This is a genomic window from Achromobacter sp. (assembly GCF_050285585.1).
In the GTDB taxonomy this organism is placed as follows: domain Bacteria; phylum Pseudomonadota; class Gammaproteobacteria; order Burkholderiales; family Burkholderiaceae_B; genus Achromobacter.
Window position 1 is genome coordinate 1 of the sequence record NZ_JBLZXF010000035.1, and the last position, 44,252, is coordinate 44,252.

Consider the following 44,252-nt stretch of genomic DNA (forward strand, 5'->3'; position numbering starts at 1 on the left):
GGCCAGCGGCCAAAGTACCAACCTCAATGAGCCGGAAATCTCTACTTCTGATCCGGACTAATTCGGGGTTAGGGTCAGATTGAAGCACGTCGTGGTTGCCGGCAAGGATCGAGTAGGGAACCTTGGCGGTTTCCAGGACCCGCATGGCCTGATCGGCCACCTTCCACTGATCCGGCTTGCTGGCCTGATCGACCACGTCGCCCAGATGGGTCACGAACGGAATGTTCAGCGCGGCGGCATTGGCGGCGATCCAGTATGTCTGGGCCATGAAGGGCTCGCTGCCGAACTTGCGGCTGTACTGACTGTTCTCCGCCTGTGTGGCATAACGCGAGTAGAACTGCGTGTCGGGCAGCACGGCCAACGCAAAGCGGGAACCCTTGCCTGTCTCTTCGACGGGACCGGGTTGCTGCGGTGTTTCGCCCGTGGGGGGAACTTCGTCGTCATCGTCGTCTCCGCCGCCGCAAGCGGTCAGCAGGCCGGCGCCAGGAATAAGCGCCACCGCCAGGCCTCCACGCAAAAAGCTGCGGCGCGCAGGGACATTCGGGGCGGCGGCTATCGGCAAGCCCTTTGCTTCATCAAACTTCGACATTACAAAAACATCCTGATTGGACTCGGGGGCCTGCTTTATAGTCCGCGCCGGTGACGCAGCAATGACAGGCGCGCGGGGCGCAATCCTTTGCGGGACGTGGGCCGGTTCCAAGGTCTGGCGCGGCGTGGCGGCGCCGCATCGAAAAGCGGGTAGGATTGCAGCACCCGCCTGGCTTGCCTCAAGGCGGCCAGGATAGATAACAAGAAAGGAACGCTACATGCTTGACAGGTTTACGAAGTTGCGCCGGGCCGCAATGGCCGCTGCGGTGCTTGGCGTGGCTGGCCTGGTTTTCGCGGGGTGCACGACCACCACGGCCCGGTCGACGGCCACGGCCGCCGAAAAAAAGCAGGAGCTGGATGCCGCGGCCAGCGCCACGCTCTCCAAGCTCTATGACTCCTCGCCGCAGGCCAGGCAACTGGTGGAGCAGGCGCGCGGCGTGTTGGTGTTCCCCGCCGTGCTGAGCGCGAGCTTCATCGTGGGCGCCCAGCACGGAACGGGCGTGCTGCGGGTGGACGGCGCGGACAGCGGCTATTACAGCGTCACCGGGGGCTCCATCGGGCTGCAGGCCGGCGCCCAGTCCAAGGCCATGGTGCTTCTGTTCATGACGGATGGCGCCCTGGCCCAGTTCCGCAACAGCAGCGGCTGGACGGTGGGAGCGGACGCGACGGTCGCCGTGGCCAATGTGGGCGTGAACGGCAGCATCGACACGAATACCGCCCAGCAGCCCATCGTCGGCTTCGTCCTGAACAACGGCGGCCTCATGGCGGGCGTGTCGGTGGACGGCAGCAAGATCTCGCCGCTGCTGCTGTAGCCGGGCGCGCGGATCGTTGAAGCGGGGCGCTCTTCGGGGCGCCCCTGGCTGCTACAGGCCCATGGCTGTTTCCCAGGGCAGCTTGGGCGGCAAGGCCTCCGTCATTGCGTCGACGAACGCGCGGATGCGCGGCGACAGATGGCGGTTGGGCAGGTAGACCAGCTGCACGGGCGTGCCCGGCGCGATCCAGTCTGTCAGGACGAGCTGGAGGCGTCCGTCCAGGACGGCGGACTCCGCGATGAAGCTGGCCATGCGGGCGATGCCGGCGCCGGCCACCACGGCGTCCAGGATGGCCTCGGGGTGGTTCACGTTCAGGTTGCCGCCGGGCGTAATTGTGTAGCGCTCTTCCCCTTTCTGGAAATCCCATTCGTGATAGCGGCCAGTCTGCCATTGGACGTAGGCCAGGCAGTTGTGCCGTTCCAGGTCGGCGGGCGTGGCCGGGGTGCCATGGGCGGCGAGATACGCGGGGCTGGCGCAGGTGACGTAGCGTAGACGCGACAGGGTCTTGGCGATCACCCGCGAGTCCGCGGTGACGCCGATCCTGATGGTGGCATCCAGCCCTTCTTCGGCGAGGTTGGGAACGCGGTCGCTGAAATCCGAGTTGATCGACAGGCCCGGATAGCGCGCCGTCAGGGACAGCAGGGCGGGCATGATGACCTTTCGTCCCATGCCGACGGGGGCATGCACGCGCAGCTTGCCGCGGGGCGTCAGGCTGGCGCCCGTTACTTCGGCCTCCGTGGCCTCGACTTCCAGCAGGATGAGGCGGCAGCGCTGCAGCAGGAGTTCGCCATCGTCGGTCAGCGACAGGCTGCGAGTGGTGCGGTTCAGCAGTTTCACCCCAAGCTTGCCCTCCAGCAAGGTAACGCTCTTGCTGACGGCGGCCGGCGATACGCCCAGCCTGTGCGCGGCGGCGGTGAAGCTGCCGCTGTCGGCGACACGCACGAAATTGAGGACATGCTTGAGATGGTCAATCAGTATGTACATGGCGATGGGGCTTGGAAGTCCCTGCCATCTTAGCGATTCCCTCGCTGGAAGTTAAAGGTGATTTGCCCTAGGATCCGTTTATCTCCGGAATCCGCATCCCTACACTGGCCCGCAGTACTGGACACAACAGGAGACGAGGGTGGAGATGCGGAGCAATGCGGGGGCGGCGGCCGGGCCCGAACAGGTTTATCTGGACGGGCTGGCTTCGGGCCGGTTCGAGATCCAGCGCTGCACGGCCTGCGATCGGGCGGTTTTCTATCCGCGCTGCGTGTGCCCGCATTGCGGCGGCACGGCGCTGGACTGGTTTGCTCCCTCGGGCAGGGGCGTGGTCTATGCCACCACCACCGTATACCGCAAGCCCGAGCTGGGCGGCGACTACAACGTTTGCCTCGTCGATCTGCAGGAAGGCGTGCGGATGATGAGCCAGGTCCGGTCGGTCGCGCCGGACCAGGTGCGGATCGGCATGCGCGTGGCCGCCCGCATCGCCACGGTGGGCGATGCCGCCCAGGTCGTTTTCGAACCGTCGGAGGGCCTGGCATGACGCTGCGCGACTTGCGGGGCCGCGCGGCCATCGTCGGGGTGGGGCAGGCCGGGCTGGGACAGGCCCAGGGCTACACCGAGCAGGAGATCCTTACGCAGGCGGCGATGGCCGCGATCGCCGACGCCGGCCTGAGCCTCAGGGACATCGACGGGATCACCACCTGCAGTTCCCTGTCGACCATGTGGGGCATGTCGGTCGCCGAGTATCTCGGCATCCGCCCCACCTTCCTGGACAGCACCATGATCGGCGGGTCCAGCTATGTTGCGCATCTGCTGCCCGCGATGCATGCGCTGGAATCCGGGCAATGCAACGCCGTGCTCGTGTGCTATGGCAGCACGCAGCGCACCGCGAAGTTCAACCGCGCCGATCTGACCCGGGTGCGGAAGTTCCTGGATCCGCAGCCCTACGAGACCCCTTATGACCCGCCCATGCCAGTGGCCGCCTACGCGCTGGCGGCAAGCCGCCACATGCATCAGTACGGCACGACGCGCAAGCAGCTGTCGGAGGTGGCCGTGGCGGCGCGCAAGTGGGCGCAGCTGAACCCTGAAGCCACCATGAGGGATCCGCTTTCGCTGGAGGACGTGGCCGGCGCGCGCCCGGTCTGCGCGCCCTTCACGGTCCGAGATTGCTGCATGGTCAGCGATGGCGCGGGCGCGTTCGTCATGACCCGGTCGGACCGGGCGCGGGACTGCGCCAGGCCGCCTGTGTACGTGCTGGGCAATGCCACCGCGGTGTGGAACCGCCAGGTGTCGTCCATGCACGATCTGACGGTTACCGCCGCGCTGGAGTCGGGCAGGCGCTGCTACGAGATGGCCGGCGTGGATGCGAAAGACATGGATCTGGCCATGCTGTATGACGCCTTCACGATCAACACGATCCTGTTCCTGGAGGACCTGGGATTCTGCGGCAAGGGCGAGGGCGGGGCCTTCGTCGACGATGGCGCGATCGCGCCCGGCGGGCGCCTGGCCGTCAATACCAACGGCGGCGGCCTGTCCTGCGTGCATCCGGGCATGTACGGGGTATTCCTGATGGTCGAGGCGGTGCGGCAGCTGCGAGGCGAGTGCGGCGCGCGGCAGCTGAAGGATCCGACCCTGGCGCTGGTGCACGGCAACGGGGGGACCCTGTCCAGCCAGTCCACCGCCATCCTCGGTACTCGGGACTCGTTGTAGCGGCCATCGATCCATTGCTTGGGGAAATCCATGTTGAACAAAATCGTGCCGTCATTGGAGGCGGCCGTCGCCGGGGTGGCCGACGGCTCCACGCTGCTGATCGGGGGCTTCGGGGCCTCGGGCGTGCCGACGGAGCTGCTGCAGGCGCTGCTGGAGACGGGCGCCCGCGAACTGACCGTCGTCAACAACAACGCAGGCAACGGCGAGCCGGGCTTGAGCCAGCTGATCCGCGCCGGACGGGTCCGCAAGGTGATCTGTTCCTTCGCTCGCTCGTCGAATCCGAAAAAACCGAACGCGGCTGCATTCGGAGAGTGGTATGCCGCGGGCCGGATCGAGCTGGAAGTCGTGCCGCAAGGCACGCTGGCCGAACGCCTGCGCGCGGCCGGGGCGGGCATCGGCCCGTTCTTCACGCCCACCGCCTATGGCACCCGCCTGGCCGAGGGCAAGGAAACCCGCAGCATCAACGGCCGCGGATATGTGCTGGAAGACCCCTTGCCGGGCGACGTTGCGTTCGTGAAGGCCCAGTGCGGCGATAGCGCGGGCAACCTGACCTACCGCTACGCCAGCCGCAACTTCGGGCCGGTAATGTGCATGGCCGCCCGCCTCGCCGTCGTCCAGGTCGATGAGATCGTGCCTTTGGGCACTCTGGCGCCCGAGCATGTGATGACGCCGGGAATCTTCGTGCAACGCATCGTCGAGTGCCGCAATGCCAATTGAAACCTTATCGCGCGAGCGCATGGCGCAGATCGTCGCCGCCGACATCCCGCCGGCATCCTACGTCAACCTGGGCATAGGCATGCCGACGCTGGTGGCGGATTACCTGCCGCCGGAGGGGGGCATCGTCCTGCACAGCGAGAACGGCATCCTGGGCATGAAAGGCCTGGCGCCCGGACAGGAAATCGACGCAGACCTGCTCAACGCCAGCAAGGACCCGGTGGCCTTGGACATCGGGGCATCGATTACCGATCACGTCGTGTCGTTCTCCATGATGCGGGGCGGCCATATCGACCTGACCGTGCTGGGCGCGTTCCAGGTCTCGGCCGATGGCGACCTGGCCAACTGGGATACCGGGCGCGAGGATTCGATCCCCGCCGTGGGCGGTGCCATGGACCTGGTGGCGGGCGCCAAGCGCATCTTCGTGATGATGCAGCACGTGGACCGGGACGGCCGGCCGAAGATCGTGCCGCAATGCACCTACCCCCTCACCGGCAAAGCCGTGGTCGACCGGATCTACAGCGATCTGGCCGTCATCGACGTGACGCCGGACGGCCTGCGCGTGAGGGCGATGGCGCGGGGGCTGGATTTCGCCGCGTTGCAGGAGCGGACCGCCGTGGCGTTGACGCTGGACGATGCGTGGATCGAATTGGCGCCCTGAGCCGACAGGCGGGCGCCGCTATTGGAGGCGGTAATGGGTTGGACTCATGAGTTGGAAGAACTGGAGCGCCGCAGGGAGTATTCCCTGCGCATGGGCGGTCCGGAAAAGATAAAGCGCCAGCACGACGCGGGAAAGCTGGACATCCGCCAGCGCGTCGAGAGGCTGGTCGACGAAGGTTCGTTCCTGGAAGTGGGCGGGCTGGCGGGCAGCGGCGAATACGACGAGCAGGGCCGGCTCACGAACGTGGTGCCGTCGAACGTGATCATGGGGCGCGCCACGCTGGACCGCAAGAACGTCGTGGTGGTGGGCGACGACTTCACCGTGCGGGGCGGGGCGAACGACGGCGCCGTCGGCGACAAGATGATGTTCGCCGAGCAGATGGCGTACGACCTGCGCATTCCCCTTGTGCGCCTGATCGACGGCACGGGCGGCGGCGGGTCGGTCAAGAACATCGAGAAAATGGGCCACGCCTTGCTGCCCAAGATGAAGATCTGGCCCTATGTGGCGCGCAACCTGACCCAGGTGCCGGTGGTGTCGCTGGCGCTGGGGTCCGTGGCGGGCCAGGGCGCCGCCCGGGTCGCGGGCAGCCATTACTCGGTGATGGTGAAGGACACGTCGCAGCTGTTTATCGCCGGGCCGCCGGTGGTGGCCAAGATCGGCCAGCACCTGAGCAAGAACGAACTGGGCGGAAGCGCCATCCACACGCGCAACGGCGTGGTGGACGACGAGGTGGAGTCCGAGGACGACGCATTCCGGGCCGCCCGCCGCTTCCTGTCCTATCTGCCGCCCTCGGTGTACGAACTGGCGCCGCGAGGCGAGATTCCCGCCGCCGCGGCGGAGCAGGAATGGCTGCGCACGGCCATTCCCAAGGACACGCGCAAGGTCTACAAGATCAGACCGATACTGGAAACCCTGTTCGATCCCGGCAGCCTGTTCGAGATCGGGCGGCACTGGGGCAAGGCGATCGTCGGTGGCCTGGCGCGGATCGACGGGTGGCCGGTGCTGTTTGCCGCCAGCAATCCCTACCATTACGGCGGCGGCTGGGACCGGCACACCGCCGAGAAATTCATCCGCCTGGTGGACCTGGCCGAAGCCTTCCATCTGCCGGTCGTGAACCTGGTGGACATCGCGGGTTTCCAGATCGGCCTGGAGGCGGAGAAGGACGGCGTGATGCGTGCCGGCGTGCGCGCGCTGACCGCCGTTTCGCAATCGACGGTGCCGTGGTTTTCGCTCATCATGCGGCGCGCCTTCGGGGTTGCCGCGGGCGGCCACCAGAACTCCAGCCGCTTCAATTTCCGTTATGCCTGGCCCTCGGCCCAGTGGGGGTCGTTGCCCATCGAGGGCGGACTGGAAGTGGCATACCGCTCGGAGATCGAAGCGTCCGACGATCCCGAGGCCAAGCGGGCGGAAATCGAAGCGAGGGTGCGCAGCCTGACGTCGCCGTTCCGCAGCGCCGAAGCCTTCGTGATCGAGGACATCATCGACCCGGCGAGCACGCGCGCGCGGCTGGTGGAGTTTGCCAATCTGGCCGCGCCGCTGCGCCAGCCAGGCCAGGTGAACACCGGATTCCGGCCGTGAGACGACAGCCATGAAGAAAATACTGATCGCCAACCGCGGAGCCGCCGCCGCGCGCGTCCTGCGCGCCGTCAAGGCCCTGGGCCTGCAATCCGTCGTGGTGTATTCCGAGGCCGACGCCGACCTGCCGTATGTGCGGCAGGCCGACGAAAGCGTCTGCGTCGGTCCGGCCCCCGCCCGCGAAAGCTATCTCAACCAGGACGCGCTGCTCGGCGCCATGGCGCGATGCGGCGCCGACGCGCTGCACCCGGGCTACGGATTCCTTTCGGAGAACGCGGAATTCGCCCGCCGTGTCGAAGCGGCCGGGCATTGCTTCATCGGGCCGTCCGCCAAGTGGATCGATGCCCTGGGCAACAAGGCCGCGGCGCGCGCGCTGATGCAGCGGCACGGGCTGCCCGCCGGCGGCAGCACGGGCGTTCTCCCGGGAGACGATATGGCGGCGGTCTGCCGCGCGGCCGAGGCCCTGGGGTTTCCGGTGCTGATCAAGCCCGCGGGCGGAGGCGGCGGCATAGGCATGGTTCCGGCCGAGAATGCCCAGTCCTTGCCGGCCTGCTGGGAACGCGCCAGGGTCATGGCTGAAAAAGCGTTCGGGGACGCCTCCCTGTATCTGGAACGCTACATCCAGGCGCCTCGGCACATCGAATTCCAATTCCTGGCGGACCGGTACGGGAACGTGCTGTCGCTGTTCGAGCGGGATTGCTCCACGCAGCGCCGCTACCAGAAGGTGATCGAGGAGGCGCCCGCGCCCGCGATCGACCGCAAGGCCGTCGCGGACATGGCGGACAGGCTGTCGGCGATCCTGGGAGAGATCGGCTACGACGTGATCGGCACGGTGGAGATGCTCTACACGCCCGACAGCGGCTTTTCGTTCCTGGAGGTCAATACCCGCCTGCAGGTCGAGCATGCCATTTCCGAGGCGGTCACGGGCGTGGACATCGTGCAGGCCCAGATCCGTCTGGCGGCGGGCGAGATGCTGTCTTCCGTGGTCGGGAGGAAGCCGGCCTTGACGGGCCATGCCATTGAAGCGCGCGTATACGCGGAGGATCCGGTGCGCTTCCTGCCGTCGCCCGGCGTGCTGAAAGTCTTCGACCTGCCGGGCGCGGGGCCGGGCCTGCGCATAGAGACCGGCTACGCGGCCGGCAACCGGGTTTCCAGCCACTACGATCCCATGGTCGCGAAGATCATCGCGCTTGCGGATACCCGCGAAGCCGCCACACGCGCGCTGATCGGCGCGCTGGACTCGACGCGGGTGGAAGGCATCAAGACCAATATCCCGATGATCCTGCAGGTGCTGCGGTCCGAGCGGTTCGGAGCCGGCGCCATGACCGTGGATGGTTTGCAGGCATTGATCTCAACACAGGCATCAAAGGAGCGAGCATGAAGAAAATCGTGTCGAGCGTGGCGGGCCGCGTCGTGGCCTGCTGTGTGGAAGAGGGCGCGCAAGTCGCGACGGGCGACGAGGCGTTCAAGGTCGAGTCCATGAAAATGGAGATTCCCGTCGAAAGTGAAGCAAGCGGCCGCGTCGCCAGGGTGCTGGTGGCGGTCGGAGACGAGGTGGAAGAGGGGCAGGAGCTCGCATTGCTGGATTAAGCGGGCCGCTCCAAGAAAAACCGAAAACAAGCGAGGAGACAATGTTTAACGCAAACCATAGCGACGCGTCCGCATTCCAGGCGCGAAAAAAATCCCTGAAGGCCTTGGCGATGCTGGGCCTGGCGGCTTTCCTGGGCACCGCGAACGTGGTCGGGGCGCAAGGCGCGCAGGCTTATCCCAGCAAGCCGGTCACCATCAGCGTCCCGTTCTCCGCCGGCGGCACGACCGACATCCTGGCGCGCGTGATCGGCCAGCGCCTGGGCGAGCGCTGGGGTGTGTCCGTGGTGGTCGAAAACAAGCCGGGCGCGGGCGGCAATATCGGCACCGCGCAGGTGGCGCGCGCCGCGCCGGACGGCTACACGCTGGTGATGGGCACGATCGGCACGCACGCCATCAACCCCAGTCTGTACAAATCCATGCCTTACGACGCCATCAAGGACTTTGCGCCGATCACGCGCACGGCCATGGTGCCCAACGCCCTGGTGGTGCCCAAGGATGCGCCGTACAACACCGTCAAGGAACTGATCGCCTACGGCAAGAGCCATCCCGGGAAGCTCACCTTCGGCTCGTCCGGCCACGGAAGCACGCTGCACATGTCTGGCGAGACCTTCAAGATGATGACCGGCGTGGACATGGTGCACGTTCCGTACAAGGGCAGCACCCCCGCGGTAACCGACTTGCTGGGCGGGCAGATATCCATGATTTTCGACAACCTGCCCTCGGCGTTGCCCCACATCAAGGCCGGCCGGTTGAAGGTGCTGGCGGTGACCTCGGCCCAGCGCAGCGAGCAGCTTCCGGATGTGCCGACGGTGGCGGAGGCCGGCGTTCCCGGTTACGAGGTCGTTTCCTGGTTCGGCCTGTGGGCGCCCGCCAAGACGCCTGACGCCGTCGTCACGGAAATCAACAAGCAAGTGGTCGACATCATCCGGACGCCCGATATGCAGAAGCAGATCCGGGACCAGGGCGCGGTGCCGCAGCCGGATTCGCCCGCCGAGTTCGCCGCGTTCATCGCCAGCGAGAGCAAGAAGTGGGCCGAGGTGGTGCGCCGGGCCAACGTAACGACCGAGTAAGACAACGATGTTTGCAGCCGGGTCCGTCGGCGATACCGGCGGACCGGCTTTCAGGAGAGAGAGGCATGGAACGCATGATGGAAGGCAAAGTGGTGGTAGTGACCGGCGCGGGCGGAGGCATAGGCCGGGAGATCGCGCTGCAATTGGCCGCGGAAGGCGCGAAGGTGGTCGTGAACGACATCGGCGTCGCCCTTAATGGAGACAACCTTTCCGCCGACGAGGCGCCGGTGGCGCCGGCCGATGGCGTCGTCGCCGAGATCCGCGCGGCCGGCGGCACGGCGGTCGCCAATTTCGATTCCGTCGCCACGCATGCGTCGGCCAACGCCATCATCCAGTGCGCCATGGACGAATTCGGCCGCATCGACGGCGTGGTCAACAATGCGGGCAATCTGCGCGACCGTTCGTTCCACAAGATGAGCGAAGACGAGTGGCGCTCGGTGATCGCGGTCCATCTGGACGGCACGTTCTTCGTCAGCCGGTCGGCCGCCGCGCACTTCCGCGAGCAGGAGGGCGGGGCGATGGTCCACATGACCTCGACCTCCGGGCTTATCGGCAACTACGGCCAGGCCAACTATGGCGCGGCCAAGCTGGGCATCGTGGCCCTGTCCAAGATGATCGCGCTGGACATGGGCCGGTACAACGTGCGTTCCAACTGCATCGCGCCGTCCGCCTGGAGCCGCATGACCAGCTCCATTCCCACCGACACGCCGCAGCAGCGGGATCGCGTCGAAAAGCTCAAGAAGATGGAAGCGGGCAAGATTGCGCCGATGGCCGTGTACCTGCTCAGCGATGCGGCTCGCGAGGTGAGCGGGCAGATATTCGCCGTGCGCGCCAACGAGATCATGCTGATGAGCCAGCCGCGCCCCTTGCGCTCCGTGCACTTCAGCGAAGGGTGGACGCCGCAGCGCATCGCGGAAATCGCCATTCCCGCGATGCAGAAGCATTTCTATCCGCTTGAGCGTTCTCCCGACGTGATGAGCTGGGACCCCATCTGATCCCGCGCCGCTCGCCGCGCAATCGATTTCAGGGCAACAGGAGGGCAGGCCATGCGCTTGAGTCATGAGCAACTGCTGAATTACGAACTGCCGGAGGTTCGTCAGCGATACACGGCGCGCGACACGATGCTGTACGCGTTATCGGTCGGGCTGGGACAGGATCCCCTGGACCGCCACGACCTGGCATACGTGGGCAGCCAGCACGACCCGCTGGCTTTGCCGTGGATGGCCGTGGTGCTGGGGTATCCGGGCTTCTGGCTGAAGGCGCCCGAGATCGGGGCCGATACGGTCAGACTGCTGCATGGCGAGCAGGGAATGGAGCTTTTCCACCCGATTCCGCCCGCGGGAGAACTGGTGGGCAAGACCCGGGTCGTCGAGGTCGTCGACAAGGGCGAGAAAGGGCTGCTGTTGTATTCGGAGAAGACGCTCACCGAGGCGGATTCGGGCAGGCTCATCGCGCGCACGTCGTCGACCCACGTCCTGCGCGGCGACGGCGGCTTGCCCGGCGCCGGAACGCAGGCGCGTCCCGTGCATGCGATGCCGGCGTGCGCGCCGCATTGGCGCGTGCTGCTGAACACCCGGCCCGAGCAGGCGCTGATCTATCGGCTGAACGGCGACTACAACCCCCTGCACAGCGATCCCGAAGTCGCGCGGGCGGCGGGGTTTCCCCGTCCCATCCTGCATGGCATGTGCACCTTCGGCATGGTGGCCCACGCCGTGTCCCGGCAGCTGCTGCCGGAGGCGGGCGGCGCCTTGCGCTCGCTTTCCCTGCGTTTTTCGGGTCCGGTTTTCCCCGGCGAGACGCTCAAGGTGGAAGTCTGGAGGGACGGATCCTTCCGGGCGCGGGTCGTCGAACGAGAGACCGTGGTCATCGACAATGGGCTGATGCGCGTGCGCTGAGCGTAGGGGAGGGCGGAATGGAAGAGCGCCCCAGCTCATGGTGAGTCTGAGGCGCTCCTGCCCGGCTTCGCACGCGATGGGTGTCAGACAGCCCGGCAACTCCAATCTACTGCCGGCCGATAGGCCGGACAATAGGGGAAACCCTTGAATATTAAAGGGTTACAAGATTCCCGCAGTTCCGGTCACGCCTCTTTTCCATCCGCTCCGGCCGCAGGTCCCGGCCCGTCAATGAGACGGCGACACTTTTGCCCGCCTCGGTATCCGCGAATTGCCGCGCCCTGCCCGGAAATCGACACTGAAGCCTGTTTTCACTGTCTCGGAGAGCGGACATGTCGGGGTTTCGGAAACGTCAGTTGGGCCAAGGGATGACGGAATACATCGTGGTCGTGGCCTTGGTCGCCGTGGCGGCCATCGCGGTGTATCAGTATTTCGGCCAGGTGGTCCGGTCGCAGACGGCCGCGATGGCGCGCGAACTCGCGGGAGAAGACGGGGGCACGGAGGCGCGCGCCGCGCAGCAGGCCGCAAAAAAGGCCGCCGCGCAAACCAAGGCGCGTTCGCTCAAGTCCTTTACCGGCAACGCCGCGGACGCGAAGTGAGGGGCCCCTCGTGCGCGCCGCCCGGCCATCAGCAGGGCCAGGCGCTGGTGCTGGGCTTGTTGATGGTCATGGCGGCCACCGCGTCCCTGGTCGTTCTCTACAACCTCGGCCAGACCACGGAATCGCGCCTGCGCCTGACGCATGCCGCCGACGCTGCGGCCTACAGCGGCGCGCTCGAACAAGCCCGTGCGCTCAATGCGCTGGCCTACGTCAACCGCAGCCAGATCGCCCATCAGGTCGCCATGGCGCATCTCGTCACGCTGGCGGCGTCCGCGCAGTATGCCCGCACGATGCAGGCGCAGCGCAACCGCGGCAATCCGCCCGCAGGCCTGATCGCCATGCTGTTCGGTCCGGATGCAGGGCTCGCCTATCAGGCGGCGCGCGCCGTGCCTGACGCCGAAGAGCGCCTGGCCGCCGCATTCGGCCAGCACGACCGCATCGTCCACCAGGTGCTGGAGGTGGCGGCGGCCTCCGCTGTCGCGGAACTCGGCAGATCGCGCGAGCGCATCATGCGCAAGGTGCTGTCCGCCAATTTTCCGGACAAGGCCGCGGGGAGCGCGGCGGCGGGCGCGCTGCGGCAAAGTCCAACGCTGCGCATGCTGTCGGACGGTTGGCCAGGCTATGTCGAGCGCAGCCTCGCTACGCGCCAGGCAGGCCTGCTGCCGGCCGTCGAACAGGCCGTGGGGCGCTATGGCTTCCTGGACAGCCGCAGCTACACCCGCCGCAATCCCTGGGTGGTCAGTACGCGCTGCCCCTTGCACCGCCATGAACTGCGGCGCCGCGGGTTCACGTGGCTCGGCCCCGACGGGCGCTGGGGCGCCCTGGATACGCAGTCATTCCATGCTCTGCGGTCCAACCGCTGGATCGGGTGCTATTACCGCGAGTACGCCATGGGATGGGGAACGGCGCAGGCCGAGAAGAGCAAGGCTCCCGAAGGGCTGGACTACGTGGACGAACCTCCCCTGGACTTCTCGAACCAGGACTTCTGGCGCTGGGTCGAGCTGTCCACGTCCTGGGACATTTTCAGCGGCGCGACCAATCCCATGGCCAATTCCTACGCCATGGCCGGAGCCCAGCGCTGGGCGGCCAGGGGCCTGCCCACCTACCGCGAGATCGCACTTGCCCGGCACCGCGAGCCCCTTCGTTTCGCCATCGCGGTCCGGCTGGCGGGCCAGGCCCTGAAGACCACTGATGCAGACAGTTCAATCGCGGCGCCCGCCGGCCGGTTCGCCTACGCGGCGTTGGGTCGCGCGGGCGGCGTCACGGTGTCCTCGGCTGCCGAGACCTATTTCGTCCGGCCGGAGCGCCGGTCCGATGGGCGCAGCGAGCTTGCAACGCTCTTCCGGCCATATTGGCAAGCGCGCTTGTCCGCCGTTACCCCGCAAGAAGCCGTTTTGGCAAAGGAGGGGCCATGAACGGTTCTTTTTCGCGGCAGCACGGCCAGGCCGTGGTCGAAGCGCTGCTGATGCTGCCCTTGATGGCCGTGTTGGCGTGGGCCGTTTCGCGTATTGGCGGGCTGCAGTTCTCGGCCCAGGAAATGGCGCAGGCCAGCCGCAAGGCCGCGATGGCCGCTGCCCTGGGGCAGCCGCTGAAAAATCTGGCCGCGGCGGATGTCCGCCCCGGGCTGTCGGGGGCGGCCAGGCCGCTGGCGGGCATCGCGCCGCCGCGCCTGGCCGCCTTGCAGGACGCCTGGTTCGGCGGGGGCTTGCAACTGCTATCGGTAGAGGCCCGCCAGGGCGGGCCGGAACCGCTGCGGATTTCCCGCCAGACGCACGTGGCAAGCGGAGCGGGCCACGCCCACGGCGACGCCGATGCGCAGCGCCGGATCGGCGGGGCGCCGGATTCCTGGCGGCGCGCGGAAAGTAGTTCCTTGGCCCAGGCCCGGCGCCTGAGTCATCTGATCGATCGGATGGAAAGTCCCTGGCCGCGGAAGCGATTGTCGCTGGATTGGCTGTCGGCCTGGGCTGACGTGGTGCCAGCGGATCGGCTGGGCATGCGCGGGGAGCGCAGCAAATGAACGTGCGGATTTTCTTTATCGGCAATTCGGTCGGCGGGCAGGCGTTCCGGCAGTGCCTCGCCGCCGCCCTGGCGGCCCGGCTGTTGCTGCCCGTGCCGGCCAGCGCGGCCGGCACCTGGCCGAAGCTGGTCTGGGCCTCGGAATCGGCGGCCGCCTCCAACCGTTTCGCCCGGCCGGCGCAGGCCGCCGCCGGCCCGGTTTCCTTGACGGCGCTGCGCTTTCCCGCCGGATCCAGGCACGAACTGCTGGGCGAAAAAGTATGGCTGCACGGCATGCCGGCGCAGGTATTGGCTTTCGACGCCCCGCTGAGCGCGTCGGAACTGATCCGCTACCTGTCGGACCAGCAGCCCGCGCTGGCGGACCTGAACGTGCTGCCCGGCCAAGCCATCCTGTCGGGGCAGGTCGGCCATGAGCAATGGGTCGTCCAGATGGAAGGCGTGGAGCCGCGCCGCACGGTTGGCAGCATTTCCACGCTCAATCTCCGGTCGGCGCCCGCGCGGCCCGAGCCTGCGTGGTTGCCCGTGGGCGCCCGGCTGAGGCTGGATGTCGAGGTGCTGGATCAAGGCGTCAAGGTCTCCGACCGCATCTGGCAGTACGACACACCGCCCGCAAGCGTGGCCCCTCGCCTGGAGGCGGGCCTGAGGCGGGACGGCTGGCTGCGCCCGTTGGCCGCCAGCGAGCCGCAATGGTGGATCAAGGGCACGGCCCGCTTGCGCATTTCCCTCGTGCCGCTGGACGGCGGCAGCGGGCTTCTGGTCAGAGGGTGGGCGCCATGAAGGGCCGGATCGTCCTGGCGGCGCAGCGGCTGCGCAGAACCGGCGTCTACGCGCTGGCCCTGGGCGCCGGGCTGGTGTCGGCGTGGGCAGTGCGCGAACACGTGCAGCAACGAATCCAGGTGCTGGAGGCTCAGGCGCTCGTGCCTCAGGTCAGCCGCCTGGTTGCGGCTTACGACCTGCCGGCCGGTACGCGGCTCGACGAGTCGCATCTGGCCGTGCGCGAGATCCCCGAGCAATGGGCATCCCGGACCAGCATCGACCCGCTGGATCTGGCCGAGGTCCTGGGCGCCACCCTGCAGGCCGGCGTTGCCAATGGCGAGCCCTTGCTCCGCGCCCACCTGACGTTCAGCGCGCCGGTTCCCGCCCTGGCGTCCCGGCTGAAGGCCGGGCAGCGGGCGCTGACGGTTTCTCCGGCGGATCTGGGCGGACTGGGGGAGATGCTGCGCGCTGGTGATGCGATCGACATCTACGTCAGCTTTTCGCATCGGCAGCGGGAGTTGACCGTGCCGGTGCTGCAAGGCATGCGGGTGTTGGCCGTGGGCAGCGAGGCCGAGGGCGAAGATGGCAGGGCCGGCGGCAGCATCACGCTGGCCGCCAGCCCCGACGAGGCCATGCGTTTCGTCGCGGCGCGCCAGGCGGGCGCGCTGACGGCGCTGTTGCGTCATCGGGACGACGTGGCGGCGGTGGGGCGCGTGGCCCAAAGCGATCTCGCCTCCCTGATCGGGCTGGATCCCGAACCCAAGGCCGCGCCGGGCGTGGCCATTCTCTACGGGGACCGTCTGGACGGGCAGGTCAGTGGATTCCTGCAAGACCCGGCGGGTTCCGGCCACGCGGGCTCTCAAGAGGGGCGGCCATGATCCGTATTCTCGCAGTCCTGGCCGGCCTGGTTCTGGGCCTGGCGTGCGCGTCCGCGCGGGCGGCGCCCGAAATGATCGAGCTTCAGGTGGGCGAAACCCGGATCCTGTCGCATCCCGGCGTGCGTCGCGTGGCCATCGGCAATGGCCAGGTGCTCGGGGCGGTCGCGGCGGAGGGACGCGATGTCGTGGTCTTCGCGCGCGCGGAGGGCGTGTCGTCGATGCATGTCTGGACGGGGGCGGGCCGGGCCAAGGCCTACGAGCTGCGCGTCGTTGCGGCCGGCGCGCCGCGGCTGCGGGCCGAGGTCCAGGCCCTGCTGGCCCGCATTCCGGGCGCGCGCAGCTCCGAGGTCGGCGGCCGGATCCTGATCGAAGGCGATGACCTGTCCGACGATGACCGTTCGCGTATAGCCGCCCTGGCCGAGCGCTATCCCGACGTGCTGGATTTCACGGGGCAGGTGGGCTGGGACCGCATGGTGCTGCTGGATGTGCAGGTGGTCGAAATTCCCACGTCCAGGCTGAAGGAGATGGGCGTGCGCTGGGACGGCGTGAGCCAAGGGGGCATCAACGCGGGCCTGGCATGGGACGGAGGGTCTCTCGGGCGTCTCAAACGTCCGGGCGAAGCCGTGATCGAAACCGCGGGGCCGGCCACGGCGGCAGCCGGCTACTTCGGCGTCAATGCGCTGTTGTCGGCCCGCATCGCCGCGCTGGCCCAGAGCGGCGAGGCCGTCATGCTCGCCCAACCCCAGTTGCTCGCGCGCAGCGGCGCCAGCGCAACTTTTCTGGCGGGAGGGGAGGTGCCCTACGCGTCCACCGATTCCCGCGGCAACCCCACCACGCTGTTCAAACCATACGGGGTGTCGCTCAGTATCACTCCCCGCATCGATCGCAATGGCGTGATCCGGTCCTTGATCGAGGTGGAGGCGAGCTCGGTCGACACCTCCTTGAGCGTGGCCGGCGGGCCTGCGCTGCGCACGCGCCGAGCGTCCACCGAGTTCAACGTCCGCTCCGGCAACACGCTGGTCATTGGCGGGTTCCTGTCGCGTGAGCGTGCCAGCGAGGTCAACGGCCTGCCTTGGCTGCAGGACATTCCCATCCTGGGCGCCTTGTTCTCGTCGCGCCGGTACCAATTGCGCGAGACCGAATTGGCGATATTCGTCACGCCCAAGATCATTTCCCAGGGAGAGCCCGCCATGGCGGACCGGGTGCGGCGAGGCCGCGACGCGCTGGACGCCGCCTTTCCCGAACCGCCTCGGCTGGGCACGGCGGTGCCTGCCGCCGCCAGCGGGTGGGATCCGTACTCGGGCGCCGGTTCCCAATGGGTGCCCCCGGAACCTGACACTCTCGTCCCGCACAAGGAGTAAGGCTGTGCTCGCCATAGAAATGACGTTCGAGGATGCGGCCGTGAGGCGGATCGACGCCGCCGCGCCACTGTTGATCGGCAGGGGCGCGCATTGCGGCCTGCGCATCGCCAACTGGCGGGTGGGGCGACAGCATGCCCGGCTGCTCCTCGAAGATGCCGATATCGTCCTGGAAGACCTGGGCACGCTGGCCGGCACCCTGGTCAACGGCTTGAGGGTCGTGCGCCACGCCCCGGTGCTGCCCGGCGACGACATCCTGATCGGGCCATGCAGGTTACGCGTGTCGCTGTCGCGCTTGAGCCATGGCGAGCCCGAGGACGCCAGCGCGGCTTCCGGCCAAGAGGTCGTGGGGCAGGCAAAGGCGCGGGCCGATGCCGCTCCTGATCCTGCGCCCGTGCCGCCGCCGGCGCTGCCGCAGCCGCACCAGTTGCAGGAGCGCCGGCGCCTGCATGCTGCGTTGCTCGACGCGCTGGACCTGCGCCGGCGCGACGTGGCGGGCATGAGCGACGGCATGCTGCGCGCGGAGGCCGAACGCCTGCTGACGCAGATCGTTGCGGCAGACGCGGACCTTCCTCCCGGCGCGGACCGCGCCGCGCTGTGCCGCGAGGTGCTGGACGAGGCGGTCGGCCTGGGGCCGCTGGAACCCCTGCTGGCCGCGAGCGACATCACCGAGATCATGGTCAATCGCTACGACGAGATCTACGTGGAGCGTGGCGGCCGCCTGTCGCGCCATCACGCGGCCTTCACCAGCGAGCAATCGGTGCGGTGGGCGATCGAGCGCATCGTGACGCCCTTGGGGCGGCGCATCGACGAGAGCTCGCCGATGGTCGATGCCCGCCTTTCCGATGGCTCTCGCGTGCACGCCATCATTCCGCCCGTCGCCATGAAGGGCGCCAGCCTGACCATACGCAAGTTTCCGCGGCAGCGTCCCCGCATGCCCGACCTGATAGCGGCGGGCTCCTTGAGCGGCGCCATGGCGCAATTCCTGGCGCTTTGCGTGAAGATGCGCAAGAACCTCGTGGTATCGGGCGGGACGGGATCCGGCAAGACGACGCTGCTGAACATCCTCTCCAACGAGATTCCGGACGGCGAACGGGTCGTCACCATCGAAGACGCCGCGGAGCTGTGCCTGAACCACGACCACCTGGTCGCGCTGGAAGCGCGGCCCGCCAACCAGGAAGGCCGCGGGCGCATCGATATCCGCGAACTGGTGCGCAATGCGCTGCGGATGCGGCCCGACCGGATCGTGGTGGGCGAATGCCGCGGGCCGGAAGCATTCGACATGCTGACCGCCATGAACACAGGGCACGAAGGCTCATTGACGACCCTTCATGCGAATTCCCCGCGCGATGCCCTGGGGCGGCTGGAATCGATGATCCTGATGGCCGGCCTGGACCTGCCGCTGCCGGCCGTGCGCGAACATATCGCCGCCAGCGTGGACATCGTCATCCAGCAGGCGAGGCTGGCGGACGGGCAGCGCGTGGTGACGTCGGTCGCCGAAGTCGCGGGAATGGAAAGCGGACGCATCCTGCTGCAGGACCTGTTCCGCTACGACCGCCACCACGGCTTCGCGGGATGCGGCGCCTTGCCCGGCTTTGCCCGGGAATGGGCCGAAAGCGGCGTGGCCTTCGAGGCAGCCTGGTTCTCCGGGGCGGCCGGCCAGGAGACCGGCGCGTCGGTATTCGCGCAGGGCTTGCCATGATCTGGCTGGCCGCGGGCGGCGCGATGGTCTGCGCGGTGGTGCTGGCATGGAGAGCGCAGGCGTGGTTCGCGCCGGCACTGCGGCGCTACCGGGAGGTCTATACCCAGGAAGCCGGCCTGCGGCTGAGCGAAGTGTTTCTGTTCATCGACCCCGCGCAGCTCTGGGCGGGCGCAGTGGCGTGTGCGGCCTTGGCCGCCGCGCTGGTCTTTTCCATCGTGGGCAGCGGCGTTGCGGCCGCCCTGGGCGCGGCGCTGGCATCGCGCGCGCCACGCGCCGTCGTCGATGCGCTGCGGCGCAGGCGCGCGCGCCGTTTCGAGCAGCAGTTGCCCATGGCCCTTTTGATGCTGGCGTCCGCCTTGCGCGCAGGCGTCGCCCTGGCGACGGGCCTGCGCCACGTTGTCGAGCAGAGCGGCGCGCCATTGGCCCAGGAGTTCGGGCTGATGCTGCGCGAACAGCGCATGGGCGTGCCCTGGGACAGCGCGCTGGAAAACCTGCAAGGCCGCATGCCGGCCGATTCGACCGCGCTGGTGGTGGCCGCCATGCGCATCGCGGCGCAGACGGGCGGCAACCTGGCCGAAGCGCTCGAGAGCATCGCCCACACCTTGCGCGCCAGGCTGCAATTGCAGGCCAAGCTGCTGGCATTGACGTCGCAGGGCCGTCTGCAGGCCTGGATCGTGGGGGCGCTGCCCCTTTTTTTGCTGGCGGTGCTGAATCGTCTGGAACCGGAAATCATGGGCTTGCTGTGGACCACGCCGATGGGATGGGCCGTGCTGGCGGTCGTGGCCGTGCTGGAGATTGCCGGCGTGCTGCTGATACGCCGCATCATCCGGATCGACATCTGAGGGGAGAACGCGATGTGGCTGTATCTGGGCTTGCTGACCGCCGGCCTCGGCGCGACCTGGCTGGCGTGGGTGATTCTGCAGCCGTTGTTGCTGGACAAGCAGGAGGCATCCGCGATGCTGCCCTGGTGGTGGCGCGCGGCTTGGCCGTGGGTGTCGGCCGTGGCGCCGCTGGCGGGGCCCTTGTGCTCCTGGCGGTGGCGACTGCGCCTGACCCGCGCGATCGAGCAGGCATCGTTGCCGGCCGACATCGGCTACGCGCATCTGGCGGCGCTGTGCTGGAGCGCGGCCGTGGCGGCGGGAGGGGTGACGGCGGCCGGCGCCATTGCCGTGACGCAGGCGCGCCCCTGGGAGTGGGGGGCCTGGGCGGCGGCGGCCGCATTGATGGCCGCCGCCGCGCCGGGGCTCTGGCTGCGCGATCTCGGCCGGCGGCGGCGCCACGCCATCGAACGGGATCTGCCGTTCGTGTTCGACATGATGACCCTGTGCGTGGAGGCGGGTTTGAGCGTCCAGGGAGCCCTGCAGCTGGCGGCGCAGAGCGGGCCGCCCGGCATCCTGCGCGATGCGCTGGCCGATGCCCTGGCCGAAATGCGGGCGGGGATTTCACGCAGCGCGGCGATCAAGGCCCTGGCCGATCGCAGCAACAGCCCGCTCGCGCGCAATTGGGCCGCCGCCGTGGCGCAGGCCGAAACCTTGGGGATCAGCCTGGGGCCGGTGCTGAGGGCGCAGGCGGCTCAATGCCGCAGCGATCGCCACGTGCGCGCGGAGCAATTGGCGATGCAGGCGCCGGTGAAAATGCTGCTGCCGCTCATCGGCTGCATCTTTCCGTGCACATTCATCGTGCTGGCCTTCCCGATCGCGGTGCAGTTGTTGCAGAGCGTCCAATGAGCGGCCGGACGGCTTTGCCGCGGGGCCGCCTCAGGTTATTGAAGGTCACGCGCTGGCGAGGCCGGATGCGGGGGCTGCTGGGCAGGCCAGTTCCGGGGCCGCGCTCGGGAATCCTGCTGGCGCCATGCGCGGGCGTGCATACCTTTGGCATGCGCTATTCCATCGACGTGGCGTTCGTGTCGCGGGCCGGACGGGTGGTGGGGGTGCGCAGGGCGCTGGCGCCCTGGCGGATGGCTTTATGCCTGGGCGCCGTTGCCGTCGTCGAGATGCGCGCTGGCGTTCTCGATGCCGAATACGGAGGTATACGCGGGATAGAAGCTGCAATACAGCACGCCGCCCGCGGCGATATTGAACGGTATCTGCAGTGTGCCCGCGAATTGCGGAGACAGGCCAATGGCCACCAGCAGGCCGGCGCAGAGGTCGATGAACAGGAACACCAGAACCCAGGTGGCGCCATAGACCAGGAAGGGTAATTTGTTGCGCCAGCAGGCGATGCCGGAGAAGAACAGCGCCTGGACCAGGCGCAGCCCATGCCAGGCCACCAGCACCGGCGCATGCCAGAAGAGCGCCGCGATCACCACATAGACGATGGCGAACAGCGTCAGGGGAACGGCCATCGCGGACAGGATGGGCTCCATGCTCTTTTCGACGGAGGCGATGCGCATCCCCTCGACCATCGCATCGGTGAAGGGCAGGAAGATGACCAGGCCGGCCACCATGCACAGCGCGGCGTACAGCAGGCCCATCAGGAACAGCTTCCTGAAAACGCCTGGTTGCTTGAGCGGTTTGGCCCACATCGAGGGCAGCATGATGCGGTCCGCCTCGACATGCTTGCACGCGGACAGGGTCATCAGGGTGATGATGGGCATCAGCGCCACGACCAGGATCGGCCCGACGGGCGGCGTCGCGGTGGCGAAGATGACCAGTAGGCTGATGGCCATGGCCCAGGTGAACATGGCCAGGGGTTGCTTGCGGAACAGACGGAAGCCGTCTCGGACCCATTGCCAGCCGGATGCCGCGGGTAGGAATGCTGCTTGCATGGCTCTCTAGAAGGGAGAATCTCTCAAAAAGGGACGCTATACGCCATTATGGGGGGCACGACGGTTACGGCAATATGGGCAGGCCTGCGCGGTGGCGCGCTCGCAACACTCTTTCGAAATGCCGCGGGTCGTGCGGTTTGAGGGTCTGGGCGGGCCGAGGCAGGAAAAAGTCGTACAGGCGCGAAATCCAGAAGCGCAGCGCGGCCGCGCGCAGCATCAGGGGCCAGACCTCGCGCTCGGCATCGGTGAAGGGCCGCTCGGCAGCGTAGGCGCTCAGCCAGGATTCCACCAATTCAGGGACGAATTCGCCCGTATCCCGCTCGATGCACCAGTCATTGACGCTGACCGCCACGTCGAACAGCCAGGTGTCGCAGCCAGCGAAATAGAAGTCGATGATGCCACCCATGAGCGGATCTTCGAACGTTCCGGCGAACAGCACGTTGTCGCGGAAAAGGTCGCAGTGGGCCGGGCCGGTCTGCAGCGCCTGCCAGGCGGGCGTTGCCGCGGCCGCTTCCTGGGCGGCCAGCTCGGCGCTCAGCAGCTGGGCCTGGCCGGGTTCCAGGAAGGGCATGACCTTGGGCGCGGTTTCCAGCCACCACGGCAGCCCGCGCAAGTTGGGCTGGCGCAGCGGGAAGTCCTGGGCGGCCAGGTGGGCGCGGGCCAGCGTGGCGCCCGCCAGGGCGCAATGCGCGGGACCGGGGGCGGGTTCGTAGCCGCCGGGCAGGCGCGAGACGATGGCGCAGGGCTTGCCGTGCAGGGTAGTCAGGCGCGTGCCGTCCCGCAGGGTCTGGGGGCGCGGAACCGGAATGCCGCGTTCGGCCAGGTGGTACATCAGTTCGATGTAGAACGGCAGCTGGGCGTGCGTCAGAACCTCGAACAGCGTCAGGACATATTCGCCGCGGGTCGTGTAGAGGAAATAATTGGTGTTCTCGATACCCGCCGTAATCCCCCGCAGCGAGACGAACTCGCCCAGGTCGAAATGCGCCAGGAGGGCGCGTGCATCGTCGTCGGATACGGGAGTGAATACGGCCATTGATATGTGGAAGTCAGGGGTTAACGGACGCTTGGACATGCCTATGCGGCGGCGCAATTTTAGACCACATGGCGGGCGGGCCCGTCCTCCGTTCGGAGGGCGGACGGAACCCTGCGCCGGGCATAATCCCGCCAAGCACCGTAAAATACCGCATCCCCTTGTTTTGTAGAGCGATTCTTGGACTCCCCCGACTGGCGGCTGTGCGTCGCCCCGATGATTGACGTGACCGATCGCCACTGCCGTTATTTCCACCGGCTGCTGGCTCCACGCGCGCGCCTGTACACGGAAATGATCACCACCGGCGCGCTGCTGTACGGCAATGTCGAGCGTCACCTCGATTTCGACGAGGCCGAGCACCCCGTGGCGCTGCAGTTGGGCGGCAGCGAGCCCGAGGCGCTCGCCCAATCGGCGCGGCTGGGCCGGCAGTGGGGCTACGACGAGATCAACCTGAATTGCGGCTGCCCCTCGGAACGGGTGCAGAAGGGGGCGTTCGGCGCCTGCCTGATGGCCGAGCCCGCGCTGGTCGCCGATTGCATGAAAGCCATGCAGGACGCCGTCGATATCCCGGTCACCGTCAAGCACCGCCTCGGTCTGGATTATGACGAGTCCTACGAATTTGTCCGGGACTTCGTCGGCAAGATCTACGACACCGGATGCCGGATATTCATTGCCCATGCCCGCAACGCGGTGCTCAAGGGCCTGACGCCCAAGGACAACCGCGAGATCCCGCCCCTGCGCTACGACGTGGTCCGCCAGCTCAAGCGCGATTTTCCGGATTGCACCTTCGTGTTGAATGGCGGCCTGGCCGATGCGGAGCAATCGGTGCGCGCCGCGGGCGATTTCGATGGCGTGATGCTGGGGCGCGCCGCGTGGCACACGCCGCGCGTGCTGTCCGAGATTTCCCTGCAGCTGTGGCCATCCTTGCGGTTGCCCAGCGATGCCCAGGTCGTGGATGCCATGACCGAATACGCAGCGCGCCAGGTCGCGCGGGGCGTGCCGTTGCGAGTGATGACGCGGCCCATGCTGGGCCTGGTGAACGGGCAGGCGGGCGCGCGCCGCTGGCGCCGGATGCTGTCCGATCCGGCCTTGCTGGCCGCGAACCGGCCGGAGCTCATCTATGACGCCTGGCGCAGCCAGCGGCATGCGCCTGATGTGCGCGGCGCCGCATGCGAGGCGGCGCCGGCGGGAGCATGACCAGCGGCCGATGCCGCTGGCGGGTCTGCTCAGGACTTGGCCGGTTCGGCGCTTTCGGTCGGCCAGTCGCGGATGTAGGCCTTCAGCATATTGTTCTCGAATTGCTGGGCGGCCACGATGGCCTGGGCCATGTCGTAGAACGAAATCACGCCCATCAAGGTGGGGCCGTCCATGACCGGGATGTAGCGCGCGTGCTTCTCGAGCATCAGGCGCTGCACTTCCTCGGCGCTGGTGTTGGGCGATACGCTGACCGGCGCGTCGTCCATGATGGAGCGGATCGTGGTTTCGCCCGCGCCGCCATGCGCGTGCATGTGCCGGATGATCTCGCGGAAGGTGAGCATGCCGGTCAACGTGCCGAATTCCATGATCACGAGCGAGCCGATGTCCTGCTCGCTCATCGTTTGCACCGCCTGGGACACAGGCATGTCGGGCGACGCCGTATAGAGCGTATCGCCCTTGACGCGCAAAATCTCGCTGACCTTCAACATCGGTTCCTCCTGGGCGGACTACGCCCGAATGCTATTTACTATTTCTTGTTCGCTTCCAATTGCAATATGGGAGCGATTCCATTTTCAGTATTTTGCGCTTCTCCGCAGACTTCTTCCAGCGTGGGCGTATTTTGCTGGGAAATCACGGCGGACGCGACCCGCAGTATTTCCGGATCGTTGCGGACCCGGCCCTGCGTCCGGTCCAGCAGGAAATGGTCCACGACGGGCGCCATCGAGGTTTGCCGGGCGTCGCAGGTAAGCACCCAGTTCTCTTCGGGCGTGCGCGTGGCCAAACCCATGCCGCTCAGCGTTTCCAGCACTTCGTTCAACTCGTCCTGGTGCAGCCGCAGTTGCGAGGCCAGGACGTTGGCGGGCAGGCCGGGAGGGTTGGCGGCCTGGGCCTTGCGCAGCGCGCGCAAGGCGTCCAGGGCATCGACGAAGGGGGCGCCGGGGTAGCGGTTGATTTCCCAGCGGCCCAGGCGGATCAGCGGCGCGCTGGAGGCCAGCGTGGCGCCCAGCAGCACGGCCAGCCACGACAGGTAGATCCAGAGCAGGAAGATCGGCAGCGTGGCGAAGGTGCCGTAAATGACCGTGTAGGTGGGGAACCGGGTCAGGTAGTAGGCGAAGGCCGACTTCATGATTTCCAGCACGATGGCGGTCACGCAGCCCCCGATCAATGCGTCGCGCCACAGGACTTCGCGATTCGGGACCACGACGAACAGCGCGGCAAACCCCAGCGCGGTCAGTATCAGCGGGATGAAGGAAATGGCGACGCTGACGATTTCCGGCACGTCCCGCACCAGCCCCAGCGATTCGCGCGCCACGAACGAGGTGGCCCACAGGCTGGCGCCGGCCACGACCGGCCCGAGCGTGATGAGCGCCCAATAAACAAGCGCGCGCTGCCTCAACGGACGCTGGCGCGACACGTGCCAGATGTCGTTGAAGGCCTTGTCGATCGTCATGATCAGCAACAGCGACGTGACCAGCAGGAACGCACCGCCGATCGCGGTCAGGCGCGAGGCCTGGCGCGCGAACTGGTTCAGGTAGTTCATGATGTTGTCCGAGACGGACGGCGGCATCAGGCTGTTGGTCAGGAAGTCCTCGAGCGCCACGCGGAATTCCTGGAACACCGGAAAAGCGGTGAACAGGGACAGCACCACGGCCAGCATGGGCACGATGGCCAGCACGGTCGTGAAGGTAAGGCTGGAGGCGACCTGAAGCAGTTTTTCTTCACCGGCGCGCTCGGCCGTGAAGCGGACGACGCGTCCGACCCTCGCGCCCCATGAAGAGCGCGATGTCGAGGGCTCGGTGGCCGCCGGCGCGGCGGCGGGCTCGGCGGGGCTATTCATCAGGCGATAATAGCAGCATGAACCCTGAACTCAACCCCCGCTTGCGCCTGCTGGCCTCGGTTTCGCTGTTTGCCCTGATTGTGCTTTGCGTCACCTGGGAGACCGTGGTGGCGCCGGTGCGGCCCGGCGGTTCCTGGATGTTGCTGAAGGCCTTGCCGCTTGCGTTTCCGCTGCGTGGCATCGTGCGCGGCAATCTCTATACCTATCAATGGGCGTCCATGCTGTCGCTGCTGTACCTGATGGAAGGGGCCGTGCGCGCCATGTCCGACCCGGCCCCGCTGTCCGTGGGGATGGCATGGGGGGAGATCCTGCTGTCGACGGTCTTCTTCCTGAGCGCCATTTTCTATGTGCGGCCCGCCAAGCGCGCCGCCAGGAGACAACGCGCATGATCGCCCATTCGCTGTCCGACCTCCGCACCGTCAACTCCTTTGCCGGCCTGCCTGCGGCGTTCCATACCCGGCTGGCACCCCAGCCCCTGAACAATCCGCGCCTGCTCCACGCCAATGCCGATGCCGCGCGCCTGATCGGCCTGGATCCGGCCGTCCTGGACACGTCCGAATTCCTGAGCGTGTTTTCCGGCGCCCAGCCGTTGCCCGGCGGCGACACGCTGGCGGCGGTGTACAGCGGCCATCAGTTCGGCGTCTGGGCCGGCCAGCTGGGAGACGGTCGCGCCCATCTGCTGGGCGAGGTCGAAGGGCCGGAAGGCTCTTGGGAATTGCAGCTCAAGGGTTCCGGCATGACGCCCTATTCGCGCATGGGCGACGGTCGCGCGGTATTGCGCTCGTCCGTGCGCGAATACCTGGCCAGCGAAGCCATGCATGGGCTGGGCGTGCCCACGACGCGCGCGCTGGCGCTGGTGGTCTCCGACGACCCGGTCATGCGGGAAACGGTCGAGACGGCCGCCATCGTGACCCGCATGTCGCCCAGCTTCGTGCGTTTCGGCTCGTTCGAGCATTGGTCGTCGCGCCGCCAGCCCGACCAGCTCAGGATCCTGGCGGACTATGTCATCGACCGCTACTACCCGGAATGCCGCGACCCCCAGGACGACGCCGCGTCCATCCTGCATCTGCTGCGCGCGGTCACCCGCCGCACGGCCCGCCTGATGGCGGACTGGCAGGCGGTGGGGTTCTGCCATGGCGTGATGAACACCGACAACATGTCCATCCTGGGCCTGACCCTGGACTACGGCCCCTATGGCTTCATGGACGGCTTCCGCCTGGGGCATGTTTGCAACCATTCGGATACGGAAGGGCGGTATTCATGGAATCGCCAGCCGTCCGTGGCCTTGTGGAATCTGTACCGGCTGGGCGGCAGCCTGCACGCGCTGGTGCCGGACGTCGACGGCCTGCGGGCCGTGCTGGATGAGTACGAGCCGGTGTTCACGCGCGCCTTCCATGAGAGGATGGCCGCCAAGCTGGGCCTGGCCGCGTGGAGCCCGGAAGACGAGCCGCTGCTCGACGACCTGCTCAAGCTGATGGACGCCAACCAGGCCGACTTCACCCTGACCTGGAGGCGCCTGGCCGATGCGGTGTCGGGGCGGCGCGGCGCGTTCGAGGATTTGTTCATCGACCGCCCGGCGGCCGCGGCCTGGCTGGACCGGCTGCTGGCGCGCCACGCGCAAGACGGGCGGCCCGCGTCCGCGGTGGCCGAGGCCATGAACGGCGTCAATCCCCTTTATGTGCTGCGCAATCACCTGGCGGAAGAGGCGATCCGCGCGGCAAAATCGGGCGACGCCAGCGAAATCGATACGCTTTTGAAGCTGTTGCGCAATCCCTACGTGGACCAGCCGGGCCACGAGCGATATGCCGGATTACCGCCGGACTGGGCGGGCAGCATCGAGGTCAGCTGCTCGTCTTGAATATCGCGCGGATCGAAAAGCATTTTTTCGGCGATTTACGCGAAAATAACGGTTTAGAAAAGGAATATCGCAGTTTTTTTCACTGCAATCATTCGTTTCCATTGTAAAAGTCGTAAGATTGTCGCCAACGGGACACCCCGGGGGCCAAGTGTCCGCGGGGCATTTGTCGATACTCTTGAATATAAAGCACTCTAAATATGGCTGGCGCAGATGGTTTGCTGTGTATCGGTCTGCTTGAGGATGACGCCGATTTCCGGGAGGAGTTGGCGTTAGGCTTGGGTGGCTACGGTTTTCGGGTGGCATTTGCCTGTGATAATGCGGCGGCGTTTTATCGCCGGTTGCAGGAGCAGCCCTGCGATATCGTCATTCTTGACGCCCATCTTCCGGGAGAAGATGGTTTTTCCGTCGCAACCCGCCTGCGCGCCCTGAGCCCGGTCGGCATTGTCATGCTGACCGGCCGCAGCGCCCTGGAAGACCGGGTGCGCGGCCTGGAAGGCGGCGCCGACGTCTACATGACCAAGCCCGTGGACCTGCTGGAGCTCAGTTCGGTCATACGCAGCCTTGCGCGGCGCATGCGCCTGGCCAAGGCGCCGCGGCCGGCGGACGCGGAAACGCGCGCCTCGGCGGACAGCTCGTGGTCCCTTCAGGACGGCGGCTGGATCCTGGTGGCGCCGGATGGGGCTTCGCTGCATCTCAGCGCCCAGGAGCGCACCTTCCTGGTCGCGCTGATGGACGCGGCCGGAAGCGCGGTCAGCCGGCAAGTCCTGGCGGAATTGTTCCTGCCCGATAGCCCGGGCGGTTTCGAATTGCGCCGGATCGACGTGCTGGTCAGCCGTTTGCGCGCCAAGGCGCAAAGCGCCGGCCTCAAGCTGCCGGTACTGTCGGTGCGCGGCCAGGGTTACGTGTTTGCTGCTTGACCCGGTTGCGGGCCGTCCGCCACCGGGGCGTTGGACGGCAGCGTGACGACAAAGCGCGTGCCTACGCCGACCTCGCTCTGCATCGTCAGCGAACCGCCCTGGTTCTGGCAGATGCGCCGGGCCAGATAGAGGCCTATCCCCATTCCCTGCGTTTCGCGGTGCGCGGCGCGGCGGAAATGCGGCTCGAATATTCTTGCCTGTTCCTCTTCCCCGATGCCCGGGCCGCGGTCGGTGACGGCCACCCAGGCCATCGGCACGCCGCCGTCGCGGCTCTGGCCGGTCTCGATGCGGACCGGTTCGTTGGCCGGCGAATACTTGATGGCGTTGTGGATCAGGTTGCGGACCACCACGCTGGTCAGAGGGCGGTCGCAATGGACGGGCAGGGGGCCGTCGGCCTGCAGGATCAGCGCATGGGCGGTGTCCGGCTGCATCGAGGTCACGACGTCGCGCGCGAGTTCCGCCAAGTCCGCCTGCTCGCCGCGCGGCATCCAGGCCTGTTCGCCCAGCCTGTCCTGGTTCAGCAACTGATCCATGAGTTCGGTCATGCGGGTGACCGACCGGTGGATGCGCGCCAGGCGGCTGCCCACCGCCTCGCTGCCATCGGAGAGAATCATGTCCAGCGATTGGGCCGCCGCGCTGACCGTGGCAAGCGGCGCCCGCAGCTCATGCGAGATCAGCGCGTTCATCTGGCGCTGCGTATCGAGCGCGCCCGCCAATTCAGCCAGCCGCAGTTCGCCTTGGGCGAGATGCTCCGCGTCCGCGGGGGCATGATGGCCGCGGCCAGCCATGGGCTGGGAGCGCGCCGGCCCGTCGATGGCCTGAAGCAGCAGGGCGCTGGATACCAGCAGCAGCCGCGCGAGTTCGAGTGCCGTGCCGGCGGCTTCGGCCCCCAAGGCGTCGCGCGCCAGCATCCAGGCCGAAACGCAATACGCCAGAGCCAGGGCCAGCGTTGCCGCGGTTCCTGCCCCCCTGCGGGCCGCGCGCAGCAGCAGCCACCCGGCCAGCAGGACGCTGGCGGCGGCGCAGGCGCCAGCGATGACGGTGGGGATCATGCCGTTGCCCGGTTCGTAGGCGAAGATCAGCGCCAGCGCCGCGACGACCGCCAGCGAGACGCTGGCCCAGCGGCAGGCCTTTGCCGGCCCGGCGCTGGCGGACGAGGCCGACAGCAGCGGGACGCTCAGGGCCAGCAGGGCCGCATAGGAGCCCGCTTGCAGCGCGCCGGGCGGCAGCAGGGAGGGAGTGGCGCGAAACAGGCCTTCGACCAACATGAACGCCAGGCCCGCGCCGTGCATCGCATTGCGGGTGGCCGCCCAGGCAACGGCGCAGAGCAGGGCGCAAGCCATCGCCACGCCTGCAGTCAGGCCCAGGTGGATGTCTTCATAGGCGGTGCCCGGCGCGTAGGCCAGGGCGGCGGCGGGAAAGAGCAGGGCATACAGCAGTAACCCCAGCCGCGGCCGCGCAGTTTGCCGTCCGGCGCGCGTGCGGCGGGCGGCGCCGCATTGGCGAAAAGGCCCGCGGATGCGAAGAAGAGATCCTTCCGTCAACTAGAAACCCATGGATGTTCGGATGCGAGGTCGTGAGCCTGGGCGCAGTTTACGCCAGCGCCGCGTATGGCGTGGACGCCTAGGCCTTCCAGGATATTCTGCGTTGCGATATCGGGCACGTCTTCTGCGTACACCGCCATGTGCAACGTTGTGGCCGTCGCGACCACCGTGGCGGCCAGGTGCCTGCTGCCCGGGCTGTGCAGCAGGCCGGTAATGAAGCCCCCGCTCAGTTTCAGATAGGACAGGGGAAACTCATGCAGGCGCTCCATGGCGCCGAACTGCTGCGACAGGCGCGCCACGCCGACCCGGCCGCCGGCCCCCGCGACGATGCCGCAAAGCTGATGCAGCTCGGCTTCCTGCTCGATGAGCGCCGCCGCGTCGACCTCGACGATGAGCCGGGCGGTCAGCGCGGGGCGGTCGGCCAGCATGCGTTCCAGCCGGGACAGGAACGCGGGCTGCGCCAGCGACGCCAGCGCGACGGGCACGGCCAACGCGCCCGGTCTGGAATACAGCCAGTCCAGCCCCAGCCGGACGGCCTGCACATCGCATTCCGCGGAAAGCCCGAGCCGGACCGCGGGTGGCATGAAGATGGAGGCGGGGACCGGATCGGCGTCGGCCGTGTCGTGCAGGGTCAGGCTGGCCTCCTGGTGCAGCAGGACGCCGGACAGATCATGCAGCGGCTGCACAGACAAGGAGAAGCGGTGCTGCTCCAGCGCCGTGACTAGAGCGTCGTGCCAGCTGTACTCGCCGATGTGAGTGCTGTCGGGCGCGCGGTTGGCGGGCGTGACCTGATCGTCGTCCGCGCTCTCTGCGCACATCAGCGCGTGATCCAGCCGGGCGAGGGTCTCGCTCATGTTGTCGCCCGGGGCATAGGTGGTCATCGCCAGCGCCCAGCGGCACCATCCATGCTTGTCCATCGGCACCCGCAGCGAGCGCAATTCCCGCCGCAGGCGTTCCGCCAGCAGGCCTGCCTGCGGCGCCGACGTGCGGGGCAGCAGCACGGCGAAGTCGGAGCCGCTCAGGCGGGAGATGAACGTGGCCTGGCCGCCGAATTCAGCCACCAGCTTGTGCAGCCGGTCGGACGAGGATCGCAGCCACTGGTCGGTGAAGGCGCGGGAAAGGTGCCGGTTGATCTGCGCCAGGTCGCGCTGCCGGAACATCAGGAGATGCCCGCCCGCCTCGGACTCCTTGTCCGCCAGCGCCTGCCTGAACTGTTCCACGAAGTACCGGCGGTTGGGCAGGCGGGTGACGGGGTCCCGGTAGACCTCGCTTTGCAGCGACTCGATGCGGGCGTTCTGCTCCTGCACCGTGGCGGCCACCATGCGTTGCGCATCGACCAGCGCCTGCTCCACGCCGGCCGCCGAGCCGACGCCGTTGGAAGCCGCGTCGCCGGCCGGAGCCGGGGTACCTTCACCGGTGGCGCGCGACGCATGCGCCTCCATGCGCCGGACCAGATTCAGGGCCAGCAAGATCCAGAGGAGCGCCGCGGCCAGAGCCAGGCCCAGCAGCCGTACGCCGCCTTGCCAGAGCGTTTCTCGCGCCTGCCGCGAATCCGCCTGGACCGTGACGGTGCCGCGCAAGGCGCCGCTGGCGTCCGTGTAGGGACGCGATGCAAGCGGCGCTTCCATGTCCAGCCAGGCGTTGCGCCAACCGCGCTCCCTGGGCGGCGAGTCTTCAGGCCGGACCCGGCGTTCATGGCCGGGATTTCCTTGTGCGTCCGTGAGGCGCACCAGCGCGTACTGGCCTTGCGCGAACAGAGCATCCGCCATCGCGGCCTGTTTTTCGGGGCCTTCGCCGGATGGCTGCGACAGGGCCCAGGCCAGCATGGCCGCGCCTTCCTGGCTGCGCTGCGCCAGTTGCGTTTCCAGGTATCTGTGCGCGGCCATCACCCCCAACGCCTGGGCGCCAAGCAGGACGAGGCCGACCAGGAGGGAGGTGAAGAAAAGGAGCCGGCGGAAAGTGGGCATGTATTTGAAGGTTCCCTTCCTGCCCGGCACGGCGCCCCGGGCGGCGGGCTGCCCGGTATCCGGTCAACGGGGCATCGAACAGAGAAGCGTCCGACAAAACCTGGATAAGAAACGTGACACACGTTACTAATACATCAGCGGCGCCTCGTGTACTGTAATTCTACATGTCACATAACGTACAGAATATTACTAAATCCGCGCCGAGATCGGACAAGCTGTGCAATTATTTCGATCCCGGTTGCTTTTCGCGGGACAACTATCGAGGCGGGCGTATTAATTTTTCCGGTGCGCCTGTCGTAGTAGTAAGGACGAAGCATGCCGCAAGCGGCCGGGGAAAGCCATCCATGGGCCGCCTTTCCCGCTGGCGAGCAATCGCAGAACTGTAGGAACACAAGGAAAAAGGGGGCGCGTTGCCTCTGAAGCGTGGCGTTTTTTTGCGAAACTAATGCATAATTTAAAAAATGTTACAGCCCTTGGGTTCCATTCCGAACCGCAACGCCGGGGGCTTATGGATAGGGGGCTCCGTGCGTGAGAGTTACCTGCTCGCACTGTGCCTGGTGCTGGCGGTCGCGCTTGTTGTGATGTGCCTGATCTTCGCGCGCAGGGAACGCGTGTTGCGCCGCCGCCTGACGTGCGATGAACTGACCGGGGTCCTCAGCCAGCAGGAGCTGCATCGGCGCGCTCGCGCCTGGCTCGGCACCTCCGGCGAGCGTTCGCGGCGCGGCGCTTTCTTCCTGGTGGGTTTCGAGCAGTACGCCGAGATCAGCGCCATGCTGCGCGCCGGAGAGGACCAGGCCTTGCTGGTGCAGGTGGGCAGCCGGCTCAGCCTGATTGCGCGTGCCCTGGGCGGCATGGTGGCGCGCACCGGGGCCGACTCGTTCACGGTCTGCGTGCCCGAGGTGGACGAGGAGGGCGCCGCGCAGGTGTCGGCCAAACTTCTGGAAGACCTGAGCGCTCCCTATCAATTGGGCGGCCGCCCGCTGATCGCCGTTTTCCGCGTCGGCGCGGCCCTGTATCCCGAACACGGGCGCAGCGTGGAAGAGTTGCAGCGTTGCGTGCAGGTGGCCCTGGTGCCGCTCAAGGAGCGCGGAGGGCCCGGCTGGAGCCTGTTCGATTTCCGCATGCTGGCGCACCAGCGCGACCGGCAAGGCCTGGAGAACGATTTGCGCCTGGCGTTGACCACGCCGGCCATGGAGCAGTTCGAACTGTATTACCAGCCCGTCTGCGACAGCGGCACGGGCGTGGTGCAGGGCTGCGAGGCGCTGTTGCGCTGGCACCACCCGGTGCTGGGCAGCGTATCGCCGGCCGTGACCATCGAACTGGCCGAACGCAGCGGTCTGATCGTGCCCTTGGGCGCCTGGATCCTGGAACGGGCTTGTACCCAGGCCGCGCAATGGCCGGCGGCGTGGCGGGTGCATGTGAATCTATCGGTCAAGCAGATGAACGAGGACGGCCTGGTCGACCTCGTCTCGACAGTGCTGGCGGGGGCCCGCCTGGCGCCGCGCAAGCTGGTGCTGGAAATCACCGAATCCATCTTCATCCTGCACTACGAGCAGCACGTGAAGATATTGAACGCGCTGCGGGCCATGGGCATCGGCGTGGCGCTGGACGATTTCGGCTGCGGCTATTCCAGCCTGAATCACCTGCGTTCCCTGCCCATAGACTGGGTCAAGATCGACCGCAGCTTCATTTCCGCGCTGGAATCGGATGCCGGCAGCCGCGAGGTCGTGTCCGCGCTGTTCGGGCTGTGCCAGGCGATGCACCTGCCCGTGGTCGCGGAGGGCGTCGAAACCGAGGGCCAGCGCGAGATCCTCAAGTCCCTGGGCTGCAGGGTCATGCAGGGATTCCTCCTTGGGCGCCCGGCGCCCGCGTCCGAAATCCAGGCTTTGGCCTCGGCGGTGTCATAATCGGGGTTGCTCGCAAACCCGACCCGTTGACTCCTTATGCCCGGCAACACCCTAGGTACCCTCTTTACCGTCACCAATTTCGGCGAATCCCACGGACCGGCTATCGGCTGCGTCGTGGACGGCTGCCCTCCGGGCCTGTCCCTGGACGCTTCCGACATCCAGCTGGAACTGGATCGCCGCCGTCCGGGCACCTCGCGCCACGTTACGCAGCGCCAGGAAGCCGACCAGGTCGAGATCCTGTCGGGCGTGTACGAAGGGGTGACGACGGGCACGCCGATCGGCCTGCTGATCCGCAACACGGATGCGCGCAGCAAGGATTACTCCAACATCGCCGACACCTTCCGCCCTGGCCATGCCGACTACGCCTACTGGCGCAAGTTCGGCGTGCGCGATCCGCGCGGCGGCGGGCGTTCGTCGGCGCGCCTGACCGCGCCCACCGTGGCCGCGGGCGCCATCGCCAAGAAATGGCTGGCCGAGCAGTACGGCGTCAAGGTGCGCGGCTACATGAGCCAGCTTGGCCCGGTCGCCATTCCCTTCGAATCCTGGGACGAGGTCCCCAACAATCCGTTCTATGCGCCCAACGCCGGGGTCGTCCCCGAACTCGAGGCCTACATGGACCAGCTGCGCCGCGACGGCGACTCGGTCGGTGCCCGCATCGAGGTCGTGGCGGAAAACCTGCCCGCGGGCTGGGGCGAGCCCATCTACGACCGCCTGGACGCGGACATCGCGCACGTAATGATGGGCCTGAACGCGGTCAAGGGCGTGTCGATCGGCGCGGGCTTCGATTGCATCGCGCAGCGCGGCTCCGAACACGGCGACGAGATCACGCCCGACGGCTTCCTGACCAACCATGCCGGCGGGGTGCTGGGCGGCATTTCCACGGGCCAGCCCATTACCGTGTCGCTGGCCATCAAGCCCACGTCCAGCATCCGGGTGGAGCGCCGCTCGGTGAACCGCGCCAACGAGCCGGTCATGGTGCAGACGCTGGGCCGCCATGATCCCTGCGTGGGCATCCGCGCGACGCCGATCGCCGAGGCGATGCTGGCGCTGGTGCTGATCGACCACGCCCTGCGCCATCGCGGGCAATGCGGGGATCCGGTCTGATACGCTGACGTTCCTTGAATATCCTGGAGGCCGACATGATCCGGAAGAAACGTTATCTGCTGCGCAACGCGGGCGCGGCGCTCGCGCTGGCCGCCCTGGCCGGTTGCACGGGCATGAACACCACGCAATCCGGAGCGGTCGGCGTCAACAGGACGCAGTACATGTCCAGCATGGTGCCTTCGCAGGCCTTGGAACAGGAGGCCACCCAGCAGTACGGCGACATCCTCAAGCAGGCGCAGGCCAAGGGGCTGTTGGATCGCGACGCTCAGCAACTGGCGCGCGTGCGCGCCATTTCGCAGCGGCTGATCGCGCAGGCGCCGGTATTCCGGGCGGACGCCTCCAGCTGGAAGTGGGAAGTGCATGTGTTGTCCAGCGACGAGGTCAACGCCTGGTGCATGCCGGGCGGCAAGATCGCCGTCTACACGGGCCTGATCTCCAAGATCAAGCCCACCGACGACGAGTTGGCGGCCGTGCTGGGCCATGAGATATCCCATGCGCTGCGCGAGCATGCGCGGGAGCGGGTGTCGCAGCAGATGGCGACCAATCTGGGGCTGTCCGTGCTGTCCATCGCGACGGGATCCAGCGTAGCGTCCGATCTCGGCGGGCAGCTCACCAGCGTGATGTTCACGCTGCCCAACAGCCGCACGCACGAAACCGAGGCGGATCGCATGGGCGTGGAGCTCGCGGCCCGGGCAGGTTACGATCCGCGGGCCGCCGTGACCCTGTGGCAGAAAATGGGGGCGGCGGAGCAGGGCAGCGCGCCGCCCGAGATCCTCTCGACCCACCCGTCGGCGGCCTCGCGCATCACCGATCTGCAGGCCGCGGCGCAGCAGGTGTTGCCGCTTTACGAACAGTCCAAGGGCAAGGCCGCGGCGCGCTGAGCGCGCCCGCCGCAGCGGAGCCCGCCTAGGCCGCGCTTGCGGCCGTCTTCACGCCAGCGCCGCGCATGATGCCGATGCCCAGGTCGGCCAGGATCCGCTGGGTTTCGGCGTCGGGCACGTCCTCGGCATAGACCGCGATTTTCAATTTTCGGGCCGTTTCGAGCACCGATGCCGCCAGTTGCTGGCTGCCGGGGCTTTGCGACATGCCGCCCACGAAGCCGCCGCCCAGTTTCACGTAGGACAGCGGCAGGGTGTGCAATTGCGCCACGGCGCCGAACTGCTGCGCCAGACGGCGCACGCCGATATGCGCGCCGAACTCCGCGGCGACGCGGGCAAGCGTGGCGATCTGCTCGTGGCATTCCACCAGGCCGTGCGCATCGACTTCTAGGTACAGCCGGCGCGCGAGCGGCCGGTGCTCCGTCAGCAGCAACGCCAGCTGGCGGAAGAATTTCTGGCCCCGCAAGGAGGGCAAGGCCACCCGCACCGCCAGTTCGCCGGGATTGGCCGCCAGCCAGTCCAGCCCCAGGCTTACCGCTTCCAGGTCGCAATCGGCCACCAGGTCCAGGCGCACGGCCGGAGGGATGAAGAGCGTCGCGGGAATCGGTTCCTCGCCGGCGGCGGTGCGCAGCATCAGCATGGCTTCGGTGCGTACCGTGCTGCCGTCCGAGGCCAGCAGGCGTTCGTTGGCGAGCTCGAAACGATGATCTTCCAGGGCGGATTGAATGGCATCCTTCCAGGCGCGCTCACCGGATTCCGAAGGCGAATGCATGTCGGTTGCTCCCGCGATCACGACTTGGTCGTTGCCCGCGCTTTCCGCCCGCATCAGCCCGAAGTCCAGCCGCGCGAGCACGGGACCGGCCTGGTTGCCGTGGCCGTAGTCGGTCATGGCTTGCGCCCAGCGGCAAAGATGCCCTTCGCCGACCGGGATGCGCGACGCGTGCAGGTCGGCCCGCACCTGTTCGGCGACCATCATCGCCTGGGGCGCCGCGCAGCCGGGCAGCAGCAGGGCGAAATCCGATCCGTTCAGGCGGGCCAGCAGCGGCGCGGCCACGTGCAGGCGCTTGAGCGTGCCGTCTATGCGTTCGCACGCCGCCCGCAGCCATTGGTCGATGAACTCGCGCGGCATGTGACGGTTCAAGTCCGCCAGATCGCGCTGCCGGAACACCAGGATATGGCCGCCCTCCACGCTGCGGCCGGCCACGGCCGGGGGAGCTTCCAGCGCGCGGCGGAATTCGTTGACGAAGTACTTCCGGTTCGGCAGTCCGGTGACCGGGTCCTGGTTGAGTTCCACTTCCAGGGACTCGATCTTGGCGTTCTGCTCTTCGACGCTGGCGTAGACGCGTTCGCGGGTCTGATTCAGGGCCTGCACCACGCCGGAGAGCTCCGGCACGCGCGCTTCGACCTGCTCGGACGGCGACTCCTGGCCGATGCGGCGCACGTGATCGCTGATTTCGCGCAGCAGGCGGTTCTTGATCCAGCCCACCAGCAGGAAGGCGAACACCGCCCAGAGAATTCCCGCGCCCACCACCAGGGCGATCATCTTCAGGCTGCTGCGCCACAGGGCTTCCCACGCATAGGCGTCATTGGCGACCAGGGTGACTTCGCCGATCTGGCGCCAGCCGTCGCTGACGGCGTGGGTGGCCGGCTCGGCATTCAGCGGAGCCAGGGCCTGGAACCAGGCGGGCACGGACGCGGCCGTGGCCGTGGAACGGCGTTCGATGAGGACCTTGCCTTCCGGGTCGGCCAGCCGCACCAGCGAGAAATGTCCGCCGTCGTACAACGCCGATACCAGCAGCTCCTGGACCACGGGGTCATTGTTGGCGGGCTGCGAGAGGGACAAGGCCAGCGATACGGCGGCGTCGGTGCTCTGCACCTGCAACTGGCCGGACAGGTACTCCCTGGCCGAGTTGACGCTGAGCGCCAGCGTGCCCAGCAGAATGACGCCGATCGCGAGGGTAACGCTGAGCAATAGCTGTCGAAGTATGGACATGGTCTTGTTTCCGGAAATCAGGGACGCACGCCTTCCCGTTCCATGCGTTGAAGTAGATCGCGCCATCGGCTGAGACGGTCAACCGGGGCGGCGGGTTTGCCGTCGACATATACGCCGTCGGCGTTGAAGCTGAATACCGGCGTCAGGTCGCGGCGCTGCGTGGCGGGCAGGATGGTCGAGATCAGGCTGTCGAGCACCAGCGGCACGGCGTTCGGGGTCTCGTAATAGCCGAGCACCATATGGGCGACCTGGCTGCTGCTGGCGGCGCCGCCGATGCGCGCCCGCACGTAGATGAAACGCAGCTTGCTGGCCGGAACCCCCAGCGCCAGCAAGGTGAAGTATTTGCCGATGACGTAGTCTTCGCAGTCGCCCGCGCCTTTGCCCAGCGATTCCAGCGGGGTGGCCCAGTAGTCGGCCTGCTTCCAGATCGTGACGTCCTCGCCGGATAGCAGGGCCCGGTTCCAGAAGTCGTTCGCCAGCGTCAGCGTCTCCCGCTCCTGGGCGGGCGGGGGAGCGCGCATCAATTGCAGCCAGCTCGAGACCGCCTTGGTTCCCTTCGCGCCATACCGGCTGGCCGACAAGCTCTGCAGCCGATCGGCATTTACCTCCAGGGCGGAACTGCCGCCCCAGCTGCAAGCCAGGCATAGCAAAGCCAATCGGCACAGATTCAGCGTGCGTCGGTAACGGCGGGTCGATGGCATGAAGCGGATTTTCACATGTTTCTGAACGTTTCTGGTGAAAAGTCCAAAAAATGAGGCGTTAGGGGGAGGGCCCCGCCGGACCCTTCCCCCTATTTGCTACGGCTTAGTGATGGTCGACGTTCAGCTTCCCCTTTTGCAGCAGGTCATTGATGATGGCCTGGTTGCTCATGAGCTCGCCGCGTTCGTCGTGCATCAGGTCGACATTCTCCAGCACGATCTTCTGATCCGCGCCCTGGCCGATCTGGCCCTTGGTGTTGATCTCGAGAATCGTATTGTTGGAGTTGGCCGGATCCTGCTTGAAGTTCAGGTACTGGCTCAGGTTGCCGTCCTTTTCTCCCACGAGCAGGTCCTTCAGGTCCAGCACGTCGCCGCCGTCGGCGACCGAGGCCTTCGAGAAGTCCTTGATCGTGTCGACCGCAGGTTGCGCCGTCGTGCCGCCATCGCCGAGCTGCCATTTGAACGTGTCGCTGCCGCCGTCGCCCCACAACGTGTCGTTACCCTTGCCGCCGACCAGGATGTCATTGCCTGCGCCGCCGTGGAGTTCGTCGTTGCCGGTTCCGCCGTAGAGCTTGTCGTCGCCGTCATCGCCCCACAGGATGTCGTTGCCGCCTTGCCCGTAGATGATGTCGTTGCCCTTGCCGCCGTGCAGCTCGTCATTGCCGCCACGCGTGTCGCCTGCCGCATCGAACTGTCCCGGATCCTGCTTGATGAATTCGTATATCCGTTCGTTCGTCGGCGCGACGCCGTCCAGTGCCGTGAGGTACTCCTTCAGCGACTCGAGGCCGCCACCATTGTGCGATCCGGCGGGATGACCTGCCCACGCAAGGTGGTCGGTGTTGATCGCGTCACCGAAGATGATGTCATTGCCGTCGCCACCGTAAACAGTGTCGTGACCCACGGCGGCCGGGGCGCTGGTGCTGCTGCCTCCCTTGAGGGCGGCTTCCAGATCGTTAGCGGTATTGACGATGTCAATGTCGCCGACCTTGCCGGTGACGGTGTCCGAGCCCCAGGGCCAGGAGGGGAACGAGATCTGACCATTGCCTGTGCTGTCCGTATTGTCGAAGAAGCGCAGGATGTTGGCGTCGATGCCGGTTCCGATTCCGATGCCGTGGACCTTGCTGGCGTTACTGAGCGATTTGAAGGCGTCGACCGATTCCTTCATGGTGTCGTAGTCGGTATTGTTACCCGGTCCGGACACCCCCTTCTTGTCGTTGTGGTAGTACTGCGTCGGGTTGCCATCGGTCAGGAAGAACGTCAGGTTCTCGAACTTCATGCCGCTGGGGTTCGCGTTGCCCTGATCGGCGAACCACTTCACGGTCGCGTTGAAAGCGGCTTCGTAGTTGGTCCCTGCGGTGCTGCCCGTCGCAATCGTGAGATCGTTGATCGCCTTGATCAGCTTGTTCAGGTTGGCCAGCGTGAGGTTGTTGAACGTGATCGGTTCTTGGGCATGCGTCGCGAAGCCGATCAACGTTACGTTGACGACGCCGTCGTGATGCGCCAGATCGCCGGCGAGCTTGACCAGCGCGTCTTTCACCAACTGCATGCGGTTGACACCGGAACCGGATTGCGCGGACATGCTGCCCGAGCGGTCCACCACCAGCGCAATGTTGTAGTTCGTGCCGGGGGTGACGTTCGTGACATAGCCGCCGTGATCCGCCAGGATGACGTCATCGCCCGAACCGCCGTTCAGCGGCGGCTTGCCGCCGCTGCCGCTGTCGTCATTGCCATTGGTCACCAGGTGATCGGCAGAAATGACGAACTCGTGCTCGGTCGAGGTGTCGTTGCCACCGTTCTCCGTGCCGCCATTGTCCTTCACTTGGAAATGGAAGGAGCTGTCCTGCTTGTCGGCGCCCGGGGTGAACTTCAACAGGCCTTGTTCAATGCCCGATTTCGGAATCTCCTGGCCTGCAGTCACCGGCTGGCCGTTGTAAGTCAAGGTGCCGCTCGTGGGCAGCTGAGTAATGATGACGCTCTGCAGGCTGTTGCCTTCCGCGCCATCGTCGAATGGGAAGTCTCCCAGCGAAAACTCGTGCTGGTTATCGCCGGCTTCCAGGTTCACGGAACCGTCGGCGGTCGTCGGCGCGTCGTTGACACCATTGATGGTGATGCTGATGGTGCTGGTGGCCGAGCCGTCGGCGGAGGCGACGGTGTAGGTCTCGACGATACTTTCTCCGGCCTTCAGGAACTGGACGGCGGCGTTGTCGACCTGGTAGGTGTAGGTGCCATCGGGTTTCATTACGATGGCGCCCAGCGGGCCGCCGCCATGCGTGCTGTTGGCGAACTTGAGGGTGGCGGTGTCGAAGGACGACTGGCCGGCGTCGGGGTCGTTGATCGTGACCGCGCCCTTGACGGTGAGATTGCCGCCGGTGACGTTCACATCTTCGGTCACCGACCGGAAGTCGTTCGTCATCACGGGCACATCATTGGTGCCGTTGATCGTGATGGTGATGGTCGTGGTGCTGAAGTCGCCGTCGGAATCACGGATCGTGTAGGAGAACACATCCGAGAGCTTGTCCCCCTGGCCAAGCGCGTTGACGCGCGGGTCGGCATTGTTGAGCGTATAGGTATAGCTGCCATCGGCGTGGATGGTAATGGTGCCGTACGTGCCGCTGACCTGAGTGTCGACGTTGCCCTCGACGGCCTTGTTCGGGTTGGCAGCCCCCTTGGCCACACCGACCACGGTGGTCGCGTCGGCGCCCACTGCGTCGGCACCGGCGCCGGTGATGACGTTGCCCGTGGCCTGCAGATCCTTGTCTTCCGTCACGCTGGCCGTGTCGGGCTTTGCCTCGGGGGCGGTGTCGGTGATCTGGATTGTCAAGCTGCCACTGCTGCCATGGCCGGCCGCGTTCTTGACGGTCACGGTGAAATCGTCATGCACACTGTCCTTGCCGTGGGAGTGATCTTGGGATTTTCCCTTCTCGGTATAGGTATAAGTGAGCTTGCCGGTAACGGGGTCGTAGCCGGTGACTTTCAGCGTACCCTTGCCCGTGGTCAGGCTTACGGGATTGGCGTTCGTCGCCTTCGTCACGTCTACGCCATTGACGGCGACGCTCACGATGCCCAGTGCTGCGGAGATCTGCATCGATCCCGAGACGGTGTCGCCGGTGGCTTCCGCAACCTTGTTGGTCGCGTTCGTAACGGCCGCTTCCGCGGCAGAGGTCACGTCGAATTCGGTGTTCACCTTGTCGCCGTCGCCATCAGTCCCCGTGACCCCGACCGTGAAGTCCATCGGGCCGGCGGGGACGCTCTCCGTGTAGGAGCCGGTCGTGAGGAAGGACATCCTGACGCCGGGGCCCGCAGTGATCTCGATGCTGTCGAATTCGGTGAACGAGGGTACGCCCTGGGCCAGCATCTCCTTGGTGATATGGATGGCGCCCGAGGCAGAAGTCACCGGCACCGAAATGGTCTTGGACTGGGCGCCGCTCCACACGGTTATTTCGAGTGCGCCGGTTCCCTTGACCTCCGCGACATTCAGCTTGAAGTCCGAAAGGGCTTGCGTGAAGTCCATGCGGAAGCTCTCGCCCGCATCGAAGGAGGGGTTGCCGATCCCGAATGAGTTCCCGGAGCCGAACGTGTTGGCGTTGAACTTCTGGCCGCCGCCGGCGCTCAGCGTTGCATAGCCGAGGTCATAGGTCGTTTGGGGATTGTTGGTGATCGCGGAGGCCAGGTCGATCGACTCGGTGGTTCCGGGCCGGGCTTCGTGCTGGGTGACGGTATAGCCACCCTCCGGATTCAGGGTCACCGTGAAAATCTTGGTCCCATCGGGCGAGAAGATGTCGACCGAAGACTTGTTGAGCTCACTGGTCGTCCAACCCTGCGGCAGCTTGCCGATAGACGACACGACCAGCGTGGCGCCCACGGCGTCGGCGCCCGTATGGAACTCCAGGGTGCCCGTAGCGGTAGTCGCCGCGTTCTCCATTGTCGTATTGGTGACGGCGCCGAATTCCGGGCTGTCATCCTCGATATTGATCGAGATGGTTCCGTTGCTCGTGGTGTGGCCATCGCTGACCTGCACGCCGATGCCCAGCTGGAGCACATCCTCGATGGAATGCTGCGGATGATCCACCTGGCCCGACAGCGTGACGGTATAGGCGCCCGCATCGGTCATCGTGACCGTGATCACGGGGTTGCCCTCGTGATCGTTGCCGACCAGCGTATGCCCATCCTGCGACAAGGTCCAGACGACCGGCTTGCCTTGCGAGCTCAGGGCATTGGCCGCCGGCTGCACCAACTTGACGGTGTGGGTGTCGTTCACATCCACGTCGGCAATGGTCAGGTTGCCGGAGTAGGTAACGGCGTCGGTCGTGTCCGTAACGCCTTGTTCGTCCTTCAGACCATGCGGCAACCCTTCTTCGGAAAGGTTGAGGGTGGCGCTGGTGATCGTCGGCGCGTCGTTGGTGCCGGTGATCGTGATGGTGATGTCCTGGGTGACGGTGCCGCCCTTGCCATCGTCGACCGTGACCGTGTAGGTCTGGGTCAGGGTCTGGCCCGCGCCCAGCGAGTCGAGCAGGCTGTCCTCGACCTTGAAGCTCCAGTCGAAGCTCTTGGTGGCCGGGTCGATCGCGCCCAGGGTGAGGTTGCCCAGATAGCCGTTGCCGTTGGCGATAACCGTGGCGGAGTGGGCATCGATCGTGTCCACGTCGGCGAACGTGATGGTGCCGCCCGCCGTATGTTCGGTGGCGTTCTCGCCCGTGGCGCCATCGGCCACTTCGGTGACGGAACCGGATTGCGCGCCGCTGGTGATCGTCGGGGCGTCGTTGGTGCCGGTGATCGTGATGGTGATGTCCTGGGTGACGGTGCCGCCCTTGCCGTCGTCGACGGTGACCGTGTAGGTCTGGGTCAGGGTCTGGCCGGCGCCCAGCGAGTCGAGCAGGCTGTCTTCGACCTTGAAGCTCCAGTCGAAGCTCTTGGTGGCCGGGTCGATCGCGCCCAGCGTCAGCGAGCCGAGGTAGTTGCTGCCGTTGGCGCTAACCGTGGCGGAATGGGCATCGATCGTGTCCACGTCGGCGAACGTGATGGTGCCGCCCGCCGTATGTTCGGTGGCGTTCTCGCCCGTGGCGCCATCGGCCACTTCGGTGACGGAACCGGATTGCGCGCCGCTGGTGATCGTCGGGGCGTCGTTGGTGCCGGTGATCGTGATGGTGATGTCCTGGGTGACCGTGCCACCCTTGCCGTCGTCGACCGTGACCGTGTAGGTCTGGGTCAGGGTCTGGCCGGCGCCCAGCGAGTCGAGCAGGCTGTCTTCGACCTTGAAGCTCCAGTCGAAGCTCTTGGTGGCCGGGTCGATCGCGCCCAGCGTCAGCGAGCCGAGGTAGTTGCTGCCGTTGGCGGTAACCGTGGCGGAATGGGCATCGATCGTGTCCACGTCAGTGAACGTGATCGTGCCGCCCGCCGTGTGTTCGGTGGTGTTCTCGCCCGTGGCGCCATCGGCCACTTCGGTGACGGAACCGGATTGCGCGCCGCTGGTGATCGTCGGGGCGTCGTTGGTGCCGGTGATCGTGATGGTGATGTCCTGGGTGACCGTGCCGCCCTTGCCATCGTCGACCGTGACCGTGTAGGTCTGGGTCAGCGTCTGGCCGGCGCCCAGCGAGTCGAGCAGGCTGTCTTCGACCTTGAAGCTCCAGTCGAAGCTCTTGGTGGCCGGGTC

Annotated in this window: 37 protein-coding genes and 3 pseudogenes; 28 read left to right on the forward strand and 12 right to left on the reverse strand. The window is 66.8% G+C overall.

All coding sequences use genetic code 11. The annotated features are described in order from the left end of the window. Positions 1-589: pseudogene (locus ACN6PJ_RS26650) on the reverse strand (hypothetical protein); the annotation flags it as partial. 217 nt (positions 590-806) lie between these two features. Between ACN6PJ_RS26650 and ACN6PJ_RS26655 the strand changes: the two are divergent. After that, positions 807-1,400 (forward strand): BPSL1445 family SYLF domain-containing lipoprotein, encoded by a 594-nt coding sequence (locus ACN6PJ_RS26655; protein ID WP_427998785.1) that lies wholly within the window; start codon positions 807-809, stop codon positions 1,398-1,400. Positions 1,401-1,451: 51 nt separating this feature from the next. Here ACN6PJ_RS26655 and ACN6PJ_RS26660 read toward each other — a convergent pair whose 3' ends face one another. Beyond that, positions 1,452-2,384, reverse strand: a complete 933-nt coding sequence (locus ACN6PJ_RS26660) for a LysR family transcriptional regulator (protein WP_427998786.1) — start codon at positions 2,382-2,384, stop codon at positions 1,452-1,454. Between the two features lie 145 nt (positions 2,385-2,529). Here ACN6PJ_RS26660 and ACN6PJ_RS26665 point away from each other — a divergent pair, with 145 nt between their 5' ends. The 20 genes and pseudogenes from ACN6PJ_RS26665 to ACN6PJ_RS26760 form a co-directional block, all read left to right on the forward strand. Next, entirely contained in the window at positions 2,530-2,925 is a 396-nt protein-coding gene (locus tag ACN6PJ_RS26665) for a Zn-ribbon domain-containing OB-fold protein (protein WP_427998787.1), read from the forward strand. Then, positions 2,922-4,094: a thiolase gene (locus ACN6PJ_RS26670; RefSeq protein WP_427998788.1), complete on the forward strand. Its 1,173-nt coding sequence runs from the start codon at positions 2,922-2,924 to the stop codon at positions 4,092-4,094. The genes ACN6PJ_RS26665 and ACN6PJ_RS26670 overlap by 4 nt, the downstream gene beginning before the upstream one ends. 30 nt (positions 4,095-4,124) lie before the next feature. Continuing rightward, the gene (locus ACN6PJ_RS26675) at positions 4,125-4,811 is read left to right on the forward strand and encodes a 3-oxoacid CoA-transferase subunit A (RefSeq protein ID WP_427998789.1); all 687 of its coding nucleotides are present in this window, start codon (positions 4,125-4,127) and stop codon (positions 4,809-4,811) included. Next, a complete protein-coding gene (locus ACN6PJ_RS26680; RefSeq protein ID WP_427998790.1) occupies positions 4,801-5,469 on the forward strand; it encodes a 3-oxoacid CoA-transferase subunit B in 669 nt (222 codons plus the stop codon). Before ACN6PJ_RS26675 ends, ACN6PJ_RS26680 begins: the two co-directional genes overlap by 11 nt. A gap of 33 nt (positions 5,470-5,502) precedes the next feature. After that, positions 5,503-7,047 carry an acyl-CoA carboxylase subunit beta gene (locus tag ACN6PJ_RS26685; RefSeq protein WP_427998791.1) on the forward strand — a complete coding sequence of 515 codons (1,545 nt, stop codon included), beginning with the start codon at positions 5,503-5,505 and terminating at the stop codon, positions 7,045-7,047. 10 nt (positions 7,048-7,057) lie between these two features. Next, entirely contained in the window at positions 7,058-8,425 is a 1,368-nt protein-coding gene (locus ACN6PJ_RS26690; RefSeq protein ID WP_427998792.1) for an acetyl-CoA carboxylase biotin carboxylase subunit, read from the forward strand. Then, complete coding sequence (locus tag ACN6PJ_RS26695) at positions 8,422-8,634, forward strand: acetyl-CoA carboxylase biotin carboxyl carrier protein subunit (protein WP_427998793.1); 213 nt, start codon at positions 8,422-8,424, stop codon at positions 8,632-8,634. The genes ACN6PJ_RS26690 and ACN6PJ_RS26695 overlap by 4 nt, the downstream gene beginning before the upstream one ends. A 41-nt stretch (positions 8,635-8,675) precedes the next feature. Then, a complete protein-coding gene (locus ACN6PJ_RS26700; RefSeq protein WP_427998794.1) occupies positions 8,676-9,704 on the forward strand; it encodes a Bug family tripartite tricarboxylate transporter substrate binding protein in 1,029 nt (342 codons plus the stop codon). A gap of 65 nt (positions 9,705-9,769) precedes the next feature. Next, entirely contained in the window at positions 9,770-10,699 is a 930-nt protein-coding gene (locus ACN6PJ_RS26705) for an SDR family oxidoreductase (protein WP_427998795.1), read from the forward strand. 51 nt (positions 10,700-10,750) lie between these two features. After that, a complete protein-coding gene (locus ACN6PJ_RS26710; protein WP_427998796.1) occupies positions 10,751-11,599 on the forward strand; it encodes a MaoC/PaaZ C-terminal domain-containing protein in 849 nt (282 codons plus the stop codon). A gap of 329 nt (positions 11,600-11,928) precedes the next feature. Then, entirely contained in the window at positions 11,929-12,195 is a 267-nt protein-coding gene (locus ACN6PJ_RS26715) for a hypothetical protein (RefSeq protein WP_129240535.1), read from the forward strand. Further along, positions 12,192-13,610, forward strand: a complete 1,419-nt coding sequence (locus ACN6PJ_RS26720; RefSeq protein ID WP_427998797.1) for a pilus assembly protein TadG-related protein — start codon at positions 12,192-12,194, stop codon at positions 13,608-13,610. The genes ACN6PJ_RS26715 and ACN6PJ_RS26720 overlap by 4 nt, the downstream gene beginning before the upstream one ends. Further along, entirely contained in the window at positions 13,607-14,212 is a 606-nt protein-coding gene (locus ACN6PJ_RS26725; RefSeq protein WP_427998798.1) for a pilus assembly protein, read from the forward strand. Before ACN6PJ_RS26720 ends, ACN6PJ_RS26725 begins: the two co-directional genes overlap by 4 nt. Then, positions 14,209-14,988, forward strand: a complete 780-nt coding sequence (locus ACN6PJ_RS26730; protein WP_427998799.1) for a hypothetical protein — start codon at positions 14,209-14,211, stop codon at positions 14,986-14,988. Before ACN6PJ_RS26725 ends, ACN6PJ_RS26730 begins: the two co-directional genes overlap by 4 nt. Next, complete coding sequence (gene cpaB, locus ACN6PJ_RS26735) at positions 14,985-15,845, forward strand: Flp pilus assembly protein CpaB (RefSeq protein WP_427998800.1); 861 nt, start codon at positions 14,985-14,987, stop codon at positions 15,843-15,845. The genes ACN6PJ_RS26730 and cpaB overlap by 4 nt, the downstream gene beginning before the upstream one ends. Further along, on the forward strand, positions 15,842-17,206 hold the full coding sequence (locus ACN6PJ_RS26740; protein ID WP_427998801.1) for a type II and III secretion system protein family protein: 1,365 nt from the start codon (positions 15,842-15,844) through the stop codon (positions 17,204-17,206). The genes cpaB and ACN6PJ_RS26740 overlap by 4 nt, the downstream gene beginning before the upstream one ends. 19 nt (positions 17,207-17,225) lie before the next feature. Beyond that, positions 17,226-18,905 (forward strand): ATPase, T2SS/T4P/T4SS family, encoded by a 1,680-nt coding sequence (locus ACN6PJ_RS26745; RefSeq protein WP_427998816.1) that lies wholly within the window; start codon positions 17,226-17,228, stop codon positions 18,903-18,905. Further along, a complete protein-coding gene (locus ACN6PJ_RS26750; protein ID WP_427998802.1) occupies positions 18,902-19,747 on the forward strand; it encodes a type II secretion system F family protein in 846 nt (281 codons plus the stop codon). Before ACN6PJ_RS26745 ends, ACN6PJ_RS26750 begins: the two co-directional genes overlap by 4 nt. Before the next feature lie 12 nt (positions 19,748-19,759). After that, on the forward strand, positions 19,760-20,632 hold the full coding sequence (locus ACN6PJ_RS26755; protein ID WP_427998803.1) for a type II secretion system F family protein: 873 nt from the start codon (positions 19,760-19,762) through the stop codon (positions 20,630-20,632). Positions 20,633-20,697: 65 nt separating this feature from the next. Next, positions 20,698-20,859: pseudogene (locus ACN6PJ_RS26760) on the forward strand (DUF192 domain-containing protein); the annotation flags it as partial. Between the two features lie 9 nt (positions 20,860-20,868). On the opposite strand, the gene ACN6PJ_RS26765 reads toward ACN6PJ_RS26760, so the two are convergent. Next, positions 20,869-21,672, reverse strand: a complete 804-nt coding sequence (locus tag ACN6PJ_RS26765) for a BPSS1780 family membrane protein (RefSeq protein ID WP_427998804.1) — start codon at positions 21,670-21,672, stop codon at positions 20,869-20,871. A gap of 64 nt (positions 21,673-21,736) precedes the next feature. Next, entirely contained in the window at positions 21,737-22,705 is a 969-nt protein-coding gene (locus ACN6PJ_RS26770) for a homoserine kinase (protein WP_427998805.1), read from the reverse strand. A 213-nt stretch (positions 22,706-22,918) separates the two neighbouring features. On the opposite strand from ACN6PJ_RS26770, the gene dusA reads away from it, so the two are divergent. Continuing rightward, complete coding sequence (gene dusA / locus ACN6PJ_RS26775) at positions 22,919-23,899, forward strand: tRNA dihydrouridine(20/20a) synthase DusA (RefSeq protein WP_427998817.1); 981 nt, start codon at positions 22,919-22,921, stop codon at positions 23,897-23,899. A 29-nt stretch (positions 23,900-23,928) separates the two neighbouring features. Here dusA and ACN6PJ_RS26780 read toward each other — a convergent pair whose 3' ends face one another. Continuing rightward, complete coding sequence (locus ACN6PJ_RS26780; protein WP_129240525.1) at positions 23,929-24,387, reverse strand: CBS domain-containing protein; 459 nt, start codon at positions 24,385-24,387, stop codon at positions 23,929-23,931. A gap of 38 nt (positions 24,388-24,425) precedes the next feature. Beyond that, positions 24,426-25,736 (reverse strand): YihY family inner membrane protein, encoded by a 1,311-nt coding sequence (locus tag ACN6PJ_RS26785; RefSeq protein ID WP_427998806.1) that lies wholly within the window; start codon positions 25,734-25,736, stop codon positions 24,426-24,428. Between the two features lie 17 nt (positions 25,737-25,753). On the opposite strand from ACN6PJ_RS26785, the gene ACN6PJ_RS26790 reads away from it, so the two are divergent. The 3 genes from ACN6PJ_RS26790 to ACN6PJ_RS26800 all read left to right on the forward strand — a co-directional run bounded on the left by ACN6PJ_RS26790 (position 25,754) and on the right by ACN6PJ_RS26800 (position 28,511). Next, a complete protein-coding gene (locus tag ACN6PJ_RS26790) occupies positions 25,754-26,125 on the forward strand; it encodes a DUF2069 domain-containing protein (protein ID WP_427998807.1) in 372 nt (123 codons plus the stop codon). Further along, the gene (locus ACN6PJ_RS26795; RefSeq protein WP_427998808.1) at positions 26,122-27,594 is read left to right on the forward strand and encodes a protein adenylyltransferase SelO; all 1,473 of its coding nucleotides are present in this window, start codon (positions 26,122-26,124) and stop codon (positions 27,592-27,594) included. Before ACN6PJ_RS26790 ends, ACN6PJ_RS26795 begins: the two co-directional genes overlap by 4 nt. A gap of 197 nt (positions 27,595-27,791) precedes the next feature. After that, complete coding sequence (locus ACN6PJ_RS26800) at positions 27,792-28,511, forward strand: response regulator transcription factor (protein WP_043541512.1); 720 nt, start codon at positions 27,792-27,794, stop codon at positions 28,509-28,511. Here ACN6PJ_RS26800 and ACN6PJ_RS26805 read toward each other — a convergent pair. Continuing rightward, positions 28,493-30,055, reverse strand: coding sequence for a sensor histidine kinase (locus tag ACN6PJ_RS26805; protein ID WP_427998809.1), 1,563 nt, complete (start codon positions 30,053-30,055; stop codon positions 28,493-28,495). The two genes, ACN6PJ_RS26800 and ACN6PJ_RS26805, sit on opposite strands and share 19 nt — an antisense overlap. Continuing rightward, on the reverse strand, positions 30,052-32,022 hold the full coding sequence (locus ACN6PJ_RS26810; protein WP_427998810.1) for an EAL domain-containing protein: 1,971 nt from the start codon (positions 32,020-32,022) through the stop codon (positions 30,052-30,054). Before ACN6PJ_RS26810 ends, ACN6PJ_RS26805 begins: the two co-directional genes overlap by 4 nt. Positions 32,023-32,546: 524 nt before the next feature. On the opposite strand from ACN6PJ_RS26810, the gene ACN6PJ_RS26815 reads away from it, so the two are divergent. From ACN6PJ_RS26815 to ACN6PJ_RS26825, 3 genes are read left to right on the forward strand one after another with little or no spacing between them, the layout of a single operon-like run. After that, positions 32,547-33,929, forward strand: coding sequence for a putative bifunctional diguanylate cyclase/phosphodiesterase (locus ACN6PJ_RS26815; protein ID WP_427998811.1), 1,383 nt, complete (start codon positions 32,547-32,549; stop codon positions 33,927-33,929). A 36-nt stretch (positions 33,930-33,965) separates the two neighbouring features. After that, a complete protein-coding gene (gene aroC, locus ACN6PJ_RS26820) occupies positions 33,966-35,033 on the forward strand; it encodes a chorismate synthase (protein ID WP_427998812.1) in 1,068 nt (355 codons plus the stop codon). Between the two features lie 35 nt (positions 35,034-35,068). Then, positions 35,069-35,914, forward strand: coding sequence for a M48 family metallopeptidase (locus tag ACN6PJ_RS26825; protein ID WP_427998813.1), 846 nt, complete (start codon positions 35,069-35,071; stop codon positions 35,912-35,914). A 25-nt stretch (positions 35,915-35,939) separates the two neighbouring features. Here the strand turns inward: ACN6PJ_RS26825 and ACN6PJ_RS26830 are convergent, their stop codons facing one another. From ACN6PJ_RS26830 to ACN6PJ_RS26845, 4 genes and pseudogenes are all read right to left on the reverse strand, one after another. Continuing rightward, positions 35,940-37,904 (reverse strand): bifunctional diguanylate cyclase/phosphodiesterase, encoded by a 1,965-nt coding sequence (locus ACN6PJ_RS26830; RefSeq protein WP_427998814.1) that lies wholly within the window; start codon positions 37,902-37,904, stop codon positions 35,940-35,942. A 17-nt stretch (positions 37,905-37,921) separates the two neighbouring features. Further along, entirely contained in the window at positions 37,922-38,605 is a 684-nt protein-coding gene (locus tag ACN6PJ_RS26835; RefSeq protein ID WP_427998815.1) for a transglutaminase-like cysteine peptidase, read from the reverse strand. Positions 38,606-38,708: 103 nt separating this feature from the next. Then, positions 38,709-43,970, reverse strand: coding sequence for a VCBS domain-containing protein (locus ACN6PJ_RS26840; protein WP_427998818.1), 5,262 nt, complete (start codon positions 43,968-43,970; stop codon positions 38,709-38,711). A 129-nt stretch (positions 43,971-44,099) separates the two neighbouring features. Beyond that, positions 44,100-44,204, reverse strand: a pseudogene (locus ACN6PJ_RS26845) (VCBS domain-containing protein); the annotation flags it as partial. Between the last annotated feature and the right edge of the window lie 48 nt (positions 44,205-44,252).

Bases quoted from the DNA above. Each gene is read 5' to 3' on its own strand.
- dusA (WP_427998817.1), top strand. From the start codon at position 22,919: ATGATTGACGTGACCGATCGCCACTGCCGTTATTTCCACCGGCTGCTG.
- ACN6PJ_RS26835 (WP_427998815.1), bottom strand. From the start codon at position 38,605: ATGCCATCGACCCGCCGTTACCGACGCACGCTGAATCTGTGCCGATTG.
- ACN6PJ_RS26740 (WP_427998801.1), top strand. From the start codon at position 15,842: ATGATCCGTATTCTCGCAGTCCTGGCCGGCCTGGTTCTGGGCCTGGCG.
- ACN6PJ_RS26785 (WP_427998806.1), bottom strand. From the start codon at position 25,736: ATGAATAGCCCCGCCGAGCCCGCCGCCGCGCCGGCGGCCACCGAGCCC.
- cpaB (WP_427998800.1), top strand. From the start codon at position 14,985: ATGAAGGGCCGGATCGTCCTGGCGGCGCAGCGGCTGCGCAGAACCGGC.
- ACN6PJ_RS26690 (WP_427998792.1), top strand. From the start codon at position 7,058: ATGAAGAAAATACTGATCGCCAACCGCGGAGCCGCCGCCGCGCGCGTC.
- ACN6PJ_RS26705 (WP_427998795.1), top strand. From the start codon at position 9,770: ATGGAACGCATGATGGAAGGCAAAGTGGTGGTAGTGACCGGCGCGGGC.
- ACN6PJ_RS26700 (WP_427998794.1), top strand. From the start codon at position 8,676: ATGTTTAACGCAAACCATAGCGACGCGTCCGCATTCCAGGCGCGAAAA.
- ACN6PJ_RS26680 (WP_427998790.1), top strand. From the start codon at position 4,801: ATGCCAATTGAAACCTTATCGCGCGAGCGCATGGCGCAGATCGTCGCC.
- ACN6PJ_RS26730 (WP_427998799.1), top strand. From the start codon at position 14,209: ATGAACGTGCGGATTTTCTTTATCGGCAATTCGGTCGGCGGGCAGGCG.
- ACN6PJ_RS26665 (WP_427998787.1), top strand. From the start codon at position 2,530: ATGCGGAGCAATGCGGGGGCGGCGGCCGGGCCCGAACAGGTTTATCTG.
- ACN6PJ_RS26780 (WP_129240525.1), bottom strand. From the start codon at position 24,387: ATGTTGAAGGTCAGCGAGATTTTGCGCGTCAAGGGCGATACGCTCTAT.
- ACN6PJ_RS26670 (WP_427998788.1), top strand. From the start codon at position 2,922: ATGACGCTGCGCGACTTGCGGGGCCGCGCGGCCATCGTCGGGGTGGGG.
- ACN6PJ_RS26800 (WP_043541512.1), top strand. From the start codon at position 27,792: ATGGCTGGCGCAGATGGTTTGCTGTGTATCGGTCTGCTTGAGGATGAC.
- ACN6PJ_RS26715 (WP_129240535.1), top strand. From the start codon at position 11,929: ATGTCGGGGTTTCGGAAACGTCAGTTGGGCCAAGGGATGACGGAATAC.
- ACN6PJ_RS26725 (WP_427998798.1), top strand. From the start codon at position 13,607: ATGAACGGTTCTTTTTCGCGGCAGCACGGCCAGGCCGTGGTCGAAGCG.
- ACN6PJ_RS26765 (WP_427998804.1), bottom strand. From the start codon at position 21,672: ATGCAAGCAGCATTCCTACCCGCGGCATCCGGCTGGCAATGGGTCCGA.
- ACN6PJ_RS26795 (WP_427998808.1), top strand. From the start codon at position 26,122: ATGATCGCCCATTCGCTGTCCGACCTCCGCACCGTCAACTCCTTTGCC.
- aroC (WP_427998812.1), top strand. From the start codon at position 33,966: ATGCCCGGCAACACCCTAGGTACCCTCTTTACCGTCACCAATTTCGGC.
- ACN6PJ_RS26660 (WP_427998786.1), bottom strand. From the start codon at position 2,384: ATGTACATACTGATTGACCATCTCAAGCATGTCCTCAATTTCGTGCGT.
- ACN6PJ_RS26750 (WP_427998802.1), top strand. From the start codon at position 18,902: ATGATCTGGCTGGCCGCGGGCGGCGCGATGGTCTGCGCGGTGGTGCTG.
- ACN6PJ_RS26710 (WP_427998796.1), top strand. From the start codon at position 10,751: ATGCGCTTGAGTCATGAGCAACTGCTGAATTACGAACTGCCGGAGGTT.
- ACN6PJ_RS26695 (WP_427998793.1), top strand. From the start codon at position 8,422: ATGAAGAAAATCGTGTCGAGCGTGGCGGGCCGCGTCGTGGCCTGCTGT.
- ACN6PJ_RS26830 (WP_427998814.1), bottom strand. From the start codon at position 37,904: ATGTCCATACTTCGACAGCTATTGCTCAGCGTTACCCTCGCGATCGGC.
- ACN6PJ_RS26745 (WP_427998816.1), top strand. From the start codon at position 17,226: ATGACGTTCGAGGATGCGGCCGTGAGGCGGATCGACGCCGCCGCGCCA.
- ACN6PJ_RS26810 (WP_427998810.1), bottom strand. From the start codon at position 32,022: ATGCCCACTTTCCGCCGGCTCCTTTTCTTCACCTCCCTCCTGGTCGGC.
- ACN6PJ_RS26675 (WP_427998789.1), top strand. From the start codon at position 4,125: ATGTTGAACAAAATCGTGCCGTCATTGGAGGCGGCCGTCGCCGGGGTG.
- ACN6PJ_RS26825 (WP_427998813.1), top strand. From the start codon at position 35,069: ATGATCCGGAAGAAACGTTATCTGCTGCGCAACGCGGGCGCGGCGCTC.
- ACN6PJ_RS26790 (WP_427998807.1), top strand. From the start codon at position 25,754: ATGAACCCTGAACTCAACCCCCGCTTGCGCCTGCTGGCCTCGGTTTCG.
- ACN6PJ_RS26655 (WP_427998785.1), top strand. From the start codon at position 807: ATGCTTGACAGGTTTACGAAGTTGCGCCGGGCCGCAATGGCCGCTGCG.
- ACN6PJ_RS26755 (WP_427998803.1), top strand. From the start codon at position 19,760: ATGTGGCTGTATCTGGGCTTGCTGACCGCCGGCCTCGGCGCGACCTGG.
- ACN6PJ_RS26770 (WP_427998805.1), bottom strand. From the start codon at position 22,705: ATGGCCGTATTCACTCCCGTATCCGACGACGATGCACGCGCCCTCCTG.
- ACN6PJ_RS26685 (WP_427998791.1), top strand. From the start codon at position 5,503: ATGGGTTGGACTCATGAGTTGGAAGAACTGGAGCGCCGCAGGGAGTAT.